This window comes from Anabaena sp. UHCC 0399 (assembly GCF_034931465.1).
Lineage (GTDB): Bacteria > Cyanobacteriota > Cyanobacteriia > Cyanobacteriales > Nostocaceae > Trichormus > Trichormus minutissimus.
The window spans coordinates 25,118-70,339 of record NZ_JAYGGZ010000008.1 but is presented as its reverse complement, the minus strand read 5'-3'; the positions used below and the strand labels follow the sequence as shown (position 1 = coordinate 70,339).

The following is a 45,222-nucleotide window of genomic DNA, read 5'->3' as shown; positions in this document are numbered from 1 at the left end:
CCCCCCTTTTTTAAGGGGGGTTAGGGGGGATCAAAACGATGTGGAATAAGGTTATCAGACTTGTGTGTACACCGTAGCCTTGCAGGGGAGAGGTACTCTAGCGAGAAGCCGCTCCGCGTCTTTGGAGAGGGGTTTTTAAAACTTATTGAACTCACGTTAAATCCTGTGCATGGACTGGCTATTTACTGAGGGCGATTAGTCAAACCAACTTGAACCTACTTTGACCTACCCACCTGAAAAAGTATCGAGAGTAATAACTCATACGTCCACATACCGACAAAATATAACTACCCAGATAATCTAATAAATAAGAGATAAAAATTTTCTGGAGTTATCTAAATATGAAGCTTTCCACATTAAAAATTATGACCCCTATCCTAGTTGCTCTGATCACTGCTGGTGCAACTTTAGGATCAGCTTTCATCAATAAACCTAGTTCACAAGGGAACACTTCTACTAATCCCGCCCCTACCAATCCATCAAATTTTAATGCTTCAGAATGCCATCCAACTATTGCCAATAAAGTATGCGTTGCTCATTTATTTGTGCAGATTAATAGCGATGAACCACAACAAGTTAAATATAACCAACGTCTTCCTCTAAAAGCTGGGGATACAATGAAATTTTTAAGCTTAACTTATTGCATACCAACTAAAGTAAAACTCAACAAAATAGAAGCTAAGGTATATTTATTTAAAGATAGCATTGAGAATTATCAAGATATGCTATCAACTCCTAGCACTTTTCCCATTAACACAGGCTGTCACAATATCAGCAACTTTCCCAACTCGTGGCAACTAGCAGCAGGACAACACCAAGTTAGCATTCCTATAATTAAGTATGATGGTAGTTATAGAGTGGTTGATAAAAGTTTCTATCTTAACCTTGATGTTGGTCAGTAATGCGATTCTTACGAGAAACAAGATTCCCTAATTCTCAAAGAAGTCGAGGATCTGAACACTCAACAATAAGTGTAAATACATTGTTGTTCACTCTCATAATATAAAGAGATATGAAATTAATTTAATAATCGACTAAGAGGTTGTATTAAAATGCCTAAATGGAAAGTCGTAACAGAATTTACCTTTAATGCTGCTCACTACATTAAAGATTACAATGGCCCCTGTGGTCGAATGCACGGGCATAATTATCAAGTCCGCATTGAAGCAACATCTACACAACTATACGCTTCACAATACTGTCCAAACCCAGTAATGGTAGCTGATTTTAGAACACTACGTTGGGCAAAACAAGATGCCACAAAAGGCGGACTTGATCATTCTGTTTTAAATGAAGTTATGTCTCCTGAATATGAGACAACTGCGGAAATGATCGCTAAGTATATCTACGACGAAACTAAGAAAAAATTACCGCCAGAAGTACAGCTAAAAGTCCATGTTTCTGAGACACCTAATAGCTGGGTAGAGTACGAAGATTGAAATTAAATATACCTACCGAATTTAGCCAAGAAAAGAGAGAAACCCGCCTGTGCGGGTTTTGTCTGTATAGCATAGATTTCATTCACCAGGGCTGTCCCCAGTCTCCAATATAATTCCAAATAAGTGCTAATAATCAATTTTTTGGGCATAAATGGTAGAATTTTCTTAGATAAATCAACTATTTAATCATCTATAACAAGTATTTGCTCTGAGTACATTTCATTGAACTGTACTATATGGTGTGAGTAGATTAAATCTTATTTACTCACAAATAAGCACTTAAAAGTCCAATCCCCAGCCTCAGAAATTGACTGAATTTTAACTTTTGTTAATTATTTAATGTAGTGCTTACATTCTTAAAATTAATCAAGTTTTAAAACCCTATATTAAGTTTTTAATAATACTTGTCTCAGCTTGTACGTTAATGTCGTGATCTGCTGCTGTAATTGTGTAATCTGAAAACAACTAAGCTAAATGATTAAATTGAGGTCTGATGACTCCTACAATTCTGCGTCAACTCTGGGCGGTTGTTGAAAACTCCCAAACCAAAACACTCTTGCAGATGGATGATGCTAGCTTGGTGCAATGGTTAGCACACCAAACAACAACGCAAGCATTTTTAGAGCCTAATGAAACTGACTTCCTGACTGACTACATCCAATCTCGGCTATCTTTAATACGTGATATTGCTTATGATAAACAGTGTTGATAGTAACCTATCTACAAATTACTAATCCATAGCCAATAGTTACTGCTATTGACTATGAACTACTGTTTATTAATTCTTGTGTGGCAAATAACCTTCTACCAAACAATCGCCACCAACGACACGCCAACGAACACGTTCTAAAAGCAAAGCCTCTGTCATAGTATTTAAACCTAAGTCACCCACAGGTGTCGGTGCATGATTACCACCGATAATTTTGGGGGCAATAAAGGCTAAAATTTTCTGCACTGCACCTTCAGATATTGCTCTGGCTGCTAAAGTCCCGCCACATTCCCACAACACACTACAAAAACCCCGCACATATAAATGTTCTATTGCCGTTTGTGGCGTGAGAGATGGTAACTCTAATACCTCAACCCCTTGTTCCAGTAAGAATTTTTGGAAATCTGGGTTAGCACCGACTTGTGTCAATACCAAAGTGGGTGCTTCTGCTGTTTGCCACAGACGGGCATCTGTAGGTAAATTGAGAGAGCGACTCATCACCACCCGCAGGGGATTGTGAGCCTCTAGTTGATGGCTAGTGAGGTAAGGATTATCTTGACGAACAGTATTCCCACCCACAATCACCGCATCGCAACCAGCCCGTAATTGATGAACTTCGCTACGCGCTGCTTGGTTTGTAACCCAAGCACTATGACCGGAATTAGTGGCGATTTTACCATCTAAAGTCATAGCGTATTTCAAAATACCTAAAGGTCGTTTGTGCAGAATGCGGTAGACAAAAGCTTCATTAAGTTGCTGGCAAGCTTCCGCTTCTACTCCCACTAACACCTCTATTCCCGCCGATCGCAAACGCTTAATCCCACCACCAGCTACCAAGGGGTTAGGATCAACCATTCCCACCACTACCCTAGCCACACCAGCCGCCACTAAAGCTTCTGAACAAGGTGGAGTTCGGCCGTAATGATTACAAGGTTCAAGACTCACATAGGCTGTAGCACCACGCGCTAGCTCTCCAGCATCTTTTAGGGCAAAAACTTCGGCATGAGGTTCGCCAGCACGGGGATGAAAACCTTCCCCGACAATCTGCCCATTTTTAACAATTACTGCCCCCACTAACGGATTAGGTGAAGTGCGTCCCAAAGCACGGCGGGCAAGTTCCAAACACCGTTGCATTATCGCCCGATCAAACTCACTACCTACAGGTTGTGGGATTTGTAAATGAGAATCAACTGGCGATCGCACTAGAAATTCATTATCCTGAGTGTTATTTGGTTGGGATGCACCCGCTTGAGCAACCACTGGCAAGTTATCCATAATCTTGGGCAATACTGTAAATATTCTGCACGCTAACTGCTTTAATAGCGATACTTACAGAGTAATATCCCTAGGCGATCGTTGGGGATTGGGGAAAACCATTAATGACTAATAACTAATGACTATTGACTAATTTCATCTTCTCCCACCAAACATTGAGGGGATAGTAGAGAACCGGCGCCCAGAGACTGCTGAGAATGGCGGAAGCGAGGGTGACGCGCTGATAGTATGCCCAGATGAAATCTGTGGAGCGATCGCCTGCTAAATTTAATAACAACCCAAACCCAGTTTCTGCAATAATTGCCATTACGAAGACAATTAAGGCAATGGAAATAAAGTCTTCCTGGATAAAACGCGGCTTCTGAATTAGTGCCGTCAAAAATCCTACAAAACCCAAAGTGATAGCATGAGATGGTTCAGGCGAAGTCATAGCATCCTGAAGTAGACCTAAGATAATACCTGCTAATGTTCCCGCCCACACAGACCGCTTTACACTCCAAGCAACCACCCAAATTAATAACCAATTTGGCCCAATTCGCAATAATTCCGTGCCAGGAAAGCGCGTTGGTAATAATAGCAAACATAAAAACACAGACCCAACTGTGATGCTCCAATCTACTACACGTAACCAACCTGGATGCCAATCCGCCAAAAATTTTTTTCTGGTTCGGAATTTTCGCTCTGGCGGTTTTGACTTGCCACTAAATGAAGGTATCTTCACCATTTTGAGAGACTTAGTTTAATTAGATTTTTGTGCTTTCGGGTTTGCTGATTGCTGATTTTCCAACTCTGGATTTTTGGGTTTGGGATAGACCGCAACCCAATCTAGGGTACTAATTTGGGGAAAAAGTTCAACTTTAGCTATAGAAGCTGGAAGTTTTTTCAAATCTAGCGACTTGATTTTTCCCACCGCTAAACCTGTGGGGAATCTCTGACTATACATAGACGTAGAAACTAAGTCTCCCACTTTCACATTAGGGACTTTTTCATAAAACTCTAATACAGCTTCGGCAGAAGAATCTCCCCTCAATACACCTTTGGCGGAAGTCCGGCTAATGGTGACACCAACTTGACTTTTGAGGTCACTGATTAACAATATGCGGCTGGTGTTAGGTGTGACACTTTCTACTAGACCAACTAATCCCCCTTCAGCTTTTACAACATAACCTTTCTGAATGCCCACATTTGAGCCACGGTTGATGGTCACTTGTTGCCACCAATGATCAGCACTACGTCCTATCACTCTGGCGGGAATTGGTCGTGATGCTAGTGGCTCTTTTTCAGCGTAACCTAGTAAATTTTGGAGTTTTTGATTTTGACTTTCCAGTTCAGTAATCCGTGTTTGTAACTCCAAAAACTGAGCATTTTTGAGCAGTTCTTCTTGACGTTCTTCAGGAGTTGTCCCCGTTTGTAACATTTGTACAGGACGGGTGATTAGCTCGTATACTTCCAATAGAAATTCTCCTTGGGTCTGGCGTAATACCCAAGCACCACCCAAAGCTAAAGCAACTAAACCGACTTGTAAGGTTTTGCGATCCCACCAACGACGTAGAGTAACCATCGATAACCTATTTCTATAAATTCAAAAAATACTGGATTCTATTTATATAAAACCCAAATTACAACCAAATAGAACCCAATATCTAAAATTTTTTGATTACATATTTCGAGAACGCCCGCTAAACACCCGTTCTAGCTGTTTGAAGTTTTCTAGCACCCGCCCTGTTCCCAACACAACGCAACTGAGAGGATCAGCAGCAATATGAGTAACAATACCTGTTTCGTGGCTAATGAGGGTATCTATTCCCTTGAGCAAAGCACCGCCACCAGCTAGCATAATGCCTCTGTCAATAATGTCTGAGGCTAGTTCTGGGGGTGTACGTTCCAAAGTGCGCTTCACCGCTTCGATGATCACAGATAGCGGCTCTAGCATACTTTCACGAATTTCTGGCCCTTTAATGGTGACAGTTCTGGGTAGACCAGAAAGCAAGTGTAAACCCCGCACTTCCATCATTGAATCATTATCATCATGGGTGGGATAGGCAGAACCAATCCGAATTTTGATATCTTCCGCAGTCCGTTCCCCAATCACCAAGTTATGCACTTTTTTCAGATACATGATGATGGCTTCCGTTAATTCATCGCCAGCAATGCGTACTGATTCACTGATCACAGTCCCTTGGAGACTCAGCACGGCAACTTCTGTTGTACCCCCACCAATGTCGATAATCATATTACCAGTTGGTTCTGCTACTGGGAGTCCTGCTCCAATAGCTGCTGCTACTGGTTCATCAATTAAATAAACTTCTCTTGCTCCAGCTTGAGCTGCTGCATCCATAACAGCTCTTCTTTCTACGCCAGTGACACCACTCGGTATGCCAATGACAATTCGAGGTAATATCAAAGACCTACCTTCATTAACACGCTGAATAAAGCTTTTCAGCATCAACTCTGCTGTGTCGAAATCAGCGATGACACCATCGCGCAAAGGTCGCAAAGCGATGACATTTCCCGGTGTGCGACCGAGCATTCTTTTAGCTTCTTCTCCTACGGCTAGAGCTACCTTTTCGTTTTGATCGATAGCAACTACAGAAGGTTCTTGGAGTACAATACCTTTACCAGACACATAAACGAGGGTATTGGCAGTACCGAGGTCGATACCCATATCCCACGATGTGCGAAAGTTCCTGAACAGACCCACTCGTCTCACGCCCCCTAATTTGCGATAATTCTAGACTACAACTGTTAAAGAGAATCGTGCTGGATTCTATTATTTTTTTGCTCTAGAGTCCAGCCCAATATCCTATTTTGTGGTGAATGACGGTAATTCTTACCTAGTTTTTTACATCTACCAATCTGATATCCTTTGACTAGTTGAGTATATCCGTATATTTTTTCAGATTGTTCTGGAAATTCTGCTTATTTTTATACCTAAATTTGTAGTGCAGTTGTTCACAGATTTCCAAGTTAGTCACAATTAGTTATGATTAGAGTCAGAATAAATAAGTACTTTTGTACTAAAAGGTGAAGCACATGAGTATTAATATCGTCACTTTAGTTGGTCGGGTAGGTGGTGATCCAGATATAAAGTATTTCGAGTCTGGTAGTGTTAAGTGTAGATTAACACTAGCAGTTAAACGGAGAACTCGTAATAGTGATGAGCCTGACTGGTTCACTTTAGAACTATGGGACAAGACAGCAGAAGTAGCTGGGAATTATGTCCGCAAAGGTAGTTTAATTGGGATCAAAGGTTCTTTGAAGTTTGACACATGGAGCGATCGCCAAACTGGAGCTAACCGTTCTACACCTATTATTAGAGTAGACCAACTAGAACTACTAGGTTCTAAGCAAGATAGAGATGGAGGAGGAGGCGGCGACTTCCCTTCAGAACATTTTTAACTGGAAGTTAAGAGTCAATAGTCTACAGTAATGACTATTGACTCTTAACTCTTGACTAATAACTAATTTGCAAAGTCACCGATGCGTCAACTTGTTGTTCGCCACCAATTACAGGGGTGGAAGCGTCGTCACTAGCTAACTTAGCAGCCTCAGCACGATATAGCATGGGTGGTGGCGGCGCACTTGCACCATTAATTTGAATACTTACTACCTCCTTTGACTGGAGACCAAGAGCATTAAACACAGCTTCAGCTTGTTTTTGAGCTTCTTGGGTAGCTTCCTTTAAAGCTTGTTGTCTAGCAGATGCGATCGCTTCATCAGTAGCCACAAACCTGATACTATTAATTTGGGTCGCCCCAGCTTTTACAGCTTCATCTAACAATGTCCCAGCTTTCTCCGTCGCAATACGAAAGCTGACGGTATTATTAGCAGCATATCCAGTAATTCGCTGTACATTGTTGGTGTAACTATAAACTGGATTTAGACGAATCCCTGTAGTCTGTAATTTATCCACATTGCGACCTTTGAGGAAAGCCACTACCGCCGATGACCTCCGAGCCGCTTCTTGCTGTACTTCTTGAGCAGTTTTACCCTGAATTTCTACCCCCAAGCTCACTTCTGAAATAGTTGTGGGGATTGATTCTTCGCCTCTACCTGTGACGGTTAAAGTCCGCAATAATCTTTCTTTTTCTTGCGCCATCCCAGGCTGTCCAAAAGTCACAAATACCAGCAAAACTAATGGTAGAGTTTGCCAAAATTTCCCAGCACGCCACTGAGTAGCAAATAAAGTAGTTCTAGACATAAGACTTACACTCCTCTGAAAAATGTGTACACATACTTTGAATAAGTCGTATCTAGCCATTTGTCATTAAGAATTTAATGTCTCGGCTTGATACAATTTGCATGTTTCTACTTTGACATTTGTATCGTCAAACTCTATAACGGTTACATTTTTTGAAACTAAAAATTACACCAAAATTTTTAATAATAGGTACTGAAGTAGAGATACCATGTGAAATCAGCAAAAACGATGAAGTCCCGATATTTTGATCTTTCCCCTTTTCGCCATATAACCCTGGTGAAGAATCACAAAACGAGGGTATTGGGGTAAAATTTCCTCTGTCTTCAGTTCCTGACTACAAAACAAGCATTTTCTCATGGCATATTGGCTGCTCAAAACCGAACCAGACAATTACTCATACTTTGATTTAGAACAAGATGGCAGTACAGTTTGGGATGGTGTTAACAATGCCCTAGCACTCAAACATCTACGAACAATGCAGTCTGGAGATTTGGCATTTATTTATCACACTGGTAAAGAACGGCAAATTATGGGTGTAGCCGAGATAACTAGTCAACCTTATCCAGACCCGGCGTTAGATGATCTCAAGCGGGTAGTTGTCGATGTGCGACCATTGCAAAGAGTTAGCCAGTCTGTGACTCTATCCCAGATTAAGCAAATCGAAAAGTTTGCAGAGTTTGATTTATTGAGACTTCCCAGATTATCAGTAGTACCAATACCTGATATTTATTGGCAATACCTGCTGGAATTAGCAAGCAGTAGCGCGTCCATATAAAGCTCTTGTCAACAGAATTAATAGACATCTCCAGAAATTAATTATGTGTTGCCCAAAATGCTTGTTAGGCAAAATCCTTGAATTATGCCTAACAAGCATTTTCAGAGTTGTCTAATTCATCTCTCCAAGAATTAACGTAACAATGAAAGAGAAGGATGTTCACGGAACAACGCGTAACAAATGCAGTTTTTAAGTGCAATCAACCTCTGTTTTCCTCTGTTGGCTAGTACGACTACAGCCGCAGATAGTTCAATGGTAGTGGCTGCTGTACTACTGAGTTTAGTGGTAATTTACCTAGCTAGTAAAGTTGGTGGAGAGTTATCCAACCGAGTAGGTTTGCCACCCGTTTTGGGCGAACTTGTAGGTGGTGTATTTGTAGGTGTCTCTGTTTTACATCTATTGGTGTTTCCAGAAGGTAGTGTAGATAGTTCTAGTTCTTTGATTATGACTTTTCTACAAACTACAGCTGGTTTAACTCCTGAAGCTACACCAGAAGTATTTGCAGCTCAATCAGAGGTCGTTTCTGTTTTGGCTGAATTAGGTGTGATCATCCTACTGTTTGAAATTGGCTTGGAGTCAAACTTAAAAGACTTGATGGCTGTTGGTATCCAAGCCATAGTAGTAGCTTTTGTGGGAGTAGTCGTACCTTTTACAGCAGGTACGGTAGGTTTGATGATGTTGTTTGGTATTGACGCGGTACCTGCCATCTTTGCAGGCGCAGCTTTGACTGCTACCAGTATTGGGATTACTTCCAAAGTGCTATCAGAATTAGGGCGACTCAATTCCAAAGAAGGGCAGATTATTCTGGGGGCTGCGGTCATTGATGACGTACTAGGAATTATTGTTTTAGCCGTGGTAGCTAGCCTAGCCAAAGACGGCGCAGTAGATGTGAGCAGTGTAATTTACTTAATTATCAGTGCTAGTGGTTTTCTGCTGGGTGCAATTGTCCTGGGCAACGTTTTCAACAAGACATTTGTGGCGATCGCTGATAACCTCAAAACACGGGGTAGCTTGGTGATACCAGCATTTATCTTCGCTTTTGTAATGGCATACTTTGCCGCCGTCATTCAATTGGAAGCCATTCTGGGAGCATTTGCGGCTGGTCTTGTCTTAGAAGAAACAGATAAGCGTAAAGAACTGCAAAGGCAAGTCTGCCCCATCGCTGATATGCTCGTGCCTATCTTCTTTGTCACTGTAGGCGCAAAAACGGACTTAGGAGTATTAAATCCAGCCATTCCCAGCAATAGGGAAGGTCTAATTATGGCAATTTTCCTGATTGCCGTCGCAATTCTCGGTAAAGTGATCACAGGCTTTAGCATCTTTGGTGAATCCCAAATTAACCGCCTAGCTATTGGTGTAGGTATGATTCCTAGAGGTGAAGTCGGATTGGTTTTTGCTGGAGTTGGATCTGCCAGTGGCGTTCTTTCTCCATCATTAGGGGCAGCAATTATCATGATGGTTATCCTCACAACCTTCTTAGCCCCTCCCTTGTTAAGGTTTGTTTTTCCTGAATCAGACAAAGTAGCAGAAGATTCAGAGAAGCTGATTTTAGAGGAATAAGGACTGGGGACGGGGAATTTTAGATTTTGGATTGAATAATCTAAAATCTAAAATTGCAAATCCACTCATTGAAAAGCTGGGGACAGGGGACTGGAAAGAATTTTTTTGCATCCCAATCAATACCTAATGCCCAATCGTTGGGAAACTTCTGTCCTAGATTATCCGTCCCCTGTCATTGTGAATTGTATTTTTCGGTTCATTCGTACTAACATTTGGAATGTTATTTGTTGCCCGTTTTATCTTTTTGCCAATCTTAATCTATGATGATTGTTCAGTAATTAAAAGGTAGCGACTAGAAATCTTGTCCCATCATTTAACATTAGTTGGAGTTTTTACCTAAAAATTCGATACCAGCAATCAAGAAAATCAATAATAAATATCTGGTCAACTCATTGTTGCATCTGATGCTTTATGAGGAGAAATGGTATGTCCTGATAGTTAGGTGAAAATTGCGGGCATACTGAAATTCTAACCCATTAATTTGTAATTTTATACCCATTTTAAAATCCAAGAAAGTTACTGTAACTAAATATTTCGGTGGTGAAGGTGTGACGACTGACCAATATGTTGAGATATTAAATCAGTAAACAGTGAACAGTTATCAAGGTTGCTTTCCTCAGACTGATAACTAATAAATGTTTACTGATAACTGTAGAAAGCTCTCATGAATGCGAATCAGGAGAAAGGATTGTGAAACTAGACTGGCTACTAACTGGAACTGTGGGAACGGTGTTGTTACTTTCATCGCCAACTTGGGCAACAAGTTTGAATTCTTGGCGATTTGATGCCAATCAAAACCGTTTGGAGATTAATACCACGGGAGCGGTACAACCAAAAGCACAACTGATTTTTGGCCCCACACGCTTAGTTATTGACTTACCAGGTACAACTTTTGGCAAACCCCAGTCCACACAACAGGTAGGGGGTGCGATTCGAGCAGTGCGTGTGGGGCAATTTGACCCCCAAACCACCCGAATAGTCGTGGAACTCGCTCCTGGTTATACCCTTGACCCCCAACAAATCAAATTTGTTGGCATTACTAGTAGTCGTTGGACTGTTCAATTACCCACCCCAACGGCGGAAAGGGCAGAGTCTAACCCAAGTAGTGTTTACAACGTAGTTACGTTGGAGTCTGACGCTAAACCAGAGTTTTCTAATAATGTCGTTACTGCCGCCGCCGGAACGACTCAAGTTGAAAACTTACAAGTAACTGGGGATGGTTTTTTTGTTCGTACCAGTGGCGGTAATCCTCAAATTAAGGTCAATCGCAGCCGCGATCGCGCTACCATTTTTATGGATATTGCTGGTGCAAGTTTGTCACCACGTCTCACCCAGCGAAATATTACTGTCAACAAGCATGGTGTGAGCCGCATAGAACTCAACCAACTGCAAACCAGTAAACCGTCTGTCCGCATGACTTTAAGGGTAGATAAAAATAGCCCTGACTGGCGCGTCACCTCCAGTAGTGCTGGTGGTTTGGTAGTTCTCCCCAGTCGGGTTGTCAGACTACCAGGAAATGATAATTCTGATAACTCAGCAAATAATATTACTGTACCTAGCAAATTACCTGCCAGTAATGAAGTAGCGACGATTCAATCTATTGATCTAGCCAATAACCAATTAGTTATTCGCGCCGATCAAAATGTATCTGCTACCAGTGGTTGGGATAGAAATACTGGTCTGTTCCGCATTGCTATTACTAACGCTAAGTTAGCTCCTAACGTTAAAGGGCCAAATTTTCAAGCTAATAGTCCTATCCTCAGAGTCCGGTTGCAAACCCAAAACCCTAATACTGTAGTTGTCTTAGTCCAACCAGCTGCCGGAGTTCAAGTTGGATCACTCAACCAAGTCGGTAATCAGCTTTTGGCTTTGGAATTACAAGGCTCGCGTCGGAACATCACCACACCACCTTTACCTCCCATCCAAGGACAACTACCAGACCCTCGAAATCCTCAACCTGTAACTCAACCAACACGTCCTCTTCCTAGAGGTAAGGTCGTAGTATTGATTGACCCCGGACATGGTGGTAAAGACCCAGGTGCAATTGGTATCGGTGGACTACGTGAAAAAGATGTCATATTACCCATTAGCCAACGCATTGCTCAAGTTTTACAACAAAACGGTGTGCAAGTGGTGATGACGCGTAACTCTGACAACTTTGTGAGTTTACCAGGAAGAGTACAGATGGCAGAAAGAGCTGGTGCTGATGTGTTTGTCAGTATCCACGCTAACGCCATCGGTGGAGGACGCACAGATGTCAATGGTCTGGAAACCTATTATTACGACAGTGGTTTGGGTTTAGCTCGCGCAGTTCATAACAGCATTCGCCAAAGTGTGAATGTTAGAGATAGGGGAGTACGGCGAGCTAGATTTTTTGTCCTCAGAAAAAGCTCCATGCCCTCTATTCTGGTGGAAACAGGTTTTTTGACTGGTCGAGAGGACTCGGCTAAGTTGCGAAGTACAGCTTTCCAAAACCAAATGGCAGATGCGATCGCTCGCGGTATTCTCCAATATCTCAAACGCTAACAGTAATTCTCCTGAAAGCTACTCACCTCACCGAAAAAACCCACAACCAAGCATGAAAATCTCTTTTCTCTGATACCGTGGTTCAAAATAAAGCGATCGCTGGCATCTACAAAAGTGTCTGTGCTGAATTTAGCCATAAATTTATGGACAAATAGCATGGCAAAATCAAAAGTGCGTGCTAAGATACAACGCCATCAGCTTTATTTTTATACCGATACAAAATTTGATTGCCCCAAAAAAGCCAAAGTTTGAACGGTGACGGTGTGAGGATTTGCCCATATGTTGAGATTGCATCAGTGAACAGTTATCAAGCTTGCTTTCCTGGCACTGATAACTGATAACTGAATAACTGATAACTGTCGAAAGCTCTCATCAATGCGAATCAGGAGAAAAGATTGTGAAACTAGACTGGTTACTAACCGGGACTGTGGGAACGGTATTGTTACTGTCATCACCAGCTTGGGCAACGCGGTTAAATTCTTGGCGATTTGATGCCAATCAAAACCGCTTGGAGATTAACACTACAGGCGCAGTACAGCCGCAAGCACAACTAATTTTTGAACCCACACGCTTAGTCATTGATTTGCCAGGAATAACCTTTGGCCAGCCCCAGTCCACCCAACAGGTAGGGGGTGCGATTCGATCAGTGCGTGTGGGGCAATTTGACCCCCAAACCACTCGGATAGTTGTAGAACTAGCCCCTGGTTATACCCTCGACCCCCAACAAATCAAATTTGTCGGAATTACTGCCAATCGTTGGACTGTCCAATTACCCACACCAGTTGCTGAAAGCAGAATAGATAATCCAGAAATTGCCCAGCAACCACCCTCTAACCCACCTTCTAGAAATATTTACACGGTCACGCCTACTAGTCGCGAACCAGAAGTTAATACTGTTGCATCTGTAACTCAAATCGAAAACCTCCAAGTCACAGGTGATGGCTTTTTTGTCCGCACCCGTGGTGGTAATCCTCAAATTCAAGTTAATCGCACAGAAGATAAGCAGGTACTCAACATCGATATTGCCGGCTCATCTCTATCACCCAATCTGAAACAGCAGGATTTTGCTGTCAATCGTTATGGTGTCAGCCGCATTCAATTTAGCCAACTGCAAAACAGACCCCAAACTGTACGGATGACGATGCTGCTGGATCAAAATAGTCCAGAATGGCGAGTCACTACCAGCAGCGTAGGTGGCTTTGTAGTTCTGCCTAGTAAAAATTTAGTCAGATCACCCAGAGAAAATAACTCAGAACCTATTTCTGCTACTAATTCACCAGCTACCATCCAGTCCATAGAACTAGCTGAAAATGGTACACAACTGTTGATTCGTGCTGACCAATTAGTCTCGGCTCAAGGTGGTTGGGATAGATCGACTGGATTATTCCGCATCACGATTAATAATGCCAAATTAGCTGCCAACGTTAAAGGCCCTGCTTTTACTGCCAATAGTCCAATTCTCAGGGTACGATTGCAACCCCAAGCACCCAATACAGTAGTTGTTTTAGTACAACCAGCAGCAGGAGTACAAATAGGGGAACTCAATCAAGTCAGCAACCAGCTTTTGGCATTAGATTTACAACCCTCGCGACGATTTATACCCTCAGTTGCTTTACCATTACCATCAGCTAACCAAGCTCAATCACTAGAGACAAATATCGATAATCCGAGAACTATATCCCGCCCCACTGCAAATTCTTCAGTTCCCAGGGGGAAAGTTTTGGTAGTTATTGACCCTGGACATGGAGGGAAAGATTCAGGCGCACCTGGTTTGGGTGGACTGTTAGAAAAAGACGTAGTGTTGCCCATCGGTCGCAGGATTGCCGCTATTTTGGAACAGAACGGTGTGCAAGCAGTATTAACACGAGATGCTGATTTCTTTGTAGAGCTTCAAGGTAGAGTAGATATTGCTGAACGAGTTAATGCCACAGTATTTGTCAGCATTCATGCAAATTCTGTGGAGAATCGCCCCAATGTCAATGGCTTAGAAGTTTATTATTACGATAGTGGCTACGCCCTAGCGGAAGCAGTCCGCAAGAATATTTTACAAAGTATTGGTACTATCAACGATAGAGGCACACGCAAAGCCAGATTCTATGTCCTCAGAAAGAGTTCTATGCCTTCGATTTTAGTAGAAACAGGTTATATGAGTGGTCGGGAAGATAATCCTCGATTGGGTTCACCAGAATATCAAAATCGGATGGCAGAGGCGATCGCTCGTGGTATCCTGCAATATTTAAAAAGATGATCAAATTCAAAATATAGTACAAATAATTAATTGGTGTACATACAGAATTTAATGGTCATTTAGGCAATTGTCTGCTAAATTCTGTATTTTAAATCCCCAAATTTTAATAGTATCTGCCTGTGTATTCATCTTCCGGCTTTGAAGGTAATATTTACGAGTTCTTAGACCAAGAGCCTCAACGCGCTCCCATTGGTGTTTTTGATAGTGGTGTAGGTGGGCTAACGGTATTGCGCCAACTCTATCGGCAATTACCGAATGAATCAATTGTTTACTTTGGAGATACCGCCAGGCTACCTTACGGTATTCGTTCCCAAGCCGAAATTGTCCAGTTTGTGCGCGAAATCCTCGACTGGATGCAGCAACAACGGGTCAAAATGGTCATCATGGCTTGTAATACCAGTTCTGCTCTCGCACTGGAAATAGTTCGCGCCGAATATGACATCCCCATTCTTGGTGTCATTCTCCCTGGTGCGAAAGCAGCCGTCCAGCAAGGTAAGCGTATCGGTGTCATCGCCACACCAGCCACAGCTAAAAGTGATGCTTATAAGCACGCCATTCTAGAAATCAACCCTGACGTAGAAGTGTGGCAAGTTGGCTGTCCAGAGTTTGTCCCACTTATTGAGCAGAATCGCATTCAAGACCCCTACACGGCTGAAGTAGCTAGGTCTTATCTTGAACCTTTACTACAACAAGATATTGATACCCTAATTTATGGCTGTACCCATTATCCCTTGCTTGCGCCCGTGGTGCGATCGCTCCTCCCAACTCAGGTAAAAATTATTGACCCTGCTGTTCATGTTGTCACCGCCTGTAGTCAAGAATTAGACCTACTAGGCTTAACCAACACTCACCCCCCCCTACCCACTCGCTTCGCTGTTAGCGGTTCACCGCAGCAGTTTGCTCAATCTGGAGTCAATTGGCTAGGCCATACCCCCATCGTTGAATCAGTTGATTTTGCTAATATTCCTAGTCATTAGTCACAATAGTCATTAGTCAATGACCATTGTGACTAATGACTATTGACTAGGCTTTTTTCCAGTACGTTTTGCTAAACCCAACAATAGATAAACAGTCAGCAAGTATCCCGCAGCTAAAATAAAAATGATCATAGGCATATTCCCATAAACCATGATTCCACCCGCACCTTTTCAAAGACATAATTAAATTGCATAAAAATAGCAAAAACTTAACCAACCCAGTAATATCTCGGTAGCTGGATTAATTTAAGGCAGATTCCCCGATAGAGTCATTAATTCTCTACGGTTTAAGTATTTGCTATTTAATTAATTGCAGACCATACATCCGACAACAGACATTACATTGCCTTACAGCAACCTAATACTGCACTCCTCAGCAGCCTACCTAGTCTGCTTTATTTTTGCCGACATCTTGACAACAAGAGCTATGCTTACGCTCAACGCAAGCAAAAAATATATAACAACAACTCTCAAAAGAGTTGTCTAGCTCCTAGTTAAGAATCTTTCGCCATAGACAGTAACCAAGAAAGATTTTCTTGATTGATGATTGGACGAAGTTATATTTGTAACTCACAACATTGAAAGAGTAATGTCACTAAAAAGTGAATTACTGTTGTGGGGTGAATAACTGAAAAATCTAAAATCCCTAGATTATAGCGTAACATAACAAAGTTAACTTTGAGGGAAAATTTGAAATTTTCTAGACAGTTACAGAGGAATACAAAACTGTAAATTTATACATAAATTTTGTTAATATATAATTGATATTACGTATTTTAAGTAAAAATATTTTTAGAGATGTATTATAAATTAATATAAAAGTTCATTATAAAAAAATAATACTTGCTGCAAAAGACTTTTACAGAAAACACTTAGTAGTCTAACTTAACGCGTAAAAATGGAGTAGTAACAATACTTAAGCAAACTTAGTTCTAAAACACAGATATTAATACATAGAAAACATTTATTTTTCTAATGAATTAGTCACTTTTTAATGATGTAAGTAGCCAGATGTCACTAAATATCTAAGTTTCGGCTAGTCTGACATCCAAAATTATTGGGTGAGGCTCAGGCACACTAGCAACGCACCGCCCGTGATAAGTAAAAGAAACGATCAAACCCCCTGTCCCCTATATTTCTTCAGAAGTACAGATAAACAAAAGTTGGTATTCTTATGAGCAAAACTTTGCGCTGGCACAGGCTTATCTTAGAATGATTATTAGGATATGTAAACTTTCGTAACTAAAGTCAGAGTCCGCCCATCCATGACCCCAGCCACCTCCCTGTTTACCCCTGTGGAAGCAGACCTGCAAATACTAGCAGATAACCTCAAGCAGCTAGTTGGAAATCGCCACCCCATTCTGTTTGCGGCCGCCGAACATCTTTTCGGGGCTGGGGGAAAGCGTATCAGACCAGCGATCGTGCTGTTGATATCGCGGGCGACCATGTTAGACCAAGATATTACACCGCGTCATCGTCGCCTAGCAGAAATCACCGAAATGATTCACACTGCCAGCTTGGTACATGATGACGTAGTAGATGAATCAGACGTGCGGCGGGGCGTTCCTACCGTTCACAGTTTGTTTGGTAATCGCATTGCCATCCTCGCCGGAGATTTTCTCTTTGCTCAATCTTCATGGTATTTAGCTAACCTAGACAACTTGCAGGTAGTCAAACTACTTTCAGAAGTCATTATGGATTTAGCTACCGGGGAGATTCAACAAGGATTGAATCGCTTTGACACCAGTATCTCAATTGAGACTTATCTCGAAAAAAGCTATTACAAAACTGCTTCGTTGGTTGCTAATAGTGGTAAAGCGGCAGGACTACTCAGTGAAGTTTCCGCAGAAGTTGCAGAACATTTGTATGCCTATGGTCGTCATCTGGGTATAGCCTTTCAGATTGTTGATGACATTTTAGACTTCACCAGTACCGCCGACGCTTTAGGTAAACCTGTAGGTTCGGATCTCAAAAGCGGTAATCTGACAGCACCCGTGTTATTTGCCCTAGCCGAAAAACCGTATTTAGAAGTGTTAATAGAGCGAGAATTTGCTCAAACGGGAGATTTAGAGCAAGCACTGGACTTGGTTCAAGATAGCCAAGGTATACAGCAGTCCAGAGATTTAGCTGCCCAGCATACTAAGTTAGCAATTGACCATCTAGCTGTTCTCCCACCTTCAGAATCGCACCAGACGTTGATCAACATCGCGGAATATGGACTAAGTCGGTTGTATTAGCTGGGGACTGGGTATTGGGGACTGGGAAATCACTATTAACCAATACCTACTCCCTACTCCCCACTCATGATGTAGGAAAAAAATTTTGGGTTTTTAGGAAAAATTTTTGAGATTTTTGAGATAAAAATTTTTGGATGTTGGTGTGTGTTTAAAACAGCCAACATCCAAATTTTTTTTAAGCAATATCAGGAGGTATGTTTTTACTTGAAGGCTGTTGTCGTAGCTGTTTCTGTATGAGTTTTTGGAATTTAGCACGCTGTACTTCATACGAGTGAGTGGTTTTACCCGGCGTTTCCAAAAAAACGATACTATCTACGGGTTCTAATGCCACCAATTGGAACAAAATGTGGGTGGCGGGAACAATTTTTGGGGTGATTTGAGGGTCTAGCCCAGCAGGGGAAATTAGGGAAACATCCTGTATGGTAGGGAAAGCGTAAACAACACGCTTTTCGATTCCTGGGTTGACACGATTCCTCAATGTAGTTAAAACCCAGCTACCCTCCGCATCTTGGAGAATATGGTACTGGGAATGACGTAACTTTTGAGCGATCGCCACCAGCACAGGAGCAATTGCTGCAACAAGATGTGGTGTTACACCATCGTTGGGTGCATTGTTAATCAGCAATTGAATTTGTGTTTCTAAATCCATAATGACTTGTTAACGTCTGTTGGGTAAAGGCAATAACATTTATCGCCATGTGATTAATCCCATTAGAGTTGGGAATAATAAAATCAACCACATCCTTAACAAGGATGTGTATGCGTTTAGCTTATACGCAAAACCATAAAGCCAATACCCACCTTCGTCACAAGTTCTATTTAAGTTTATGTATAGGGTCTTTTGACAACCGACACTATGAATTCAGCCGCAACAGCAACTATTCCAACCGCTCCCACCGCTCCCACCGCTCCCACCACCAACACTTTCGGAGAAAATACTAACGGTGAGGAAGTAATCTTCCAACTTGCCTACAAAGAGCTTAAGCAGTTCACCAAAGCTTCAGACAAGAACTGCCACGATGTAGCCAATCGGATCACCATCGAAGTATACCGTATTTGCCACGAAAGTAAACGTATTCAAGCTTCCGGTGCTGTAGAAAATTCAGCCATGACCTTAGCCAAACACAGGCTACAACAGTGTCTGAGATACTATCAATTGGGTTCTAGCCGAGGCAGAGTTGAATTACACAGTACCCTCAGTGCAATTATTTATCGTTACATTAATCCTCCCCAACGCCAATTGAGTTATCAAGGGCGGCTGACAATCATAGAAGATTTTCTACAAAGTTTTTATTTAGAAGCATTAAACGCCTTTCGTCGGGAAAACCAACTTGGCCCTACTTATCGCCCCCAAACTCTCCTAGAACTATCAGAGTACATGGCCTTTACCGAACGTTACGGTAAGCGGCGGATTCCCCTCCCTGGTCGTCAACAGCAATTAATTATTCTCCGCGCTCAAACTTTTTCTCAACAGCAGCCCCCAGAAGCGATCGTTGATATCGAACAAGCAGCAGAAGGTAGCAGCAACGAAGGTGATGGTACTTGGGAAGAACCAGCAGTACAGCAGTTACGTTCAGCTATGGCTACCCAAGCAGCACCCGAACCAGAAGAAGATACACTCCGCTCCGTTGTGGTTACGGAATTAATGAGTTATTTGGAGCAACGTGATCAATCTGACTGTGCTGATTATTTTTCCCTGCGCCTCCAAGATATGTCAGCCCAGGAAATTGAAAATGTTTTAGGTTTAACTCCTCGTCAGCGAGATTACTTACAACAACGCTTTAAGTATCATTTAATCAGGTTTGCGTTATTACATAAATGGGAACTAGTACACGAATGGTTAGAGGCTTCTTTACATACTAATTTGGGCTTAACTCCTCAACAGTGGGAAGCCTACACATCCCAATTAGACGAGAAACAAAGAGCTTTACTAGACTTGAAACAACAAGGACAACCCGATGACAAAATTGCTAAAGCTTTAGGGTTATCAATGGCACAACTACAAAAACGGTGGTTTAAAATTTTAGAACAAGCTTGGGAAATTCGTAATTCCTTAGTATCCGGATCTAGTGCATCTACTCATGAATAGAGACTCAGAATCCTTTCAAAAGTACCTACTCGGTTTTCTGGCTAGTATCAATCAACCAGAAAACCAGAGAGGAAACCGTGAGGATACCGATAAGGGAGATCACCTTCTCAGCCAAACTGCCACTATAAATAGTGGTGAGCTAAAGTTGGGAAGTATACCCCAAACCTTTTTATTGGGAGAAATTCCTACTGTGCAAGAACGTTTTCAAGCCGTCATCAAACGTCGGTTACAAATTCACACCGAAAACCACCCACCCTTGTTTCCCTGGGAAACACAAATAGTAGACTATCCAGATACTCTGGATGAGCCATCACTAGTATTTAGCCCTAACTGGGGGTGGATGGCGCAGCAATCAAAGCTGAATCTACCTATTCCCCTACCAGAGAAAGTATTCCAAGAATTATTAGCAAGATGTCAACAAATGGTGACATCTTCGCTACCAATAGGGGCAAAATTAGTGCAAGTGGTGGAAGGCTTATTCCCCAGCGAATCCCACACAATCAACAATCTTGCTGGTTTGGTGTTACGCAGCAGCTATCGATCGCCAGAAACTTTAGAGACAGTACCTAATATCGAGAGTGATTACTCAGATTTGGGGTCTCAACAACAAATGGCAATTTCTTTGATGGCAGCTCAACAACTGTTAGATAATCTCACTCTACCAGTTTCACCAAGCAAGCCAGTAGTAGAAAGACTCTGGTTAACTAGTGCAGGCGCACTCAACCTGCGGGTAGAATACCACTCCCAAGGTGACACGAAACTATTACGTGTTTATGGTGATTTACCCACTCAAGGAATTTTGACACTGCGGGGCGATAACTCTATTGCCATGGCACAGTCATCAATTCCTGGATGCTTGAGTGTGGAAATCTCTTGCCAGCAACTTCACCCAACTTACACCTTAGAAGTTGAGTGTCCAGAACTCGATCAATTGCCACTGTTGTTTGTGATTAATCCCACAATCTAGCTGAGATTACCACCGCTAGCACACCATTATTGATCAACACCCATAGATAAGAGCATTATCGTGGTTTTGCATCAAAATATGTTTCTTAAAGGGCGGTCATTAGGGCTTCTACAATCACCCGCAACGAGAATGAAAATTTACAAGACATCTATACTCCCAAAGGCTGCTTTCGGGGAGTTCCTGTTTTCTTAAAGGAACTTCCCGAAAATTTGTCTCTATCAGCATCTACTCTATAGCTTTTCCGAAATTGGAAATGTTTAATTTAACCAGGTTGAATCGATTTTGGCATCTGCCTGTAAGTTATGGGCGACACAATAACCAGGGGTCGCCTTTGTTGGAAGTGGAAGACTCCATTTCCTTGCGGGTACTAGTGCTAGCGTTGGTAATCACAGGTATTGTAGCGATGGATATTGCTGCCAATACTACTTTTAGTATGTGGGCAATTCCACTGAGTGTCTTAGGTACAGCTTGGAGTTATTACCGCCGTCGTGAAGCTAATGTCACCGTCAAGTTTTGCATTGCCATCGGGATGTTAATGGCATTGGGTGCTTTCTTTGGGCGGTTATTTGGCGAATTGAATGATACGCGGTTGGCTTTGGCGGAGTTATTAATTCAACTCCAAATTCTGCATAGCTTTGATGTGCCTAGGCGTAAAAACTTGGGCTATTCCATAGTTATTGGCTTAATTTTGTTGGGTGTGGCGGCAACGTTGAGTCAAACTTTAGCCTTCGCACCCATATTATTATTATTTTTAGCGATCGCACTGCCGACTTTAGTTGTGAATTATCGTTCGCAACTGGGACTGAAAAATTCACCAGTTAAAAGTCAAAAGTCAAAAAAATTTAAATTATCTAAACAGTTACCTACTTATTTTGTACTATTTACCGTAGTTGTCGCCTTGGGATTGGTAGTATTTGCATTTTTACCCCGATTCCCTGGCTATCAACTGCGGACTTTTCCTGTGAGTTCTCCCATTGAGGTGAAGGGCGGGTTTACCGGCCAGACTATTATCAATCCTGGTTATGTCCGCCAAGGGAACGCTGACAATCAAGGTAATGGTAATAGTGCAGCACCGAGTAAAAATGGTCAACCAGGACAGGTAGATAGCGGTTTTTATTACGGTTTTAATAGCAAGATTAACCAAAACCTGCGGGGAGAGATGAAACCCAAGGTGGTGATGCGAGTGCGATCGCAAGCTGAGGGATTTTGGCGGGTGCTGGCCTTTGACCACTATACAGGTAAAGGTTGGGAGGTTTCCCGTAATGAAGAGGTTACTACTATTAAGCGATCTCCTTGGTCTTATCAGATTTTTTTATCATCCCCTGCTATATCTGGCAAGACTAGGGAAGTAGTACAAACATACACGGTAGTATCAGACTTACCTAACTTAATTCCGGCGATGTCTTATCCCAGGGAAATTTACTTCCCGACACCGATGATTGCAGTAGATAAAGAAAATAGCTTGCGATCGCCGGTGGGATTATCAGAAGACCTCACCTATACAGTAATTTCCGAAGTACCGTACCGCGATCGTACTTTACTGGGAAAAGCTACTACAAATTATCCCCGGAATATTGAAAAGTATTATCTACAAATCCCCCCAGAAATTTCCACCAAAGTTAGACAACGTACCGAAGAAATTCTCGCTAAATATAACCAAGAACAAGTAGGGAAATCGCAAAAAACCTTAGATTCTACCTATGAAAAAGTTCTTTATTTAGCCCAATACCTCAAGCAAAACTATTCCATCCCTAACAACCCCTTCGAGTTCCCTTTTTTAGATGAAAAAGAAGACTTAGTAGAAGCATTTTTATTTAAACATCAAGGCGGGTATCCAGATCATTTCTCAACAGTTCTCACAGTGATGCTGCGTTCCATTGGTATCCCATCGCGGCTAGTAGCAGGGTTTGCTCCAGGGGAATTTAATCCCTTTACGGGGATGTATGTGGTGCGAAACACTGATGCTTATGCGATGACGGAAGTTTATTTTCCTAAATATGGCTGGTTTACCTTTGATCCCATCCCCAATCATCCCCTGATTCCACCTTCTATTGAAGAAACACAGACTTTTAGTGTGCTGAAGCAATTTTGGAATTGGGTGGCTGGGTGGCTACCTTCCCCAGTGACAGGCTTTTTCAACAATGTTTTTGGGACGATATTTAGCTGGTTTGGTAAAGCGATCGCTTGGTTTTTCGCTTTATTTACTCAAGGTTGGGTAGGTATATTAACTGGCTTAATATTAGCAACCACAAGCGCATTTTTGGGCTGGCTAGGCTGGGCGCAGTGGCGAAAGTGGTTACATCTCCGTCGCTTAGGTACACTACCGCCAATGGAACGTCTGTATCAACAAATGCTGCAATGGGCAGATCAAAAAGGTCTAGGTAAACATCCAGCACAGACACCTTTAGAGTATGCCAAAGTATCATCTGGGCATTATGCTCCAACCCATGCTCAGGTCATAAATGATATTTGCCAAGCTTATGTGAGTTGGCGTTATGGAGGTAATACTCCAAACTTATATCAACTACAACAAAAATGGCAAGAATTGAAAAAATCTACCAGTCATCAGAGGAAGTAATTCGATTAATCATTAGTGATAATTTTCTGCAAAATATGTATATTTTGCAGAAAGTAACAATGTGGACAAATCACTTTTAAATACTATTAGTAATTAAACCTAGGACTAGCTCTTATATGTATAAGTCTTCCTGTCTCTAGAGGCATATTTTTATGCAATTTAACGGAGTAAATCTCTAAAAAAGCAGTCCTTATCAAGAAATTCAAGCTGTATTGAATGAATGCGTTGTAACTCGCATTTTTTAGGGATAACATGGGAATAAATTCATTACTAGCTTTGAACACCACATTTGGTGTCAGTTTTTTTATGGAGATACAGTTAATTAACATTGGTTTTGGTAACATTGTCTCGGCCAACCGAGTTGTTGCCATCGTGAGTCCAGAGTCTGCCCCAATTAAGCGGATTATTACTGATGCTAGGGACAGAGGTCAGCTAATTGATGCTACTTATGGTCGCCGAACTAGGGCTGTAATCATCACCGATTCCAGTCACGTAATTTTGTCGGCGATTCAACCAGAAACGGTAGCTAATCGCTTCGTGATTTCTAGGGAGCATCATACAGTAGAAAATTAATACAGGGTAGGAGTAACACTCCACCTCTATTGAGACCACATCAGCAGTACCATGTGAGTTAGACAAGTTTTCTGTCACTAGTGCTACAAATTCGTTAGTTAAGGATTGCTCTGGGGACACATACCAGATTAAATTACTAATTTACTAACGAATGATGTCTCTTGATTAATTCACAGGTTGAACGGATGATGCCAGTCTTACCCATCCAGAGTTGTGCTAATACCAAAGAAAGTGCTTTGTTAGGCAAGCTAATTGTGTTAACCGGACCGAGTGGGGTCGGGAAAGGTACTTTAATGCGATCGCTCTTACAGCGTCATCCAGAACTTTATTACTCTGTCTCTGCTACAACTCGTACCCCCCGCCCAGGGGAGATTGATGGCAAAAATTATTATTTTATTAGCCGTAACAAGTTTGAACAGTTGGTTGCTCAAGGCGAATTCCTAGAGTCAGCAGAGTTTGCTGGTAATTACTATGGCACTCCCCGCGAAGCTGTACTTAATCAAGTGCAGTCTGGTGGGTTAGTAGTGCTGGAGATTGAACTAGAAGGCGCAAGACAGATTCGTGCTTCCTTCCCGGAAGCTCTAAGTATTTTTATTTTGCCACCTTCCTTTACAGAACTAGAAAAACGTATTCGTGAACGCGGACAGGATTCTGAAGAGGCGATCGCCCGTCGTCTACAACGCGCCCACGAGGAAATTCAAGCGGCTGATGAATTTGATATCCAAATAATCAATGATGACTTAGAAACTGCTCTCAATGCCATTGAAGCGGCTGTGTTTGGCAAATAAAGCTTTTTCGTCCCAAATTACTAATCGGTAATCAGGCATAGGTACTAGTCAAAAATCACTGACTTTTCACCAATGCCTAATTACCCAAAACAGAAAATTAGCCTATCAGACCTTGGATGATAGCCAAATTACTGGTCAAGAAATAAGCTACTACTGCACCACCAATACCACCAATTAAGAAAGCACTGGCAAAATTATTCCAGCCTTCTTTGGAATTAAAAGCATCTGGGGGATTAGGTACGGTAACACTAGCTAGAGCTTTGTCTGGGTTAGTGTTGGAATACAGAGATAGACAGGCAGTAAGAATCACAACCAAGCCTATAGAGGCCAACAATCCTGCTAAGTTAGCATTGTCCGCGTTACGCAGTGGGCCTAATTTAGCGAAGGGGCCAAACAGCAAGTAGCCATGAGCCATACCAACTTCTAAACCACGTCTAAAAGGGGTCAGACCTGGGCGATAAGCAGGTAAATTATTAATGAACCACTTGATCGCAGGAGAAGAATTGACTGGGGTTGCCAGATTACCAATTTGTGGATCACCTGCGGGAAAAACAACTTCCCGATTTCTCGGATCGCTGGAAAGATTTTTTGATGCGTCTACTGCTTGCATATTTTAGGTTACCTCTAAATTTAGAAGGGTTGCATTTTCACTAAGAGAAACAAAGGGAGTGGGGAGTGGGTAATTGCAGGAGTAAAGGAAATTATTATTCCCGATGCCCAATGCCCAATGCCCAATACCCAATGCCCAATGCCCTGACTTCTGAATTTACGGTAGGGGGTGGAAAAGTAAGTCAGGGAAAAAGCGATTGAATTCAATCAAGATACCTGCTGTAATTGTCAGCCAAATAGTGGCTGCAACAGGTGCTGTGGAAATAAACTTAATCAAATAGCTGCTTTGGTCAGTTTTGTCTGCCATGATTTAGTCTCCAAAACAAGTGAATGAATTAAGTTGAACTAGCGAGGAGAAACAGTAATTTCTGAGTCTTTCGCAGTTAATTCGCCAGAAAGCAGTTCTTTGAGGGCTGCTGCTGGCCAAGCAAAACCTGTAGCAATGATAGACAGTGCTAGACCCAAATCGATTTGGATTTCTTTTTGCTCGGTGTCAGATTCTTTTTTGATGGCTTGTAAGTAAGCACGACCTACCCAACCAATCCAACCAGCAATATACAAGAATAGAATGCTAGGAATTAAAAAGTCCCCAGCGCGATCAAGGCGACCATCAACAATTAAGTGAGGATAGCCTTCTGGTCCACAGAGTGCCTGAGAATAACGTTCAAAACGCTTTTTCCCAGATTCTGGATCAGCTGTAGTATTACGGGCGTTTTTTGCAAGTGCTTGAAATGCAGGATTGTCTTGACAGGGGGTCAGATTTGCGCCTAGAGCTTTAGCTGGGGGTGCGAAACTGAATGCAAGACAAATCACTAACATCAAAGCAAACAATCTTTTCATCGGTATGTTTCCTTTTATTACAAAAGAAAAAGTTTTTTGTACAAAACGAAGCGGCTTGTACACTCTTTATTTGCTTAACTAGCAAGTCATCATACTCTTGGGCGGGAATCGAGTAAAGTTGAAGTAAATAAAAGTTAAAGCTTCTCAAACAAGTTCTTACAGAGTCCTGAGTGGTGAGTGGTGAGTGGTGAGTAACGAGTGGTGAATGCTGAGTGCTGAATATTTGCTTGGAAATCATGTCTAATGTGAATCAAAAACACTCTTAGCCCACAATAGTTACTTGATTAGCCCAAAATCATTTTTTTGGAAATAACTACGAAATCACAAGAGTCTCAAGACTTAATTCACATTCAACATCAATCTAAATTCACTACCGGCTAAACGCCGCGCTACCGCTAACGGAACTCAGCACTTAATTACTCCTTTGTAGCAATGGTAACTGTTTTAGCAATAGAAACTAGCTGTGATGAAACTGCCGTGGCAATTGTTAAAAATCGTCAAGTTTGCAGTAGTATTATTACTTCCCAAATTCCCGTACATCAGCAGTACGGTGGGGTAGTGCCAGAAGTTGCATCTCGCCAGCATTTGGAAACGATAAATCAGGCGATCGCTCAAGCATTAGAGCAAGCTCAATTAGATTGGGGACAGATTGATGCGATCGCTGCCACTTGCGCCCCTGGATTGGTAGGAGCGTTGTTAGTAGGGTTAACGGCGGCCAAAACTTTAGCGATTTTGTACAATAAACCATTTTTGGGAGTTCATCACCTCGAAGGTCACATCTACGCCACTTATTTGAGTGAGCCAACTTTAGATCCCCCTTTTCTTAGCTTACTGGTTTCCGGCGGACACACAAGCTTGATTTATGTTAAGGAATGTGGTATGTACGAAACCCTAGGTGAAACTCGTGATGATGCTGCCGGGGAAGCTTTTGATAAAGTAGCTAGATTATTAAAGTTGGGCTATCCAGGTGGCCCAGTCATTGATAAATTAGCGCAAACCGGAAATGCCCAAGCCTTTGCTCTACCAGAAGGGAAAGTGTCCTTACCGGGTGGAGGTTTTCATCGCTATGATGGCAGTTTTAGCGGTTTAAAGACGGCCGTATTGCGTTTAGTACAGCAGTTAGAAAAAGATGCTAAACCAGTGCCAGTGGCGGACGTAGCAGCCAGCTTTCAGGAAACTGTAGCCAAGGCATTAACCAAAAGAGCGATCGCCTGTGCCATTGATTATGGTCTGGATACAATTGCTGTCGGTGGTGGAGTAGCAGCCAACAGTGGCTTAAGGAAAAACTTACAAGCAGCAGCCTCTCAACATAACATCCGTGTCCTCTTCCCACCATTACAATTCTGTACCGACAACGCCGCCATGATCGCCTGCGCCGCCGCCGATCATTTATCCCGTGGTCATACATCCCCCCTAACGTTGGGTGTAGAATCTCGACTGCCACTTACCCAAGTCATGAAGTTATATCAACCAGAGTCCTGAGAGGGTGTAAAGGAAAAGGTAGACAGGGTAAAATGTACCCCAATGCCCTACTGACTATTAACTATTGACTCCTGCTTTGTAACTATCGCCCGAATATGATTAGCCACTGCATCTGGCTGTTCCAACATTGCCAGATGTCCACAATCAGGAATTTCAATCACATTATCGCCACAGTATTGAAAAAGCCTATGAAAACTAGCTAAATGACGCACGTACTTAGGTTCCATGACCTTATCGTCAGCACCAGCTAGAAAATAGACTGGCTGTTGTAACTGCGATACTAAAGTTGGTAGACGATTGACTTCTTCTTCAGTTGTGGATTCTAATAATGATCCCAGAGCTGCTTCTGGATCAGCCACAACAAAATCAATCACGCGCTGACGCGCCCAATAGCGATCCAAAGGACGAGAGACACTGTTTCTGGTAAAAAGTAAATCAATTAAAGGTACTTGAGACAGCCAACGGGGACGAACTTGTAAAAATTTCTGCCCGGCGGAACGAAACTGCTCAAAAGCTTCTTTCAGGTAAATACCACCGCCTGCATTGATACAGATTACACCCTTGATACACTCAGGCATTTGAGCGGCTGCCCAAAGTGCGATCGTACCCCCTAAAGAGTGACCAATTAGCCAAGCACTAGTAATATTTAGTTGTTGCAGAAGGGCTACTAAATCCTGAGCGTAGGCATCTGGCGTATGGAGAGACTCAACAGAGGAACTAAGGGTACGAATAGAGCTAGACGACAAACTAACAGAAATTTCTGATTGACTAAAATCAGTATCTAGCTGAGACTGAGATTCGCCAAAGCCTCGTAAATCGTAAGAAAGACACTGCAAATCAACTGACAACCGAGAAATCACAGGTTGCCAATATCCACGGCTATTTAGCCAACCGTGGATAAATACTAAAGCATGGGGGCAGGACGTTGGAGCTGTTAACTCGTATGCGTGTGGAAAACCCAAGATTTCAATAGTTGCCATATTTATATCGTACCCTTAAGAGTGGGTACGACTAGATAGAGAGTCAGGCAAACTATTGAAAATTCAAAATACCCTATAAAAAGCAAGCTAAAAAATTCAAAAATGATTTGGCAAGTACGAAAAATGTAGGGTTATAGAGGATTGCAGTAAGAATTATGACCTACTATTGTTCTTATTAGGACTTACGCAACTGGCATATTTTTTACGTAGGGTGTGTGACGCTGCGAAAGTATTTGAACGTAGTCGTGAGACTTATAGCGTCACGCACCAACTATCGATTGTGACACTTGCGTAAGTCCTGCTTATGATTCACAACTGTTTACTTGCCCAACAATCTTTGACGTACTCCTTCAGCAATTTTATGTCCTAAATACTCAGGAATTAGGCTTTCATTAGGCCCTAACAAGTAGAGAATTAGCCTTGTACGTCCCCGCCAAACTAGTAAATTAGCATTGACAACTAAAAGGTCTTCCTGCCAAATAGCATACATCACCTTGTAAAATAACCCTGGCTGATTATCCGCCTCAATTACTAAAGCTGGGAGATGAAATACAGGATCGACATAAAACTCAGTCTGTACCTGTTCTAAACCCACGTCTAGGTTAAATTCTACTGCCAACATCTCTTCCACTTCAAATCGCCCTCCCAAAGCCTCGCGAATGGCGCGACAAACATTTTCTGCGGTTTTCTCCGTCAAGGCTTTACTACCACGAGATACCAAAAGTTTGATAAAAACAAGCATGGGGGGGCGAATCTGCCCATATAAACTCAGACCGTGGATTGTTAGCCCATAAGCTGCTAGCACACCAAAAATATCGCTGAGGAGAAAGGACTGATTGCGGTAAGCAAAATGCAAGGCACTTTTACTACCTTCTGGTTTTAGCTCAATTACAGCCCGTTTGGTTTTATAGAGACGATACGCTAACCGTAAATTTTGCAGTTGAATTTCACTGCTGACGAATTGCTCATAAAACTGTGGAAACGCTCGATTAAAGCGTTTTAGGAGTTCCAGTGTTGAAGATTTTAAGCCAGAAGCCATCTTGGGTGTTAAAACTCGCTTGCTTATTTCGCCTGGGAATTGGGGACTAAGAATTTTAGATTTTGCGGAAAGTTCTGTAGGCGGGTTTCCCAACCTAGGAACGCCACTTGCTACAAGCCGGGAAACCCGTCCAACGCAGTGGCTCAACTTTTCAAGACAGATTTTAGATTTTGGATTGAATAATTTAAAATCCACTCATTGCAAATCCACTCATTGAAAGGCTGGGGACTAGGGACTGGACATAAAAAAGTCAAAAGATTCCTTGATTTTGCCTTTTACTTTTTTACGTGCTTCTTCCCCATTCTCCCTAGTGTTCCCTATCTTGCCCTGCAATCATCTGAATTGGGAAGTCCTATCCGTCTTGCAGGGTAGCTCACTGAATTTCTCCTAGCCTCTACAACAAAGTGCTAAAGTTGAATATGATTGGTATGAAACAAGCTACTAACTGGCTGTTGCCATGGAAAATCCCGATAATCTTCAAAAAAATTGAGAGTAAGGGTTAAAGATATGGTGGCTGTTGTGTTAAGAGTGGATCAACACTTTTAATAGTGGAAACCAATTCAGTTATACTCCCCGAACCACGTTGGCATGGGTTTTTGGAAAACTTGGTTTAGTACTTCTGAATCTGCGACAACAAGTAAAACAAACTCTTTTGAAGAGCATACAGTAGACGCTACAGGCAACTCTTACTCCAACAGCGATGCCTCAGGAGTCACGCGGAGTGCAGAACGTATTGTTTTTAGCACTGAGCGAGATATTGATCTGTATGAACTAGAAGAACTTTGTGATGCTGTCGGTTGGTCGCGTCGTCCCTTAAGAAAAGTAAAAAAAGCTATTGAGCATAGTTTTCTCGTAGCCACAATGTGGCAGGTGCGAGGCAATCAGAGGCGGTTGATTGGTTTTGCCCGTGCTACCTCAGATCATGCCTTTAATGCCACTATTTGGGATGTGGTAGTTCATCCAGACTTTCAAGGTAAAGGAATGGGTAAGGCATTGATGAAATACGTCCTCAAAAAACTCAGAAGTGAAGAGATTAGCAATGTGACTCTTTTTGCTGATCCTCATGTGGTGGATTTCTACCGAACTATGGGTTTTATGGCAGATCCAGAAGGTATCAAAGGTATGTTTTGGTATCCGCATTAATTTTCTGTACCAAAATTTATAGCTGACTATAAAAAAGTCAGCTATTATGGTATAATATTAATAATGCCGATTAACACAAAATCAGCAATATTCGGGATGTAGCGCAGCTTGGTAGCGCGCCTGCTTTGGGAGCAGGATGCCGCAGGTTCAAATCCTGTCATCCCGACTTTGGGTAAGTTCTTGACATATGAGCATATAATATAAGCCCAAGTTGAATGAGGCTTGGAGAGCTTTTGTCTAGATGCACAATTAATTGCGTTATGGATAAAAATTTTGGGTTGATTGTCTAGAACGGGGATTGGTGGAACAATTAACTATTTGATGATGTCTCTCATTTGTAGAAAAGCACTACAATGGCATTGACTGCTTGAAGTGGGAAAGTTTTTGCGCCATAAATGCTACAAAGGCTACATATCATGGGCATTTACAGTATTTCTGGGCGCATAGCAAGGCGAATTTCAGAAACACACGACTTTACCACAGTCTACCAGTAGCAAATAGCAAGATAGCAATTCTCAAGAGCTAATATAGCATTTCTCGTTTGAGTGAGGTAAAAGAACCTCACCTCCTCCCCGCAAGCAAGGCAACGCTATATCACGTTTTGAGAGATGGTTGTTAGGATTTAACAACTGCCACAACTTTTTCACATCTCAAATGGATTGCTATATAACTAAGACTAGTTGGTGCTGTGCAAATCCAACTATTTGTCTAACTTAATAACTAAATTGAAGTATTGATGCGAGGAAAAGTGATGAAAGCATTGGTTCGCTTAGGCGTAATATTGGGTATTGCTGGCAGTATATTATCAGCCGATTTACCAGGAGTAGGGAATCTACAAGCAGTAGCATTACCACAAGAGCAGGTTGTTAAAAAGCTGCAAGAAGTTCCTGTTTTTACACTTACCAATGCTAAAGGTGAATTTGTAATTATTTCCAGGAACAACCAAGGTAAAAGCATCTCTCAAGTAGGATTTTTTATTAGTAAGCAGGATGCTCAGAAATTTTTAGACAATCGCCTCAAGAAAGAAAATCCCCAACTGGCAACTACTCTACAAGTAAGACCTCTGTCCTTAGCCGACTACTATAAAATAGTCCTAGAAGGCAAAAAGAAGTCAGATGCGACCATTTATACTTTAATGCCAATGCAACAACAGGTAGATTCAGCAGTCAGCCTGTTAAATCAGAGTGGCCAAAAAGGGGATCAATTTAATGGTATCCCCTTATTTGTGCCTAAATTTAAGAAAGAGAATAGCTATTTAACGATCCCTCTTGCACAAGGTAACGAGCGATATATTCCTTTTTTCTTTGAGAAGGAGCAAGCGGTGGCTCTGTTAGATCAATTCAAAAAAGCTGTACCAGGGGAAGGTGCTAATACTGAGATTCAGGTAGTGGATCTGTTTGGTGTGATGGAAGCTCTTAATAGCAGCAATGATCCTATGATCAATAAAATTGTTCTGTATCCATCGAGAGAGTCCATCAGTTTTATTCAATCGCTAGTTAAAAAATCCCCTGCGCCAAATCGACCAGCGTCTGCACCTGCTCCGAAAAAATAATCAACGTTGGACTTACGCATTGTACAAATGGGAAATTACTTGTATTAGCTGAAAATAGACTGTTTGAGAGTTTTGGCGACTAATATTTAGATCAGCAGCGATCGCGCTCATATTAGACAAATCAACCGTTGATAGCTGATGATTTTGATCAATGCGTAAGTCCTATGAATTATAAATACAACCTCTTGTCAATTTTCATAGGGGTAGCGATCGCCCTAATACAGTCGCAGGTAGCACAAGCAATATCCTGTACGAAAGAAGTAGATATCATTGCCGAAAAAATCACTGTATTAATTGATAGTCAAACACCTGGTTCTGGGGTGATTATTAAGCGAGAAGGCGATACTTACACCGTCCTGACTGCCTATCATGTAGTCCAAGAACCAAATCTGAAATATGAAATTGTCACCCCAGATAATCAGCGTCATCAACTCAAATACAGCAATGTGAAACCTTTGTCAGACAAGGTAGATTTAGCAGTTGTGCAGTTTACTAGCAATCAAACTTATCAAGTGGCTAAAATGGGTAATTCTGATGTAGCCACAAGAAGAACAAATATTTACATAACTGGTTTTCCGAAAAAGAACGCCGGGATTGAAATCCCTTTTTATGACTGTCGGGATGGGCAAGTTCTAGCTAATGCGACTCAGATATCTGTTGATGGCGGATACACCTTATTTTATGACAATGCTACACTTCCAGGCATGAGTGGTGGGCCAGTGCTGAATGAGAAAGGTGAGGTCATAGGCATTCATGGTAGAGGTGAACCAGCAATTGATGTTAATTTTGATCAGATAAATCCCAGTGTTGCTACTGTAAAATCAGGTAGGAATGCGGGTATTCCCATCAACACCTTTGTCAGACTTTCGGCAAAAATCGGGGTAGATGTGGCTATAAAGTTGCCTGCACCAAAAGTGACCACACCTCAAGCAGATGATTTCTTTGTTCGTGACCAAGTAATAAAAAATAAATTAGACTCCATACCTGTATATTTGATTACTAACGAGAAAGGTTTACCCTTGACCCGTACCTTACCAAAAGGTCAGAACGCTCAACAAACAGGTGGTTCGGTGACAGGGGTTTATTTAAGTCGGCAAGAGGCTGAGACTTTTATTAGAGAACTACGGAATAATGCCAAAGGTAAAGACCCCAAAATGGAGGCAATTGTCAAAAACTTACAAGTAACGGCAGTACCCTTGGGTGTAATTTATCAGCAATTGCAACGAACTAAAAACAACCCTAATCGTCTTGTATTTGCTTTCAAGCCGGTAGATCAGGAAGTTAAAGCGGCTATGGAATTATTACGTCAAAGTGGTCGGCAGGTAAATGAATTTAAGAGTGTACCAGTTTTCGCTGTGAGAGTTGCCCCGGATCAAGGCTATGTACCCGTTCAACTAAGAGATGGCAAAGAACAACTCATTCCTCTGTTTTTCAGTCAGCAAGATGCAGTTCGTTTATTAAAGCAAGTTCAACAAAAGCATCCCCAGGCTGATATTCAAGTCATAGATGTAGATGGAGTGATCAAGACCTTTCAAGAGAAAAATGATGCTTGGCTCAACCAAGTTGTTTTAGTGCCATCCACAGAGTCTAGGGAATATATTAGGACTTTGCCGAAGGATAATAACTTCAATTTAAATTCACAGATGACAAAGACCAATCAACGTTAAGGAATGGTAGAACAACAGCTAAATTTAGTTTCTGGGTTACAACTTTGGCAATGGCGCAATAGAGCAATTCCAAAAGCGATCGCGCATAATATTCCCCTAGCAGAAATAGATTGGTTACTGCAAGAAGTAGCAGGTTTAGACCGCTTGTCACTGCGTTTAGACTCTTTTAAAGACAAGGCTGAGATTATCATGGCTTTGTCTTTAGAAGAGTTAGACCAGTTTTGGCTGAGGCGTTTAGATGATCGCTTGCCAGTACAGTACATTGCTGGCAGTACACCTTGGCGAAATTTTAGATTAAAAGTGTCGAGTGCGGTGTTAATTCCCAGACCAGAAACCGAATGCTTGATTGATTTAGCTGTAATGGCGGCTAAGAGTGAAGTCTTGTCACAGCTACAACAAGGACATTGGGTAGACTTGGGGACTGGTAGTGGCGCGATCGCTTTGGGACTGGCCGACGCTTTTCCAGAGTCTACAATTCATGCTGTTGATTACAGCATAGAAGCTTTAGCGATCGCACAAGAAAACGCCCATAATCTAGGTTTAGCTGATCGGATGCGATTTTATCAAGGGTCATGGTGGCAGCCGTTAACAGCCTTTAAAGGTCAATTTAGTGGTATGGTGTCCAACCCACCCTATATTCCCAGTGATATCGTACCGACACTACAACCGGAAGTAGTTAACCATGAACCTCATTTAGCTCTAGATGGTGGTGTTGATGGCTTAGATGACATTCGCCATTTGATAGAAGTGTCTCCCAGCTATTTGCGATCGGGTGGCGTATGGTTAATTGAAATGATGGCTGGACAGGCTGAGGAGGTAAAAACACTCCTGCAAAAACAAGGTAGTTATGAAAACATTCAGATTCACCCGGATTTAGAGGGTGTGGAACGCTTTGCTTTAGCTTATGTTAAGTGCTGAGTTATGAGTTATGAGTAGTTAAGTGATGGTTTGCGTAACTCATAATTATGACCAAAGTTTCTTTAGAAGAATTAATAGCTAGTGCGTGTTCTGGTTTTGTAGTCAGTTTTCCTACGGATACTGTTCCAGCACTGGCAGTTTTACCAGAAAAAGCGGCGTTAATTTTTGCTACTAAACAGCGCAGTCAAGATAAGCCTTTAATTTTGATGGCGGCTGATGCAGAAGATTTATGGCCTTATGTCCAAGGTAGTGAAGCAGAATATCAGATTTGGCAGCAAGTTGTAGATCAGTATTGGCCGGGAGGATTGACATTGGTTTTACCGGCTAGCGATCGCGTCCCAAAAGCGATGAATCCAACTGACCCCACAACAATTGGGATTCGAGTTCCGAAAAGTGCGATCGCTCAAAAAATTTTGTCTCAAACAGGCCCTCTAGCTACTACTAGTGCTAATTTGTCAGGTCAGCCAGCTTTAGAAACTATGGCAGAAATTGCGGCTCAGTTTCCTGAAGTAATGACTTGGGAATCCACAGCCACGGAATTTTCCAGTAAAAATACTGCACTGAGTCAACCTTCTACTGTTGCTAAATGGACAGGTAGCAATTGGCAAATTTTACGTCAAGGTGCAGTAAACTTAGATGTTTAATATTTAAGTTGGAAACTGATTTTTCATTTTTGTGGTCAATTAAAAAGTTAATAACTGCCAAATTATGAATTGGAGTAACTGGATATATCTCGGCTTAGGACTATTAATAGGGGTGGGTTATCGTGGATTACTAACAAAACGTTCTGTAAATTCCATTGCTAGTGATTCAGCAATAAAGCCAACAGATAAACAGCAGACGCTATCATTCCCAGAAGAGATCAAGAACACGCAGCTAGCATATGAAATGGCTAAGGAAATGAGCCAGTTTAAAGCGGGTTTCTTAGCGAGGACTACCCACGAATTGCGATCGCCTCTCAATGGTCTGATTGGGTTACATCAGTTAATTTTGTCGGATTTATGCGAAGATCCAGCAGAAGAGCGTGAATTTATTGCCCAAGCTCATGAACGGGCATTAAAGCTATTACATTTAATGGATGAAATTCTCAATGTTGTCCGAACAGAACACGGGACTAACAAGCTAGACATTCAGCCCCAACCTTTAGCTGAGATTTTACAAGAAGTTTATAACTTAACTTATATGCTGGCAGTAGATCGCAATTTAAAGTTGCGAATTTTGCCTCCAGATAGCGAGACTTGTATTTTGGCTGACAAACGGTGGTTCAGGCAAATATTAATGAATTTAGTAGATACTGCTATTTATCAGATGTCAGAGGGTAGTATTTGCATTTCTACTGCTATTCATAGTAATTTTGTGCAAATTTCCCTAGATTTACCTAATCATGCCTTCTTAAATCATGAATCTATAGATTTGCTTACATCTAACGATAAGTCTGTTAATCCTGAGCCAGATCAAACTGGTCTGTCTTCAGGTATGAAGCTATTACTTAATCAAAAGCTGTTAGACGTGATGGGAGGCAAGTTAGATATTTTACCATCTCCCATCTCGGAAAGAGAGCCTTTAACTAGACTACAAATATCTATGCCCCTAGCGATTCTTGAAGCTGAACTTCTACAGTAGTCAAAGTGCTAATATTCGATTGGTTGTCCAACACCATAGTTGTAGTGCTATTAGCTTGGAAACCAATTTTTTCGTAGAATTTTTGTTGGTGAGTAGTCATCAAGTAAACTCGCTCAACCTGCATCCGAGGATGACTTAAAACAGTTTCGACTAATTTGCTGCCTAGTCCAGTACCCTGATACTCTGGGTGAATTACCACATCCCAAATTGTCGCCCGATAGATACAATCAGAATTTGCCCTGGCAAAACCAATCAGTCTTTCTGCATCCCATACAGAAATCACTGGATCGCTGTTGGCAATAGCTATACTCAAATCCTGAATACTGCGTCCTTTCGCCCAAAAAGCTGCAAGATTAAATAATTCTTGGAGTTGGTAAAGGTCTATTTCAGCGTGGCGATGTTCACGAAACTGAATCTGAGGGTAGTTCATCATGTAGGCACTCCGATATGGCAGTAGTTTTACTGTCTTCACATCATATTGTGCAAGAAATTACGGAGTTCGTGTATGTGTATGCAACAGGGGACAGGGAGCAGGAAGCAGGGAAAAACTAATGACTATTGACTAATGACTATTGACACACCCACTTCCACAAAGGATGAGTAGGGCCTTGCTGGCGGATCTGAAATACTTGTTTTTCTAGGCGTTGCTGTTCTTGGCGTGGTAAACCCAGCAAAATATTTCGACTTTGCCAAACTAAAACAGAAGTAGTCATCCCAATACAAAAAGCTAAACCGATCGCAGATAGTGGATGGTAAAAAAGTCCATAGCGCACTGCTGCCCAAGTAAAGTATTGTTGCCACAAGCTAATTTCTGAGCGGAGATTCCACAAACATAGAGGCGCAATTGTCAACCATAAAAACCCAACAAATAGCCACCTCCCATACACAGTCAACTGGTGCAGCTTTTGGACTTGTTGTGCTAAAGATTGTTCATTGCCAGGAATTGCAGGTTGTTCTGGTTGAGTCATAGGCAATTCTAGGGACTGGGGACAAATCAAGTTAAAAGTCAAAAGTCAAAAGTCAAAAGTCAAAAATCAAAATTAATTAAATAACTCCTGGGGACTGTTGACTCTTGACTACTCGACAGATGTATCAGTTACTCCAGCAGTCGCTACCACTGTGGATTTAGCTGTACGTTCGCGCCACACTGTTAAAAGGGTGCTGGCGATGAAAATACTGGAGTATGCTCCGGCGATGAAGCCAAAAATTAGAGCTAAAGCGAAGTTTTTCAGGGTTTCACCACCAAATAGGAAGATAGCGAACAATGGCAGCATGGTGGTCAAAGTTGTATTGATTGATCTGCCTAAAGTTTGGTTAACTGCATCATCAACAATCTCAGTAATCGGTTGGTTAGGATTTAGTTTTAATGTTTCCCGAATGCGATCGTAAATTACTACGGTATCGTTGACAGAGAAACCTGTAATGGTTAGTAGAGCCACAATAAATAAGCTATCTACTTCCGTGCCGAAAACCAGACCAAAAATTGAGAAGATGCCTGTTGTGATTAGTACGTCGTGAAACAGGGCGACGATCGCAAATACGGCGTAATCTAACTGAAACCGAAAGCTTAAATAAGCAATGATGCCTGCAAAAGACACAATCAGGGCGATGATACCAGAGGTAAACAACTCTCGCCCCAAGGTCGGCCCTACGGTGTCAATTTGATTTTTTTGCTCGTCAAAAGTGCCGACTTTTTCACTTAAGGCGTTTTGTAAATTGGTACGCTGTTCGCGATCTAAGTTTTTTGTGCGAATTAAGATGCCATTATCTTGGCGTGTTTCTTTGTCAGCAATGATTTGAATGCTGCTATCCCCAAGTCCTTGGGCTTTAGCGACTTCCCTCACAACGTTAATATCTAATGGCTGGTCACAGTTCCCTGGTTTGGTACAATCTCGTTCAAATTGTAATCTTGTGCCACCGACAAAATCCAAACTCGGACGTAGGGGTGCGCGAATGTTGGGGTTTTGCCAGGAAATCACCATTGAGATAATACCAGCTAAGGTGATAGCAGAAGAAATAGTCCACCAGAGCGATCGCGATTTGTTAATACTGAGTTTCATTGAGCTACCTCTGCCTTGTTAGATACCCCTGATGCTGGCAGGTTTGGACAAAATAGTTCTGGTTTACGCAGTGCGGGAATGGAAATGGCAACAAACATTAAGCTGCGACTACAGGTAATAGCTGTGAACATACTGACTACTACACCCAAAGCTAGAGTTACAGCAAAGCCCTTGACTAAACCAGCACCCAGCCAAAATAGTGCTGCACAGGCAATTACTGTTGTGACGTTGCCATCTAAGATACTGGAAAAAGCACGGTAAAAGCCTGACTCTACAGAACGATACAGTGATTTACCAGTCCTTAATTCTTCCCGTGTGCGTTCAAAAATTAGCACGTTTGCGTCTACTGCCATACCGATACTGAGAATAAATCCAGCGATTCCTGGTAGCGTGAGGGTTACACCTAATAGAGAGAATGTAGCCCAAGTCAAAATGGCATAGACAATTAAGGATAAATCCGCAATTAATCCTGGTAGTCTGTAGTACACCACCATAAATATTAATACTAAAATTAGACCACCAATCCCAGCATAGATGCTGCTGGTGATACTGTCTTTACCCAAGGTTGCCCCAACTGTGCGAATTTCGGCAATTTCCACTGGTACAGGTAAAGCACCACCGCGTAATTGTACGCCTAAATCATTGGCTTCTTGGGCGGTAAATCTACCTGTAATTACAGCCGCGCCACCAGTAATCCCAGTAGCTGCAAATTCTACCCCGACAACGGGAGAACTGATCAGTTCATTATCTAGAAAAATACCGATGCTGCGTCCTGTACCTGCCAGATTTTTGGTTAGATTGGCAAATAGTTCACCACCTGTTGGGTCGAAGCGAATAGCCACATTCCAGTTATTACCTTGTTGAGTAGGTTCACCATAGGCATCTTGAAGATGCTTCCCATCAAGGGGAGGATTGGTACTCTCAAATAATTCGGCGATCGCTTGATTATTTTTCTGTAAATCTTCTAAATTTTTATTAATTGCGTCTTGATCGTTACTTTTTCTTAATTCTTCTTGCTTGACTTTTAGTTCGGCGCGTGATGCTTGAAAAGCAAATAATTGAGTTTCTGTAGTGGGTTTTTGTTGGCGAAATTCTAACTGTGCTGTACCACCCAAAACTCTTTCCGCTTGTTCTGGGTCGTTTACTCCTGGTAACTGAACCAGGATTTTATCTGTACCTACAGTTTGGATAACTGGTTCGGAAACACCCAAACCATTAATCCGACCTTCAACAACTTTTTTCACCCCATCTAATTCACGTTCAGTGATTTGCTTGATTTCAGCTGAGGGTTTCACCTGGATAGTAAGCTGTGAACCCCCGCGTAAGTCTAACCCCAAGGGGACAGGAATCAACGCAATGGCCGCAACGGCGGCTATGACTAAAACGAATATCAACGCTAAAAGCGATCGCTGTCTCTGCATACCATAACTCGCAACTGACAAACGCTATAATAACGCTCTTTGCATCAGTTATGAGTGCTGAGTGCTGAGTGCTGAGTGCTGAGTGCTGAGTGCTGAGTGAGGAGTGAGGAGTAAGGAGTGAGGAGTGAGGAGTGAGGAGTAAGGGAGTAGCGAGTAAGCATTGTATTTTTCTCCCCTTGCTCCCCCTGCTCCCCCTGCTTCCCCTGCTTTCTTTTCCCCAGTCCCCAGTCCCTATTCCCTAGACTCGCATTGCTACCATTTTCTGCACGGCTTCCACAATTTGCTCTGGCTGAATAATCGTCAGGCGTTCCAGCGCGCCGTTGTAAGGGGTAGGGATGTCTTGGGAGGATAATCTTAGCACTGGGGCATCCAATTCATCAAATAGGCGATCGTTAATGGACGCAACTAATTCCGCGCCAATACCGCCCGTTCGCATACATTCTTCTACCACAATGACGCGATGGGTTTTCCGTATTGATGCACCAATGGTATCAAAATCTAATGGTTTGAGTGATATTAAATCAATTACTTCTGGGTCGTAACCTTGTTTTTCTAAAGGTTTTACAGCTTGCATCACATGATGACGCATCCGTGAGTAAGTTAAAATTGTGACATCTTTACCTTTACGGACAACCTCTGCTTTATCTAAGGGAAGTACGTATTCTTCGTCTGGTAGATTTTCTTTTAAGTTGTAAAGTAAAACGTGTTCAAAGAACAATACTGGATTATCGTCGCGGATAGCAGCTTTTAGTAGTCCTTTGGCGTTGTAAGGGGTAGAACAGGTGACAATCTTCAATCCTGGGACGGCTTGAAAATAAGCTTCCAGACGTTGGGAGTGTTCTGCACCTAGTTGTCTACCTACACCACCTGGGCCACGAATCACCATTGGAATCTTAAAGTTACCGCCGGAAGTGTAACGCAACATCCCAGCGTTGTTAGAGATTTGATTAAAGGCTAGGAGCAAAAAGCCCATGTTCATGCCTTCAATTATCGGACGTAACCCAGTCATTGCTGCGCCTACTGCTATACCAGTAAAGCTGTTTTCGGCGATGGGAGTATCTAAAACTCTCAAGTCACCATACTTTTGGTGTAGGTCTTTGGTAACTTTGTAAGAACCGCCATAGTGTCCTACGTCTTCACCAAGAACAAATACGCTGGAATCACGCGCCATTTCTTCATCAATGGCTTCCCGCAAAGCGTTGAAAAATAGTGTTTCTGCCATTTAGACCTTTTTTTACAACTATTGTTTTAGAATCTTATCGCGCTACCGCGACCAATATGGTGAGCGATCGCACTAGTTAGAGATCAGTCAGAAAAAGTTATCATCCAGCAATTATCTACTGTGAAATTGAGCCAGAGTTATCTACTTTTAGATAGACTTTGAATTAGCAGGCTATCAGCTGCAAACTGGCGAATCAGTTACCTGTGTTACCTGATCTTCTGGAAAGCGTCTGGGCCTTCCTGGTTTACGCTTGTGTCGTTGATTAATTGACTTTTGGCTAGCGATCGCCAATTCTTCCGGTGTACATTTAAATATACGTAACGCTTCCAAGTATTTTTTCGGGGTCATCGTTGGCTCAGTCCGCCCAGCTTCCCAATTGCGAACGCTAGTTTCACTGATTGCAAGCCTGAAGGCAACTTCCGCGCGACTGATACCAGCACGCTCTCTCAGGACTTGCATATCCATATCTCATGCTCCCTTTGCAGAAATTAAAGTTTTTTGTTAAATTAATTGACATTATTTGTCAATTATGAAATTCAAAAGACTAAATATATTATCTATGTTTATTTTATAGGCGATCGCGCCACTCTTTGACAAACTCAGTCACTAATTTCTGTAACACCTCATACAAAACCTACTACTTCTCTCAATATACAAGGTTGGGTTGACGCAAGGAAACCCAACAAATCTCTGTATGTTGGGTTTCACCTTCACTTAACCTTTACCAATAATTAATTTCTCGCAAACAACCTATCCAAGAAATCAACCCTCACCGCCAGATTAATAATCCCCCGCCTTGTGCGTGAATCTGTCATTTCCGCATTATTCAACGCCACAATATAAGGCTCACCACCAATCAAACCAATCAGCGCACCACCCGAAGAACCCCCAGTAGTATCACAATTATGGAATAATACGCCCTGCTTCTCCTGAACAATACCGCATCCAGGTTGATATGAAGCAGTCCAACCACGACCAGCAGACAGGAACTCATAACCTTTTTTGCTAGTATCAGGAAAGTCACCAGAATAACCGACAAAAAAGAGTTTATCTTGATTTTTCAAGAAACTGGCAGTAGAAAGAGATTGCCAACCTAAATAACCATACTTACGACCCAAAGGCTTATCAATTACCATCACTGCCCAATCATTGATTTGATTAGTAATTTCATCCCCAGTAAAATCAGTACCATAAATGACACGCTCAACCACAGCGATATCTCTTCTATTAGAAACAACACCATTAATTAGATTAGGAAAAAACCGGATTTCTCGACTTAATTGATTGGTTGAAGGGTCAATCACACAATGAGCATTTGTTAAAACCAGATTTTCACTGATTAAAGTTCCTGTGCAATGATAATTTTTAAAATCAGTAGTTGTTCCCTGCACTCGCCCAATCGTTGACCAAGGATATTCTCTACTAATCATAGGAATACGGTCATCCCAACCAATAATTGCTCTGTCTGGTGGATAGGGTTTTTCAGATTGTTGCAGATTAGCAGGTTTGAAAGGCTTACTATTACTTAATAGATTTAATTTACCTGCATCTTCGAGTTTAATAAATTCTGGTGCTTTTGTTTCTTTTGCTTGGACAGATACCCAACCGCCTAAAGTTATAAAACTCAAAATTCCTGCGAGGAAGCAAGTTAAAATTACGGTCAAAGGTTTCTTGTAGAAAGGCTTTTTAGTCATTGTTCAAACTCCTTAATTACAAATTAATCAGTGATGCTATGAGATTCTTTATGTTTCACGCAGAGGCGCAGAGACGCAGCTCTGAGAAGTAGGGTGTGTTAGGCGTAAGCCGTAACGCACCTGCCCCCTGCCCCCTGCCCCCTGCCCCCTGCCCCCTGCCCCCTGCCTCTTCAGTCCCACGTTCCCTGGATGGTAAAAGCTGACCAAAAACGGGGGTTTTGCCATTGTTTCTGTTGCCATAATTTCAATTGCGCCTCCCTCAGAGCTACGGCAGGGGTTTTCCCTTCCCTCAAGATTTGGGTGTATAATTCCTGCATTAATAAAGATGTGGCTTGATCATTCACCTTCCACAAAGACACGACAATCCGGGCTGAACCTGCATACATTAGTCCCCTTGTCAACCCTATTAAGCCCTCCCCTTGGACTTCCTTACCTAGACCGCTTTCGCAAGCACTCAAGACAATTAACTCGGCGGGGAGGTCGAGGTTAAAAATATCGTTGAGGCGTAAGAAACCTTTTTGCGCTTTACCATCTTTATCTACCAGAGATGTCACAATACCTGATAATTCCGGGTTAGTGTCATCGAAAATACCATGAGTGGCAAATAACAACAGGCGATATTGACTTAGTTGTTGGCTAGTCACGAAGTTGTAGTTAGCATCAAAGTCAAAGGCTTGCAGACTTTCTTGAGGTGACACCATTTTCAACACCGCGTCAGCTTCTTGGCGCGTACCGGGAAGTCTATCTAAGCCACTACGATTAAGATTATTCAACGACCTTTTCAGGGCTGAACGTTCTAGTTCTAGGTCGAGAGATGCAGAAGTTTGCGGTGCTTTACCAGTGACGCGTGTATCATCAGCATTGAATACGGGGTCAGCCATAACCGCGAGGGTTTTCGGTGCGGGTTTACGTCCTTTGAGTTGTTGTCTGTGGGTGGCGAGGCTAGTAACTGAGGGTAGAGTAATAATTTCATGGTTAACTAACAAAGGTTGGTAATTGACCCCTCCCCCAACCCCTCCCCGAAGCGGAGAGGGGAGTTTATTTTTCTCCTGCTCCTTCTCCTGCTCCCCCTTCCCTTGCAGGGAAGGGGGTTGGGGGGTTAGGTCAGCCAACACCGCAAATGGAATCTTATGCAAAACACCATCAGCCACCACCACTAAACGTTTTCTTCCCAACTTCCCAGCCACAGGCGCAAGGATAATTTGACTCAGTTCCTTTGCGGCTTTAGTTGTATCAGCAAAAGATTGGGCTTGTTCTTCTGGAGTTGCACCAGCAACAAGTGGACGTGTTAATTGTTGGTGTAAATTTCTCGCCGCTTTTTCTAGGAGTTCATTTCCTGGGAGTTCGTAAGTATTGAGAGAGTTAGAGGTGACTAACCATAGATAGCTGCGGTCTTTATCCAAGGAATATTGCAATAATACGGTGTCCTTATCTAACTGTTGTTGAATTTGAGGTAAGGTAAGCGGTTCGGGATATTTCAGCGCAGCATATTCCGGGTTAGTAGTGCGGATTTGATTTTTTAAATCTTGCTGTTGTTTGAGTAAGCGTGCAATTTGTTCTTTAGTGGCTGTTACTAGTTGGGTTGGTGGTTGTTTTTGACTGACTAGTTGTGATAGTTGTTGTTCTCTGCCATCAAGTAGCAAGTTTAAACGGCGTTCTTCTGCAATGACTTTGGGGTCAACATTTTTACGAATATCGACGTTAGCTTGGGTTAATAGTTCTACTAAACCCCTAGTGCGGGAACGCTCACTGATGTTCAGTGCTAATGCGTCGTAGCCCTGGGAGGGGTCTTTTTTGTGCAGTTGCATCAGCAGGTCGGTGTAGAATTTATAGTAGTTCTGCACTGAGGCAAAGTAGGAAGTACGCAGTTTTTGGTCAATGATTTTGGTGCGTAAATCTTCAATGATGTCGATAGCGGCTTCAATATGTGTGCGGGCTTGTTCCAGGTTGCCTCTGTTGCGTTCTAAGTAAGCTAAGTTTAAAAGGGTATTGGCTTCCCCACTCCTGTCCCCCACTGCCTGGAGTATGGG

The 45,222-nt window shown here is 42.2% G+C and carries 42 protein-coding genes, 1 tRNA gene and 1 pseudogene; 24 read left to right on the top strand and 20 right to left on the bottom strand.

The genetic code is table 11. The annotated features are described in order from the left end of the window. Positions 1 to 341 precede the first annotated feature (341 nt). The 3 genes from VB693_RS06535 (at position 342) to VB693_RS06525 (ending at position 2,148) form a co-directional block, all read left to right on the top strand. Positions 342 to 902: a hypothetical protein gene (locus VB693_RS06535; RefSeq protein WP_323265543.1), complete on the top strand. Its 561-nt coding sequence runs from the start codon at positions 342 to 344 to the stop codon at positions 900 to 902. Between the two features lie 150 nt (positions 903 to 1,052). Further along, positions 1,053 to 1,439 (top strand): 6-pyruvoyl tetrahydropterin synthase family protein, encoded by a 387-nt coding sequence (locus VB693_RS06530; RefSeq protein ID WP_323265542.1) that lies wholly within the window; start codon positions 1,053 to 1,055, stop codon positions 1,437 to 1,439. A 493-nt stretch (positions 1,440 to 1,932) separates the two neighbouring features. Further along, positions 1,933 to 2,148, top strand: a complete 216-nt coding sequence (locus tag VB693_RS06525) for a hypothetical protein (protein WP_323265541.1) — start codon at positions 1,933 to 1,935, stop codon at positions 2,146 to 2,148. A gap of 69 nt (positions 2,149 to 2,217) precedes the next feature. Here the strand turns inward: VB693_RS06525 and ribD are convergent, their stop codons facing one another. The 4 genes from ribD to VB693_RS06505 all read right to left on the bottom strand — a co-directional run bounded on the left by ribD (position 2,218) and on the right by VB693_RS06505 (position 6,088). After that, complete coding sequence (ribD, locus tag VB693_RS06520; protein WP_323265540.1) at positions 2,218 to 3,423, bottom strand: bifunctional diaminohydroxyphosphoribosylaminopyrimidine deaminase/5-amino-6-(5-phosphoribosylamino)uracil reductase RibD; 1,206 nt, start codon at positions 3,421 to 3,423, stop codon at positions 2,218 to 2,220. Positions 3,424 to 3,538: 115 nt separating this feature from the next. Next, on the bottom strand, positions 3,539 to 4,144 hold the full coding sequence (gene mreD, locus VB693_RS06515; protein WP_414576236.1) for a rod shape-determining protein MreD: 606 nt from the start codon (positions 4,142 to 4,144) through the stop codon (positions 3,539 to 3,541). A gap of 18 nt (positions 4,145 to 4,162) precedes the next feature. After that, positions 4,163 to 4,984, bottom strand: a complete 822-nt coding sequence (mreC, locus tag VB693_RS06510) for a rod shape-determining protein MreC (RefSeq protein ID WP_323265539.1) — start codon at positions 4,982 to 4,984, stop codon at positions 4,163 to 4,165. A 96-nt stretch (positions 4,985 to 5,080) separates the two neighbouring features. Next, a complete protein-coding gene (locus VB693_RS06505) occupies positions 5,081 to 6,088 on the bottom strand; it encodes a rod shape-determining protein (RefSeq protein WP_323265605.1) in 1,008 nt (335 codons plus the stop codon). A gap of 368 nt (positions 6,089 to 6,456) precedes the next feature. On the opposite strand from VB693_RS06505, the gene VB693_RS06500 reads away from it, so the two are divergent. Continuing rightward, entirely contained in the window at positions 6,457 to 6,822 is a 366-nt protein-coding gene (locus tag VB693_RS06500; RefSeq protein ID WP_190696303.1) for a single-stranded DNA-binding protein, read from the top strand. A 55-nt stretch (positions 6,823 to 6,877) separates the two neighbouring features. Here the strand turns inward: VB693_RS06500 and VB693_RS06495 are convergent, their stop codons facing one another. Beyond that, a complete protein-coding gene (locus VB693_RS06495; RefSeq protein WP_323265538.1) occupies positions 6,878 to 7,624 on the bottom strand; it encodes an SIMPL domain-containing protein in 747 nt (248 codons plus the stop codon). A 355-nt stretch (positions 7,625 to 7,979) separates the two neighbouring features. On the opposite strand from VB693_RS06495, the gene VB693_RS06490 reads away from it, so the two are divergent. The 3 genes from VB693_RS06490 (at position 7,980) to VB693_RS06480 (ending at position 12,485) form a co-directional block, all read left to right on the top strand. Then, positions 7,980 to 8,399: an EVE domain-containing protein gene (locus VB693_RS06490; protein WP_323265537.1), complete on the top strand. Its 420-nt coding sequence runs from the start codon at positions 7,980 to 7,982 to the stop codon at positions 8,397 to 8,399. Between the two features lie 180 nt (positions 8,400 to 8,579). Beyond that, positions 8,580 to 9,959, top strand: a complete 1,380-nt coding sequence (locus VB693_RS06485; protein WP_323265536.1) for a cation:proton antiporter — start codon at positions 8,580 to 8,582, stop codon at positions 9,957 to 9,959. A 690-nt stretch (positions 9,960 to 10,649) separates the two neighbouring features. Then, positions 10,650 to 12,485, top strand: a complete 1,836-nt coding sequence (locus VB693_RS06480) for an N-acetylmuramoyl-L-alanine amidase (protein WP_323265535.1) — start codon at positions 10,650 to 10,652, stop codon at positions 12,483 to 12,485. On the opposite strand, the gene VB693_RS06475 is transcribed toward VB693_RS06480, so the two are convergent. Then, positions 12,482 to 12,622 (bottom strand): hypothetical protein, encoded by a 141-nt coding sequence (locus VB693_RS06475; protein ID WP_323265534.1) that lies wholly within the window; start codon positions 12,620 to 12,622, stop codon positions 12,482 to 12,484. The genes VB693_RS06480 and VB693_RS06475 overlap by 4 nt on opposite strands. A gap of 260 nt (positions 12,623 to 12,882) precedes the next feature. On the opposite strand from VB693_RS06475, the gene VB693_RS06470 reads away from it, so the two are divergent. The 3 genes from VB693_RS06470 (at position 12,883) to sds (ending at position 17,947) form a co-directional block, all read left to right on the top strand. After that, complete coding sequence (locus tag VB693_RS06470) at positions 12,883 to 14,733, top strand: N-acetylmuramoyl-L-alanine amidase (protein ID WP_323265533.1); 1,851 nt, start codon at positions 12,883 to 12,885, stop codon at positions 14,731 to 14,733. A 119-nt stretch (positions 14,734 to 14,852) separates the two neighbouring features. After that, positions 14,853 to 15,710: a glutamate racemase gene (gene murI, locus VB693_RS06465; protein WP_323265532.1), complete on the top strand. Its 858-nt coding sequence runs from the start codon at positions 14,853 to 14,855 to the stop codon at positions 15,708 to 15,710. A 1,265-nt stretch (positions 15,711 to 16,975) separates the two neighbouring features. Then, entirely contained in the window at positions 16,976 to 17,947 is a 972-nt protein-coding gene (gene sds, locus VB693_RS06460; protein ID WP_323265531.1) for a solanesyl diphosphate synthase, read from the top strand. Between the two features lie 175 nt (positions 17,948 to 18,122). Here the strand turns inward: sds and VB693_RS06455 are convergent, their stop codons facing one another. Continuing rightward, positions 18,123 to 18,596: a hypothetical protein gene (locus VB693_RS06455; RefSeq protein WP_323265530.1), complete on the bottom strand. Its 474-nt coding sequence runs from the start codon at positions 18,594 to 18,596 to the stop codon at positions 18,123 to 18,125. 207 nt (positions 18,597 to 18,803) lie between these two features. Here VB693_RS06455 and hetZ point away from each other — a divergent pair, with 207 nt between their 5' ends. The 5 genes from hetZ (at position 18,804) to gmk (ending at position 24,942) form a co-directional block, all read left to right on the top strand. Beyond that, entirely contained in the window at positions 18,804 to 20,036 is a 1,233-nt protein-coding gene (hetZ, locus tag VB693_RS06450; RefSeq protein WP_323265529.1) for a heterocyst differentiation protein HetZ, read from the top strand. Continuing rightward, positions 20,029 to 21,003, top strand: a complete 975-nt coding sequence (locus tag VB693_RS06445) for a PatU (protein ID WP_323265528.1) — start codon at positions 20,029 to 20,031, stop codon at positions 21,001 to 21,003. Before hetZ ends, VB693_RS06445 begins: the two co-directional genes overlap by 8 nt. Before the next feature lie 253 nt (positions 21,004 to 21,256). Then, a complete protein-coding gene (locus VB693_RS06440) occupies positions 21,257 to 23,581 on the top strand; it encodes a DUF3488 and DUF4129 domain-containing transglutaminase family protein (RefSeq protein ID WP_323265527.1) in 2,325 nt (774 codons plus the stop codon). A 306-nt stretch (positions 23,582 to 23,887) separates the two neighbouring features. Then, positions 23,888 to 24,154, top strand: a complete 267-nt coding sequence (remA, locus tag VB693_RS06435) for an extracellular matrix/biofilm regulator RemA (protein ID WP_015137727.1) — start codon at positions 23,888 to 23,890, stop codon at positions 24,152 to 24,154. A gap of 185 nt (positions 24,155 to 24,339) precedes the next feature. Next, on the top strand, positions 24,340 to 24,942 hold the full coding sequence (gene gmk, locus VB693_RS06430) for a guanylate kinase (protein WP_323265604.1): 603 nt from the start codon (positions 24,340 to 24,342) through the stop codon (positions 24,940 to 24,942). 97 nt (positions 24,943 to 25,039) lie between these two features. Here the strand turns inward: gmk and VB693_RS06425 are convergent, their stop codons facing one another. The 3 genes from VB693_RS06425 to VB693_RS06415 all read right to left on the bottom strand — a co-directional run bounded on the left by VB693_RS06425 (position 25,040) and on the right by VB693_RS06415 (position 26,391). Next, positions 25,040 to 25,552 carry a photosystem I reaction center protein subunit XI gene (locus tag VB693_RS06425; protein ID WP_190696268.1) on the bottom strand — a complete coding sequence of 171 codons (513 nt, stop codon included), beginning with the start codon at positions 25,550 to 25,552 and terminating at the stop codon, positions 25,040 to 25,042. Between the two features lie 156 nt (positions 25,553 to 25,708). Beyond that, entirely contained in the window at positions 25,709 to 25,858 is a 150-nt protein-coding gene (psaJ, locus tag VB693_RS06420) for a photosystem I reaction center subunit IX (RefSeq protein ID WP_015137730.1), read from the bottom strand. 38 nt (positions 25,859 to 25,896) lie between these two features. Next, on the bottom strand, positions 25,897 to 26,391 hold the full coding sequence (locus VB693_RS06415; protein ID WP_190696265.1) for a Photosystem I reaction center subunit III: 495 nt from the start codon (positions 26,389 to 26,391) through the stop codon (positions 25,897 to 25,899). A gap of 432 nt (positions 26,392 to 26,823) precedes the next feature. Here VB693_RS06415 and tsaD point away from each other — a divergent pair, with 432 nt between their 5' ends. Further along, on the top strand, positions 26,824 to 27,873 hold the full coding sequence (gene tsaD / locus VB693_RS06410; protein ID WP_190696262.1) for a tRNA (adenosine(37)-N6)-threonylcarbamoyltransferase complex transferase subunit TsaD: 1,050 nt from the start codon (positions 26,824 to 26,826) through the stop codon (positions 27,871 to 27,873). A gap of 47 nt (positions 27,874 to 27,920) precedes the next feature. On the opposite strand, the gene VB693_RS06405 is transcribed toward tsaD, so the two are convergent. Together VB693_RS06405 and VB693_RS06400 are read right to left on the bottom strand one after the other, a co-directional pair. Continuing rightward, a complete protein-coding gene (locus tag VB693_RS06405) occupies positions 27,921 to 28,853 on the bottom strand; it encodes an alpha/beta hydrolase (RefSeq protein ID WP_323265526.1) in 933 nt (310 codons plus the stop codon). 319 nt (positions 28,854 to 29,172) lie between these two features. After that, a complete protein-coding gene (locus VB693_RS06400) occupies positions 29,173 to 29,892 on the bottom strand; it encodes a hypothetical protein (RefSeq protein ID WP_011318303.1) in 720 nt (239 codons plus the stop codon). A gap of 588 nt (positions 29,893 to 30,480) precedes the next feature. On the opposite strand from VB693_RS06400, the gene VB693_RS06395 reads away from it, so the two are divergent. From VB693_RS06395 to VB693_RS06360, 8 genes and pseudogenes are all read left to right on the top strand, one after another. Then, positions 30,481 to 31,035: a GNAT family N-acetyltransferase gene (locus tag VB693_RS06395; protein ID WP_190696256.1), complete on the top strand. Its 555-nt coding sequence runs from the start codon at positions 30,481 to 30,483 to the stop codon at positions 31,033 to 31,035. 92 nt (positions 31,036 to 31,127) lie between these two features. Beyond that, positions 31,128 to 31,201, top strand: a tRNA-Pro gene (locus tag VB693_RS06390). Positions 31,202 to 31,786: 585 nt separating this feature from the next. After that, on the top strand, positions 31,787 to 32,587 hold the full coding sequence (locus VB693_RS06385) for a Tic22 family protein (protein WP_323265525.1): 801 nt from the start codon (positions 31,787 to 31,789) through the stop codon (positions 32,585 to 32,587). A gap of 164 nt (positions 32,588 to 32,751) precedes the next feature. Further along, positions 32,752 to 33,342: pseudogene (locus VB693_RS06380) on the top strand (S1 family peptidase); the annotation flags it as partial. A gap of 138 nt (positions 33,343 to 33,480) precedes the next feature. Further along, the gene (locus VB693_RS06375; protein ID WP_323265603.1) at positions 33,481 to 34,254 is read left to right on the top strand and encodes a Tic22 family protein; all 774 of its coding nucleotides are present in this window, start codon (positions 33,481 to 33,483) and stop codon (positions 34,252 to 34,254) included. A gap of 3 nt (positions 34,255 to 34,257) precedes the next feature. Next, the gene (gene prmC / locus VB693_RS06370) at positions 34,258 to 35,172 is read left to right on the top strand and encodes a peptide chain release factor N(5)-glutamine methyltransferase (protein ID WP_323265524.1); all 915 of its coding nucleotides are present in this window, start codon (positions 34,258 to 34,260) and stop codon (positions 35,170 to 35,172) included. A 47-nt stretch (positions 35,173 to 35,219) separates the two neighbouring features. Beyond that, on the top strand, positions 35,220 to 35,816 hold the full coding sequence (locus VB693_RS06365; RefSeq protein ID WP_323265523.1) for an L-threonylcarbamoyladenylate synthase: 597 nt from the start codon (positions 35,220 to 35,222) through the stop codon (positions 35,814 to 35,816). 64 nt (positions 35,817 to 35,880) lie between these two features. Then, a complete protein-coding gene (locus tag VB693_RS06360; RefSeq protein ID WP_323265522.1) occupies positions 35,881 to 36,795 on the top strand; it encodes a HAMP domain-containing sensor histidine kinase in 915 nt (304 codons plus the stop codon). On the opposite strand, the gene VB693_RS06355 is transcribed toward VB693_RS06360, so the two are convergent. From VB693_RS06355 to VB693_RS06320, 8 genes are all read right to left on the bottom strand, one after another. Further along, on the bottom strand, positions 36,755 to 37,225 hold the full coding sequence (locus VB693_RS06355) for a GNAT family N-acetyltransferase (protein ID WP_323265602.1): 471 nt from the start codon (positions 37,223 to 37,225) through the stop codon (positions 36,755 to 36,757). The two genes, VB693_RS06360 and VB693_RS06355, sit on opposite strands and share 41 nt — an antisense overlap. A 139-nt stretch (positions 37,226 to 37,364) precedes the next feature. Further along, on the bottom strand, positions 37,365 to 37,763 hold the full coding sequence (locus VB693_RS06350) for a hypothetical protein (protein WP_190696236.1): 399 nt from the start codon (positions 37,761 to 37,763) through the stop codon (positions 37,365 to 37,367). A gap of 108 nt (positions 37,764 to 37,871) precedes the next feature. Then, a complete protein-coding gene (secF, locus tag VB693_RS06345; RefSeq protein WP_323265521.1) occupies positions 37,872 to 38,855 on the bottom strand; it encodes a protein translocase subunit SecF in 984 nt (327 codons plus the stop codon). Then, complete coding sequence (gene secD, locus VB693_RS06340) at positions 38,852 to 40,276, bottom strand: protein translocase subunit SecD (RefSeq protein ID WP_323265601.1); 1,425 nt, start codon at positions 40,274 to 40,276, stop codon at positions 38,852 to 38,854. Before secD ends, secF begins: the two co-directional genes overlap by 4 nt. A 238-nt stretch (positions 40,277 to 40,514) precedes the next feature. Further along, positions 40,515 to 41,498, bottom strand: a complete 984-nt coding sequence (locus VB693_RS06335) for an alpha-ketoacid dehydrogenase subunit beta (protein ID WP_190696228.1) — start codon at positions 41,496 to 41,498, stop codon at positions 40,515 to 40,517. Between the two features lie 174 nt (positions 41,499 to 41,672). Next, the gene (locus VB693_RS06330; RefSeq protein WP_323265520.1) at positions 41,673 to 41,963 is read right to left on the bottom strand and encodes a helix-turn-helix transcriptional regulator; all 291 of its coding nucleotides are present in this window, start codon (positions 41,961 to 41,963) and stop codon (positions 41,673 to 41,675) included. A gap of 266 nt (positions 41,964 to 42,229) precedes the next feature. After that, the gene (locus VB693_RS06325) at positions 42,230 to 43,192 is read right to left on the bottom strand and encodes a trypsin-like serine peptidase (RefSeq protein ID WP_323265519.1); all 963 of its coding nucleotides are present in this window, start codon (positions 43,190 to 43,192) and stop codon (positions 42,230 to 42,232) included. A gap of 170 nt (positions 43,193 to 43,362) precedes the next feature. After that, positions 43,363 to 45,222, bottom strand: a 1,860-nt coding sequence (locus VB693_RS06320) for a CHAT domain-containing protein (RefSeq protein WP_323265518.1), incomplete at its 5' end; no start/stop codon positions are given.

Coding starts and splice junctions, on each gene's coding strand:
- VB693_RS06535 (WP_323265543.1), top strand. CDS start 342: ATGAAGCTTTCCACATTAAAAATTATGACCCCTATCCTAGTTGCTCTG.
- VB693_RS06530 (WP_323265542.1), top strand. CDS start 1,053: ATGCCTAAATGGAAAGTCGTAACAGAATTTACCTTTAATGCTGCTCAC.
- VB693_RS06525 (WP_323265541.1), top strand. CDS start 1,933: ATGACTCCTACAATTCTGCGTCAACTCTGGGCGGTTGTTGAAAACTCC.
- ribD (WP_323265540.1), bottom strand. CDS start 3,423: ATGGATAACTTGCCAGTGGTTGCTCAAGCGGGTGCATCCCAACCAAAT.
- mreC (WP_323265539.1), bottom strand. CDS start 4,984: ATGGTTACTCTACGTCGTTGGTGGGATCGCAAAACCTTACAAGTCGGT.
- VB693_RS06505 (WP_323265605.1), bottom strand. CDS start 6,088: ATGGGTATCGACCTCGGTACTGCCAATACCCTCGTTTATGTGTCTGGT.
- VB693_RS06500 (WP_190696303.1), top strand. CDS start 6,457: ATGAGTATTAATATCGTCACTTTAGTTGGTCGGGTAGGTGGTGATCCA.
- VB693_RS06495 (WP_323265538.1), bottom strand. CDS start 7,624: ATGTCTAGAACTACTTTATTTGCTACTCAGTGGCGTGCTGGGAAATTT.
- VB693_RS06490 (WP_323265537.1), top strand. CDS start 7,980: ATGGCATATTGGCTGCTCAAAACCGAACCAGACAATTACTCATACTTT.
- VB693_RS06485 (WP_323265536.1), top strand. CDS start 8,580: ATGCAGTTTTTAAGTGCAATCAACCTCTGTTTTCCTCTGTTGGCTAGT.
- VB693_RS06475 (WP_323265534.1), bottom strand. CDS start 12,622: ATGGCTAAATTCAGCACAGACACTTTTGTAGATGCCAGCGATCGCTTT.
- sds (WP_323265531.1), top strand. CDS start 16,976: ATGACCCCAGCCACCTCCCTGTTTACCCCTGTGGAAGCAGACCTGCAA.
- VB693_RS06455 (WP_323265530.1), bottom strand. CDS start 18,596: ATGGATTTAGAAACACAAATTCAATTGCTGATTAACAATGCACCCAAC.
- hetZ (WP_323265529.1), top strand. CDS start 18,804: ATGAATTCAGCCGCAACAGCAACTATTCCAACCGCTCCCACCGCTCCC.
- VB693_RS06445 (WP_323265528.1), top strand. CDS start 20,029: ATGAATAGAGACTCAGAATCCTTTCAAAAGTACCTACTCGGTTTTCTG.
- VB693_RS06440 (WP_323265527.1), top strand. CDS start 21,257: ATGTTTAATTTAACCAGGTTGAATCGATTTTGGCATCTGCCTGTAAGT.
- remA (WP_015137727.1), top strand. CDS start 23,888: ATGGAGATACAGTTAATTAACATTGGTTTTGGTAACATTGTCTCGGCC.
- gmk (WP_323265604.1), top strand. CDS start 24,340: ATGATGCCAGTCTTACCCATCCAGAGTTGTGCTAATACCAAAGAAAGT.
- VB693_RS06425 (WP_190696268.1), bottom strand. CDS start 25,552: ATGCAAGCAGTAGACGCATCAAAAAATCTTTCCAGCGATCCGAGAAAT.
- psaJ (WP_015137730.1), bottom strand. CDS start 25,858: ATGGCAGACAAAACTGACCAAAGCAGCTATTTGATTAAGTTTATTTCC.
- VB693_RS06415 (WP_190696265.1), bottom strand. CDS start 26,391: ATGAAAAGATTGTTTGCTTTGATGTTAGTGATTTGTCTTGCATTCAGT.
- tsaD (WP_190696262.1), top strand. CDS start 26,824: ATGGTAACTGTTTTAGCAATAGAAACTAGCTGTGATGAAACTGCCGTG.
- VB693_RS06405 (WP_323265526.1), bottom strand. CDS start 28,853: ATGGCAACTATTGAAATCTTGGGTTTTCCACACGCATACGAGTTAACA.
- VB693_RS06400 (WP_011318303.1), bottom strand. CDS start 29,892: ATGGCTTCTGGCTTAAAATCTTCAACACTGGAACTCCTAAAACGCTTT.
- VB693_RS06395 (WP_190696256.1), top strand. CDS start 30,481: ATGGGTTTTTGGAAAACTTGGTTTAGTACTTCTGAATCTGCGACAACA.
- VB693_RS06385 (WP_323265525.1), top strand. CDS start 31,787: ATGAAAGCATTGGTTCGCTTAGGCGTAATATTGGGTATTGCTGGCAGT.
- prmC (WP_323265524.1), top strand. CDS start 34,258: ATGGTAGAACAACAGCTAAATTTAGTTTCTGGGTTACAACTTTGGCAA.
- VB693_RS06365 (WP_323265523.1), top strand. CDS start 35,220: ATGACCAAAGTTTCTTTAGAAGAATTAATAGCTAGTGCGTGTTCTGGT.
- VB693_RS06360 (WP_323265522.1), top strand. CDS start 35,881: ATGAATTGGAGTAACTGGATATATCTCGGCTTAGGACTATTAATAGGG.
- VB693_RS06355 (WP_323265602.1), bottom strand. CDS start 37,225: ATGAACTACCCTCAGATTCAGTTTCGTGAACATCGCCACGCTGAAATA.
- VB693_RS06350 (WP_190696236.1), bottom strand. CDS start 37,763: ATGACTCAACCAGAACAACCTGCAATTCCTGGCAATGAACAATCTTTA.
- secF (WP_323265521.1), bottom strand. CDS start 38,855: ATGAAACTCAGTATTAACAAATCGCGATCGCTCTGGTGGACTATTTCT.
- secD (WP_323265601.1), bottom strand. CDS start 40,276: ATGCAGAGACAGCGATCGCTTTTAGCGTTGATATTCGTTTTAGTCATA.
- VB693_RS06335 (WP_190696228.1), bottom strand. CDS start 41,498: ATGGCAGAAACACTATTTTTCAACGCTTTGCGGGAAGCCATTGATGAA.
- VB693_RS06330 (WP_323265520.1), bottom strand. CDS start 41,963: ATGGATATGCAAGTCCTGAGAGAGCGTGCTGGTATCAGTCGCGCGGAA.
- VB693_RS06325 (WP_323265519.1), bottom strand. CDS start 43,192: ATGACTAAAAAGCCTTTCTACAAGAAACCTTTGACCGTAATTTTAACT.